Source organism: Mycoplasma phocimorsus (assembly GCF_030077875.1).
Lineage (GTDB): Bacteria > Bacillota_I > Bacilli_A > Mycoplasmatales > Metamycoplasmataceae > Mycoplasma_H > Mycoplasma_H phocimorsus.
In genome coordinates, this window is the sequence record NZ_JASEJT010000010.1 from 1 (window position 1) to 57,671 (window position 57,671).

At 24.4% G+C, this 57,671-nt stretch carries 41 protein-coding genes and 2 tRNA genes (1 of these 43 running past the window's edge); 33 read left to right on the forward strand and 10 right to left on the reverse strand.

The window, feature by feature from the left end; genetic code table 4:
* Positions 1-868, reverse strand: an 868-nt coding sequence (locus QMA87_RS02625) for a hypothetical protein (protein WP_283833806.1), incomplete at its 3' end; no start/stop codon positions are given.
* A 466-nt stretch (positions 869-1,334) separates the two neighbouring features.
* Here QMA87_RS02625 and QMA87_RS02630 point away from each other — a divergent pair.
* Positions 1,335-3,392 (forward strand): hypothetical protein, encoded by a 2,058-nt coding sequence (locus tag QMA87_RS02630; RefSeq protein WP_283833807.1) that lies wholly within the window; start codon positions 1,335-1,337, stop codon positions 3,390-3,392.
* A gap of 102 nt (positions 3,393-3,494) precedes the next feature.
* Positions 3,495-5,498, forward strand: a complete 2,004-nt coding sequence (locus QMA87_RS02635; RefSeq protein ID WP_283833808.1) for a hypothetical protein — start codon at positions 3,495-3,497, stop codon at positions 5,496-5,498.
* A 272-nt stretch (positions 5,499-5,770) separates the two neighbouring features.
* Here QMA87_RS02635 and QMA87_RS02640 read toward each other — a convergent pair whose 3' ends face one another.
* The gene (locus QMA87_RS02640) at positions 5,771-6,619 is read right to left on the reverse strand and encodes a DegV family protein (RefSeq protein WP_283833809.1); all 849 of its coding nucleotides are present in this window, start codon (positions 6,617-6,619) and stop codon (positions 5,771-5,773) included.
* Positions 6,620-6,704: 85 nt separating this feature from the next.
* On the opposite strand from QMA87_RS02640, the gene QMA87_RS02645 reads away from it, so the two are divergent.
* The 23 genes from QMA87_RS02645 to QMA87_RS02755 all read left to right on the forward strand — a co-directional run bounded on the left by QMA87_RS02645 (position 6,705) and on the right by QMA87_RS02755 (position 42,683).
* On the forward strand, positions 6,705-7,952 hold the full coding sequence (locus tag QMA87_RS02645; protein ID WP_283823833.1) for a YitT family protein: 1,248 nt from the start codon (positions 6,705-6,707) through the stop codon (positions 7,950-7,952).
* Positions 7,953-8,170: 218 nt separating this feature from the next.
* Entirely contained in the window at positions 8,171-10,558 is a 2,388-nt protein-coding gene (locus QMA87_RS02650) for a putative immunoglobulin-blocking virulence protein (RefSeq protein WP_283833810.1), read from the forward strand.
* Between the two features lie 17 nt (positions 10,559-10,575).
* Positions 10,576-12,678, forward strand: coding sequence for a putative immunoglobulin-blocking virulence protein (locus tag QMA87_RS02655; RefSeq protein ID WP_283833811.1), 2,103 nt, complete (start codon positions 10,576-10,578; stop codon positions 12,676-12,678).
* 8 nt (positions 12,679-12,686) lie between these two features.
* On the forward strand, positions 12,687-15,497 hold the full coding sequence (gene mip / locus QMA87_RS02660; protein ID WP_283833812.1) for an Ig-specific serine endopeptidase MIP: 2,811 nt from the start codon (positions 12,687-12,689) through the stop codon (positions 15,495-15,497).
* A gap of 211 nt (positions 15,498-15,708) precedes the next feature.
* Positions 15,709-18,132: a putative immunoglobulin-blocking virulence protein gene (locus QMA87_RS02665; protein ID WP_283833813.1), complete on the forward strand. Its 2,424-nt coding sequence runs from the start codon at positions 15,709-15,711 to the stop codon at positions 18,130-18,132.
* Between the two features lie 9 nt (positions 18,133-18,141).
* Entirely contained in the window at positions 18,142-20,589 is a 2,448-nt protein-coding gene (gene mip / locus QMA87_RS02670; RefSeq protein WP_283833814.1) for an Ig-specific serine endopeptidase MIP, read from the forward strand.
* A gap of 161 nt (positions 20,590-20,750) precedes the next feature.
* The gene (locus QMA87_RS02675) at positions 20,751-22,061 is read left to right on the forward strand and encodes a hypothetical protein (protein WP_283833815.1); all 1,311 of its coding nucleotides are present in this window, start codon (positions 20,751-20,753) and stop codon (positions 22,059-22,061) included.
* A gap of 347 nt (positions 22,062-22,408) precedes the next feature.
* Positions 22,409-23,326 carry a hypothetical protein gene (locus QMA87_RS02680; protein WP_283833816.1) on the forward strand — a complete coding sequence of 306 codons (918 nt, stop codon included), beginning with the start codon at positions 22,409-22,411 and terminating at the stop codon, positions 23,324-23,326.
* A gap of 557 nt (positions 23,327-23,883) precedes the next feature.
* The gene (mip, locus tag QMA87_RS02685; protein WP_283833817.1) at positions 23,884-26,619 is read left to right on the forward strand and encodes an Ig-specific serine endopeptidase MIP; all 2,736 of its coding nucleotides are present in this window, start codon (positions 23,884-23,886) and stop codon (positions 26,617-26,619) included.
* Positions 26,597-28,012, forward strand: a complete 1,416-nt coding sequence (locus QMA87_RS02690; RefSeq protein WP_283833818.1) for an MSC_0624 family F1-like ATPase-associated membrane protein — start codon at positions 26,597-26,599, stop codon at positions 28,010-28,012. Before mip (QMA87_RS02685) ends, QMA87_RS02690 begins: the two co-directional genes overlap by 23 nt.
* A complete protein-coding gene (locus QMA87_RS02695; protein ID WP_283823822.1) occupies positions 27,996-28,490 on the forward strand; it encodes an MSC_0623 family F1-like ATPase-associated protein in 495 nt (164 codons plus the stop codon). Before QMA87_RS02690 ends, QMA87_RS02695 begins: the two co-directional genes overlap by 17 nt.
* Positions 28,477-29,340: an MSC_0622 family F1-like ATPase gamma subunit gene (locus tag QMA87_RS02700; RefSeq protein WP_283833819.1), complete on the forward strand. Its 864-nt coding sequence runs from the start codon at positions 28,477-28,479 to the stop codon at positions 29,338-29,340. The genes QMA87_RS02695 and QMA87_RS02700 overlap by 14 nt, the downstream gene beginning before the upstream one ends.
* Entirely contained in the window at positions 29,340-29,768 is a 429-nt protein-coding gene (locus tag QMA87_RS02705; protein WP_283823820.1) for an MSC_0621 family F1-like ATPase epsilon subunit, read from the forward strand. The genes QMA87_RS02700 and QMA87_RS02705 overlap by 1 nt, the downstream gene beginning before the upstream one ends.
* On the forward strand, positions 29,761-31,914 hold the full coding sequence (locus QMA87_RS02710; RefSeq protein ID WP_283827102.1) for a hypothetical protein: 2,154 nt from the start codon (positions 29,761-29,763) through the stop codon (positions 31,912-31,914). The genes QMA87_RS02705 and QMA87_RS02710 overlap by 8 nt, the downstream gene beginning before the upstream one ends.
* A gap of 10 nt (positions 31,915-31,924) precedes the next feature.
* Positions 31,925-33,466, forward strand: a complete 1,542-nt coding sequence (locus QMA87_RS02715) for an MSC_0619 family F1-like ATPase alpha subunit (protein ID WP_283830398.1) — start codon at positions 31,925-31,927, stop codon at positions 33,464-33,466.
* Positions 33,450-34,853 carry an MSC_0618 family F1-like ATPase beta subunit gene (locus tag QMA87_RS02720; protein ID WP_283823817.1) on the forward strand — a complete coding sequence of 468 codons (1,404 nt, stop codon included), beginning with the start codon at positions 33,450-33,452 and terminating at the stop codon, positions 34,851-34,853. Before QMA87_RS02715 ends, QMA87_RS02720 begins: the two co-directional genes overlap by 17 nt.
* Entirely contained in the window at positions 34,840-37,854 is a 3,015-nt protein-coding gene (locus QMA87_RS02725) for a variable surface lipoprotein (RefSeq protein WP_283833820.1), read from the forward strand. Before QMA87_RS02720 ends, QMA87_RS02725 begins: the two co-directional genes overlap by 14 nt.
* Before the next feature lie 130 nt (positions 37,855-37,984).
* Positions 37,985-40,657 (forward strand): isoleucine--tRNA ligase, encoded by a 2,673-nt coding sequence (ileS, locus tag QMA87_RS02730; protein ID WP_283833821.1) that lies wholly within the window; start codon positions 37,985-37,987, stop codon positions 40,655-40,657.
* Positions 40,644-41,525 carry a signal peptidase II gene (locus QMA87_RS02735; RefSeq protein ID WP_283833822.1) on the forward strand — a complete coding sequence of 294 codons (882 nt, stop codon included), beginning with the start codon at positions 40,644-40,646 and terminating at the stop codon, positions 41,523-41,525. Before ileS ends, QMA87_RS02735 begins: the two co-directional genes overlap by 14 nt.
* Positions 41,526-41,531: 6 nt before the next feature.
* Positions 41,532-41,607: transfer RNA gene (locus QMA87_RS02740), tRNA-Thr, on the forward strand.
* Between the two features lie 124 nt (positions 41,608-41,731).
* A complete protein-coding gene (gene rplM, locus QMA87_RS02745; protein WP_283823813.1) occupies positions 41,732-42,166 on the forward strand; it encodes a 50S ribosomal protein L13 in 435 nt (144 codons plus the stop codon).
* A complete protein-coding gene (rpsI, locus tag QMA87_RS02750; RefSeq protein WP_283823812.1) occupies positions 42,166-42,567 on the forward strand; it encodes a 30S ribosomal protein S9 in 402 nt (133 codons plus the stop codon). The genes rplM and rpsI overlap by 1 nt, the downstream gene beginning before the upstream one ends.
* A gap of 39 nt (positions 42,568-42,606) precedes the next feature.
* Positions 42,607-42,683 (forward strand) — tRNA-Ile (locus QMA87_RS02755).
* 118 nt (positions 42,684-42,801) lie between these two features.
* Here QMA87_RS02755 and QMA87_RS02760 read toward each other — a convergent pair.
* The 6 genes from QMA87_RS02760 to QMA87_RS02785 all read right to left on the reverse strand — a co-directional run bounded on the left by QMA87_RS02760 (position 42,802) and on the right by QMA87_RS02785 (position 49,839).
* Positions 42,802-44,172 (reverse strand): hypothetical protein, encoded by a 1,371-nt coding sequence (locus QMA87_RS02760; protein ID WP_283827098.1) that lies wholly within the window; start codon positions 44,170-44,172, stop codon positions 42,802-42,804.
* A gap of 1 nt (position 44,173) precedes the next feature.
* Positions 44,174-46,378, reverse strand: coding sequence for an ATP-dependent helicase (locus tag QMA87_RS02765; RefSeq protein ID WP_283823810.1), 2,205 nt, complete (start codon positions 46,376-46,378; stop codon positions 44,174-44,176).
* Positions 46,379-46,380: 2 nt separating this feature from the next.
* Positions 46,381-46,782, reverse strand: a complete 402-nt coding sequence (locus QMA87_RS03225) for a hypothetical protein (protein WP_347276996.1) — start codon at positions 46,780-46,782, stop codon at positions 46,381-46,383.
* A 217-nt stretch (positions 46,783-46,999) separates the two neighbouring features.
* Entirely contained in the window at positions 47,000-48,010 is a 1,011-nt protein-coding gene (locus QMA87_RS02775; protein ID WP_283833823.1) for a hypothetical protein, read from the reverse strand.
* A gap of 8 nt (positions 48,011-48,018) precedes the next feature.
* The gene (asnS, locus tag QMA87_RS02780) at positions 48,019-49,362 is read right to left on the reverse strand and encodes an asparagine--tRNA ligase (protein ID WP_283823807.1); all 1,344 of its coding nucleotides are present in this window, start codon (positions 49,360-49,362) and stop codon (positions 48,019-48,021) included.
* A gap of 177 nt (positions 49,363-49,539) precedes the next feature.
* On the reverse strand, positions 49,540-49,839 hold the full coding sequence (locus QMA87_RS02785) for a DUF4298 domain-containing protein (RefSeq protein WP_283823806.1): 300 nt from the start codon (positions 49,837-49,839) through the stop codon (positions 49,540-49,542).
* Between the two features lie 58 nt (positions 49,840-49,897).
* Here QMA87_RS02785 and QMA87_RS02790 point away from each other — a divergent pair, with 58 nt between their 5' ends.
* Together QMA87_RS02790 and pyrG are read left to right on the forward strand one after the other, a co-directional pair.
* On the forward strand, positions 49,898-50,353 hold the full coding sequence (locus QMA87_RS02790; protein WP_283823805.1) for a hypothetical protein: 456 nt from the start codon (positions 49,898-49,900) through the stop codon (positions 50,351-50,353).
* Positions 50,354-50,439: 86 nt separating this feature from the next.
* Positions 50,440-52,038, forward strand: coding sequence for a CTP synthase (pyrG, locus tag QMA87_RS02795; protein ID WP_283827095.1), 1,599 nt, complete (start codon positions 50,440-50,442; stop codon positions 52,036-52,038).
* A gap of 70 nt (positions 52,039-52,108) precedes the next feature.
* On the opposite strand, the gene QMA87_RS02800 is transcribed toward pyrG, so the two are convergent.
* Positions 52,109-53,044 carry a type 1 periplasmic-binding domain-containing protein gene (locus QMA87_RS02800; RefSeq protein ID WP_283823803.1) on the reverse strand — a complete coding sequence of 312 codons (936 nt, stop codon included), beginning with the start codon at positions 53,042-53,044 and terminating at the stop codon, positions 52,109-52,111.
* A 76-nt stretch (positions 53,045-53,120) separates the two neighbouring features.
* Positions 53,121-53,795 (reverse strand): recombination protein O N-terminal domain-containing protein, encoded by a 675-nt coding sequence (locus QMA87_RS02805; protein WP_283823802.1) that lies wholly within the window; start codon positions 53,793-53,795, stop codon positions 53,121-53,123.
* Between the two features lie 69 nt (positions 53,796-53,864).
* On the opposite strand from QMA87_RS02805, the gene QMA87_RS02810 reads away from it, so the two are divergent.
* The 6 genes in view from QMA87_RS02810 to QMA87_RS02835 are tightly spaced (at most 10 nt apart) and all read left to right on the forward strand, a layout consistent with a single transcriptional unit that may run on beyond the window.
* A complete protein-coding gene (locus tag QMA87_RS02810; protein ID WP_283823801.1) occupies positions 53,865-54,281 on the forward strand; it encodes a transcription antitermination factor NusB in 417 nt (138 codons plus the stop codon).
* The gene (locus QMA87_RS02815) at positions 54,268-54,999 is read left to right on the forward strand and encodes a TlyA family RNA methyltransferase (RefSeq protein ID WP_283823800.1); all 732 of its coding nucleotides are present in this window, start codon (positions 54,268-54,270) and stop codon (positions 54,997-54,999) included. The genes QMA87_RS02810 and QMA87_RS02815 overlap by 14 nt, the downstream gene beginning before the upstream one ends.
* On the forward strand, positions 54,989-56,140 hold the full coding sequence (locus tag QMA87_RS02820; RefSeq protein ID WP_283823799.1) for a cysteine desulfurase: 1,152 nt from the start codon (positions 54,989-54,991) through the stop codon (positions 56,138-56,140). Before QMA87_RS02815 ends, QMA87_RS02820 begins: the two co-directional genes overlap by 11 nt.
* Before the next feature lie 3 nt (positions 56,141-56,143).
* A complete protein-coding gene (locus tag QMA87_RS02825; protein ID WP_283823798.1) occupies positions 56,144-56,755 on the forward strand; it encodes a thermonuclease family protein in 612 nt (203 codons plus the stop codon).
* Position 56,756: 1 nt separating this feature from the next.
* Positions 56,757-57,323: a ribosome biogenesis GTP-binding protein YihA/YsxC gene (yihA, locus tag QMA87_RS02830; RefSeq protein WP_283833824.1), complete on the forward strand. Its 567-nt coding sequence runs from the start codon at positions 56,757-56,759 to the stop codon at positions 57,321-57,323.
* 10 nt (positions 57,324-57,333) lie between these two features.
* Positions 57,334-57,671, forward strand: partial view of an MAG1430 family protein gene (locus QMA87_RS02835; protein ID WP_283833826.1) — the beginning only. It continues 1,279 nt past the right edge of the window; the window shows 338 of its 1,617 coding nt (coding positions 1-338); the start codon lies at positions 57,334-57,336; its stop codon lies beyond the right edge, outside the window.

Sequence of the window (57,671 nt, forward strand, 5' to 3'; positions counted from 1 at the left end):
ATACTGGAATATCAAAATTAAGTTTGGCATATGATTCAAATACAGGCCAAAGAATTGTATCTTTATCAAATTTTCAACTTATTGCACCATTTAAAAATACATCAGGCATTGTGGCATTTTCTTTAGTACTTCAACCTTTAAATATATGTTTTTCTTTTACAGGTATTAAATCATCTTTCTTTTTAAACTTTTTATCAAGTGATACATCAATAACGTCTTCACTATTAGGAATTTTATAAGTAAGGGTAATCTTATCTTTAATTCTATCTATTAAAATTCCGCCTTTTAATGGAATTTTTGATTGTCTATCATTAACTTCGTTTAAAACTTTAGAACTATCAGTTATTGTTAAAGTATAAGAAAAATCTTCGGCCCTTGGTCCAGCTTCACCTATAGAAGCAATTTTTTCATTACTTACTCTAGCATATTTATTTTTAATGTTAAACTTACCATCACCTAATCATTCAATTTGGGAAATTTTGGCTAGAGAATTAAAAATTCTTGCTCAATCATTATTATCAGGCTCTTTAAATTCATAAAACTTTTTTCTAAAAGTGATACTTTTTCTTTTTTTATCTTTTTTATTTCGATAATAAATTTCTAAATTAACTAACTCATTTTCATAATCAATTCATGAATTTCCTAAAGAAAGACTAATACCGTTTTCTTTAAAATATTTTGAATTATTAATTTTTAAATGATGATCAGAAGCGAGTTCTTCAATGCTATCATAAATTGTAATATCAGAAACATTAAATTCAATATATCTTTTTATAAGAGTTTCACTATCAGAACAAGAAATTACACTAGCAGGCAAAATGCTTGCTGCCACAACAAAAAGATTTGATAGTAAATTTTTCTTATTCATGACTCTCCTTAATTAAATAAAAAATAAATAATAAATATTATAAAAAAACAGGCAAAGAAAAATTATATCCCTTACTATAGTTTTAATAATTTTATTAGCAAAACAACTTATTAATTTATATCAAAATTATATATATATTAACTATAAAAACTTTAATTAAAAGAACAAAACAAATTATTACTATATATTTTTATAAATAAAATAAAAATTTTAATTCATAGCTTCATATTTGCTTTGAGTTTTTTTTATTATATTTTTATTTATAAAATAACTATTTACCTTTATATTGAAGCTAAGTTAAATGTTTAACAATTTTAAAATTTACTTTTTTATTTTATAAATACACTAACATATTAAATTTTCGTTTAAAAAAAGACTTGAAAAGAAAAAAACAATTCAAAAAATATTTTAAAAATAAAAAAAAGATATTATTTATTAATTTAAAATGACTTATCAAAGGAAGTTTATGAATAAAAAAAGGTTGTTTATACTAATGACAATGTCAGTTGCCGTAGTTACAAGCACACTTAGTTGTCATAATACTAGAATGTTTAAGAAAGAGTTAATTTGGCAATTTAAAAAACAAAATTTAACTTCAAATTCTTTTCTTGCTAAAAAAGATTTAAACATTACAACATCATCTGATTTTTTACTTTTTCAAACACCTGAAATTGAAAATAATTTAAATGAAAATATTATTATAGACGAACAAATTGATGAAGAAAATGAAGAAACAACTTCAATTATTGATGAACAAGAAGAAGTTCTTAATCAAGAGCTAGAAATTACTAAACAACAATTATTAGATTTAGAAAAAAGATATAAAAAAGATTTTGCGAAAAATTCACGTCTTAAATCAATTTTAATTGGTGCCAGTATTTCTAGTGCCATTATAACTGGTCTTTCAATTGGTATAGGTTCTTATTTTGGCATTACAAAAAGTGATACTTATGCTCAAAAAAGAAAAAAAGAATTAGAAGACATTTTAAATATTCAAAAATCACTTATAAAGGAAAGCAATCCAGATGATAGCTTACAAAAAATATTTCTTAAATTAATGGATATTGGTTTTGAAAAAGAATTGCCTACTGGAATTTTTGATTTATTTGATGAATTATTATTTAAGAAAGCTTTAAATGGATATATTAATGAAAAAGAAAAAGAAAGATTTAAAAATATATTAAAAACTCAAATTAAAGATAGATCTAAAGAAATTGTCAATGAATTACTAGATTTATTAAAAAGCAGAAATATAGTGGCAGAAACAAGCTCTGACAATGTCATTAATTCAGTTAAAAATATAGTAAGTTTGATTATTAAAAAATATTTACCAGATTTTATTAAAGCAGCAATATTGTTTGTTTCTGAAATTAATAGCAAGATAAATACTGGAAGCACTACTCAACCAGAAACTTCATTATTAGGAAGGGCTATTGAAGCTACATTAAAACTTGCAGGCTATAATTCTGGCGATTCTAAAAATATGTCAAAAATAATTAGTATTTTTTCTAGCGCATTAGCAAATTCAAATAATGATTTAATTAAAATTATTATTACTAAAATGTCAAATGCTATTGACAGCGTAAACTTATCTTTTGATTTTTTTAAAGATTTATTGGAAATTATTAAAAAAACAATTTCTAATATTTTAACTAAACCAAATTCTCAAGAACTTGATATTAATTCAATATTTAATAAACTAATTCCAGCATTTTTAGATGTATTTGAAAATGTGGCTAATAAATCTGAAAATAGTGAAGATTTTATTGTATTTATAAATAACTTATTTTTAGAAGAAAACAATAATAAAGCGCTTTATACAATTTTATTAAAAGATAACGATATAGAAAATGCTGATAGTAAATTTAATTTTAAGACCATAATAAATACTTTTATATCATCAAATGCCCAAAACAAAAATCAAGAAGAATATAATTTTGCAGACTTAATTCCTAATATTGAAGTTTCATTTTTTACGATTGTAAATGGTATATTCAAATTTTCAGATTTTAAAAAATTTATTAATAAATTTTTATTCACTTTTATTAAACCATTAATAAAAATAGCTAAAGAACAAGAAGAAAAGCTTAAAAAAATAAAAGATAAAAATACAAATAATTCTATTAGTTTTAATATAAATGGCATTGATACAAAGTCACCTTATAATGCTATATTTAGAATTTATAGTTTATATTCATATTTATATTATAAGCATGTACCAAAACAAGAAGGAATATTAGGTAATTTAATATCACTAATTAATCCGTTTAAGCCAGAAAAATTTATTCCTAATTTGATCAAAAGTGAATGGCCAAATATTAATGACGAACAACTTAAGAAAATATTTGGAGATAATATTTCAAAAGAACCATGATATAGTTTTAATTCAGATCATTATTCAATATTTCAGAAAATCAAAGAATATGCAAATGGTAACAAGAATGATGAATTTAAAGAGCTTATAAAAAATGCTAGTCCTAATATAACTACTAATAACATTAGTAAAATATTAGTTAAAAAATAATTATAAATAACTTTTTATTTAAAAATGTATTAAACAATAAAGTTAATTTTCATAAATTGCAATCTAATAGTTATGCTAAATTTACAAATTGAAGGGGAAAATATGAATAGTAGGAAAAAGATACTTTCCATTTTGTTAGGATCCATATCACTTATTAGTGCTAGTGCTGCCATTAGTTGTACTAATAAAGTAGACAATTCAAAGCAAATATCTCGCCAGTTTAATAAAAGTAAAGCAAAAAGCCAAGATAGGGAAAATTTATTGTTAAGTATTGAAAAAAATAAGAAATATATTTCTAATAATGAGTTAATTGATGAAGCTATAAGGTTACAGTTAGATAATATAAATAAGAAATATCTAAAAAATTTAAATTTTTTAAATATTCAAGAATTTCAACAAATTGAAAGCATTAATAATATAGTTAAAGAAATAAGTCATAACGAGGAAACTGATAATAAGAATAATTCAAATTTAGACAAACTTAAATTATTAAAGAAAAAGAAAAAAGAACTAGAACAAGCGTGAACCAAACAAAAAGAACTTAAATTAAAACAAAAAAAATTAAAAAATATTATTGTAGGAGTTTCAATTGGTGGTGCTGTTGTAGCAGGACTTTCAGTGGGGCTTGGATCTTATTTTGGTCTTAAAAATATTAATTCAGAAATTAATAAAGAAGTAGAAAAACTTAAAACTAGAATTTTTTTAAATGAAGATATAATTAGACAAATTAAACAGAAAGATTCTTTGTTTGAAGTTTTACAAAAAATATTAAAAGTTGCTTTTGAAAAAGATTTACCAAATGCAATTTTTAATTTAGTTGATAAACTACTATTAAAAACAGTATTAAAGGAATATGTAACAGAAAGTAGTTCTAATCAATTAAATGAAATTTTAAAAAACGAATTTAAAACTAAAACTACAGAAATAGTTAATGAAATACTTGCAGGACTTTCTTCTATAAATTCAAATCATAATATTGATGAGATTATAAAAAAAACTCAAGAAAAAATAAGTCAAGTTGTAACAAAATTTGTTCCAGATTTTGTTAAAGGAACAATAAATTATTTAGCCAAATTAGATGAAACTGCGGGTAGTACACATAAAAAATCAATTTTAGCATTATTGATTAAAAGATTACTTAAAACTTATCATATCATTGTTAGTGATGAATTGAATTTATCTAAATTACTTAATTTTTATTCAATAAAAATAACATCTAATGATAATGAATTGATTAGCTTTGTTATTAAGGAATTTTCAGATGTTATAAAAAATAATAATATTTCATTTAATATCATAAATGACGTATATGAAATTATTAATAAGACACTAGCGAAACTTCTTACAAAAGATAATGAAACTATAGACATTAATCTAATTTTTGAAACACTTGTGCCTAAATTATTAGATATTTTAATTAAAGCAGTTGATACTACAAACCAGAGCGGCTTATTAGAGTTTATTAATAATATATTTGAACAAAAAAATAACCAAATAAAATTTATTTATGATTTTATAGATAGTGAAATAAATATTAATTCACAAACAGTTGATGTTTATTTAAATTCAATAAATTCTATGAAAATAGAAAAAAATAGTAGTATTTTTGATATTAATAGAATTAAAATTCCTAAATTACAATTTAATTTTACAACAATCATTAATTCACTTTTTAAGTTATCTGACATTAAAAACATACTTACAAAATTTTTAGAAGTAATTATAAAACCAATTTCAGCTTTATTAAAAAATGATAAAAATAAAGAAGCTGCTAAGAAAGCATTATTTAGAATAGCTGCAATATATACTTTTTTGTATTATAAATATGTTCCATTTAGTGGAGGGTTTTTAGGTGGAATTATAAATATTTTTAATCCCTTTGAGCCTACCTCATTTTTAAAAATAATATTAGAAAAGGAATTAAAAGATAGTAATGTAAAATTGAAAGAAATTCTAGGCAAAGAAACAACAATATCCGGACTTTTTAGTAGTTCAACAAATTTTGATATATTTATATTAGCAAAAGAATCGGCCAGTGTAATAAAAAATAATAATAAAATAAATGAATTTAAAAAAGCGCTTAAAGAAGGCATGTTAAAAAATTAATAAATATATATTGAATATTTTATTAAAAAATAGCCAAATAGAAGTTTAAGAACAATTTTTATTTTAAATTACAACTTAATCTTTAGTTTTATAAATAAAATCTTAAATATTGTTTTTAAAATATTTAATTTTTTTATTGATTTATGCCCTTTTTTCATTTTATTAATAAACTAATATTAAAAAGTAGTAATTCAAAATAATAACAAATTAAAGTAATTTAAAATAAAAAATGCAATAACAAAAATGTTATGACATAATTTTTTATTAAATTATTATTTTTCTTTTAATGTAGGTCTTAGTGAAATTGCGAAACCTTTAGATCCTATATGCGCCATTATTAAAGCGCTTGCTAAGCATTCTTCTTCAAATTTTATACCCATAGAATTTGCCAATTCTTTTACATCTTTTTCTATTAATTGGTCAATACCATTAACCATTTGAAATACAGGTTCATTAATAGCTTTTGAATTTTCAAGCATTTCTTCAAGAACAGTTTTTATGGCGCCTTTAAATGTTCTTTTTAAAGCGTAAACTTTAACATTAGCTTCATTATCATAAATAATTATTGGCAAAAATTTAAGTGCTTGAAGAAATAATTTCTTAACGCCCTTTAATCTACCCCCGCCAATAAGCCTTTTTAAATTTGGAGGAATAATTAATGTATAAGTTTCTTTAAATGCTTGTTTAATTTCTTCAATTATCAATTCAATATCTTGAGTTTCTTCAAATCTTTTTTGTGCATATTTAGCGAAATAAATATATTGATTACCAACTAAATTATTATCTAATGAATGAAAATTTTTATAGTTTTTACCAATAATATTAACATTATTAAAAGTTGAGCTTAATTTTGAACTGATCCCTAAATATAAAACTTCATCATAATTTTGTGAAAATTCAGCAACAATCTCTTCAATATTTTTAAGTGAAGGTGTTGAAGTTATTACCTTAGAATCATCATTAATTTTTTCTATTAATAATCTATGTGGAAGCGTAATCCCATCTTCATATAAATTTCCGTCAATTTCTATTTTCAATGAAATGAAGCCATATCCATATTCCTTCAATTCTTCCTTACTTTTACAGCTAAAAGAATCTAATATAATTCCTAATTTCTTCATACAAAAAATTATAGTAAATAAATATTTATTATATTTAAAAAATAATTTAATATAAAATTTAAAGATTAATTATAATTATAAAATTATGAATCAATTCAGTAAATCAAACACGAAAAAAAACTCACAAGAATTAAAAATTAATCAAATAAAAAACAAGTTAAAATATGGCAAAAAAATTACTTATTTTGAAAATTATTTACTAAAAAAATATGAATCAACTATTGATATTGATCCTGAAAATTTAAGTAATTATCTTTTATATTTTAATTCAAAAGAAGTAAAAAAACCGTCTTTGATTGAAATTATTAAACATCATAAAATTAATATTTTCATGCAATTTGTTGCTGCTATTCTTCTTGTTTGTTCTACAAATATTTTTCTTAGAAAAGCAGAAACAGTTCCAACAGGCTATATTGGAATTCCCTCACTAATTAATATTGGATTTCAAGGTCGTCTAACACCTTATTTAGGATTATTACTTTTTGCCTTAAATATACCTTTAATTTTAGGATTTATCAAACAAATTAAAAAGTCTTTTTTATTTTTAACTGTAATGTTCATGATTTTTCAAACGGCATTTGGTTTTATATTTTTCAGTCATAAAATTAATGGAAATGAACAAAATCCTATTTTAATTTTTTTAGATAATTATTTAAGTTTTGGTGCCCTTATTAAACATGAGGATTTAGCTAATGGGCTAGTTAAAGGCGCAGTTTCACCAGATAAAGAATGAGCAATTTATTTATATGGATTTATAGGCGCTTTTTTAATGGGATTTAGTATTGCTATTTCCTGAAAATTTGGCGGCTCTACAGGTGGAAGTGATATTATTGCTTATTATTTTTCAACAAGAACAAAAAGAGATGTTAGCAAAGTAATGTTATTAATTAATGCGATAACATTAATAATTTATATTTGAATTTATATAATTTTAAAATTAAAATCACCTTCAATTGATCCACTATTAAGGGCAAGACCTATTGGCGGAATTATGGTATCTTCATTAATAACAACTATTTGTTATTTATTTATTACTTCTGGAACAATTAGATTTTTATATCCTAAATATAAAAAAGTTCTTATTTTAATTAGAGTAACTAATATTGAAAGAATAAAAGCCTATTTCAAACACATTAATTACTGACATCATTATTCTATTATAACTAGAATTAATAATAATGAACAAACCGAATATTGTGTACGTACAGTAGCATTACTTCTTGAAGCAAAATATTTAATTAGAGACATCAGAAAAATTGATAAAACATCTTGAATTTCTATTTCAAAATTAGAAAATACTTATGGAGATTTTGATACTTCAAAAGTTGATTAATAAATAAAAAGTTTTTGTTTTGAAAGCTTTTTTATTTATTAATCATTTTTATTAAATTTCACTATAAAATATTTAATAAATATTTTCAGAAATTTTATTAAGCTTATCTTTAATATATAAACATTTAATTTTATTTGTATTTAAAGTAATAAAAATATTTAATTACTCTTAATGATATTATTTTAAATATTTTATATATACAAAATTAAGGAGTAGATATGAATAGAAAAAAAAGAACAATTTTATTGACTTCAATATTTAGCTCTATTCCATTAATGACAGCTGGTGGCTATTTAGGGCTGAAACATTCTTTAAAAAGTGGCAATTCTAAAATTTATGAAAAAATTGAATTAAATGATAAATTGGTAGCAAATGCTAAAAATCAATTGCAAAGCAGAAATCATATTTCTGATTTTAATTTTGAAAATGAAATACCAAAAATAAAACCTAAAAAAGAGCCTATTCCATTAGAAATTCCAAAAACTAACAAACTTATTAATATTTTAGAAGATAAAGTTAGTCCATTTATTCCAAAAAAAGAAAAAGATAAACCACAAAAAATTATAACTGCACCAATTCTTGATGTAAAGCCATCTAACATTCCAATACCAACCCCCAATCCTAATCCTCAACCGTCAATAAGAAATAATACTCCATCACAAACTTATTACTATTCTAATTCTAATAGCGTTAACAATACTCCTAAAAGAACCTGAAGCCCTAATAGTAATTTTAAAGGCGGCAAACAAGTAGAGATATATGGTTTAAAACTTGATGCTGAATATGATGAAGTTCAAGAAAGAAAAGTAGATGATTATGATAGCGATATTAAAAACTGAAAAGGATATCAAGCTTTATTAGTGCCAGGTAGTGTTAGAGTCAAGGTAACTGATCAGTTGATCAGCAAAACTACAGAAGCAGCTACAAAAGCCATTAAAGGACTTTTTCCTGACAATATTTGAGAGGGATTTAAGAAAGATCCTAAACAGCCTGAAGCCAGAATTTGAACTGTTAGAAATAATTGATCAAATTATTATCAAAACAAATTTGAAAAATATGAAAGACTTTTCATGAGTGACAATGTAAAAGATTTTTTAACAGATGAAGGAATGAAAAAATATAAAGATATCGTTTCAATAAAAGATGCTAAGAAAAACCACGAAAAGAAAATTGAAAGATTTGTGGATCTATTTGTTTATTTTGATTATTCGAAAGTAAAAGGCGTTTCAGATCAAGTTAAGAAATATCTTGAAGAAGGATTTTATATTGAAGAAGATAATAGTAATGTTTATATAAATGAAAATGGAATTCTTGATTCTTACTCTTTTACACCTACTTACAATACAGTTACTTCTAGATTGCTTAAAGATAATGAAGAAAGAAGAGCATTCGGTTTTAAAGAATATTGACCAGTTGCGCCTGGCGCAATTTTAGAAAATAAAATACCAGGTTGAACTAAATCTGGCGATCTTTCAAGTACATACGAATTTAAAGATTTTGGCATTTCTTCAGCTGAAGGTGTAACTATTTATAAACAAACTAAAGACGCCAATAATAAAGCTGATAATAAATCTATTAATGGAGCGAATGAAGGTTTTGTTCTTGATATAAATGCAGCAAACAAAGATGGTTTTTCAAAAACTAAAGAAATTATTGAAAAACTAGATAAAGCAGGTAAGAAAATAACTCAATATAGAATAACTAATGTCGGGTTATTAGATGATGATTCCAATTTTGAAGAGATTTTAAAAGCTCTTCCAAGTAAATTTCCGCAATTAACATTAATTTTGGAAGGGCCTAATACCAAATTTTTGAGACATTTAGAAGAAAAGAAAATTGACCAGCTAGATCTATTTACAACTAAAAATGTTGCTTCAGTTAATGGAAAAACTTGAAGTATTAACCCATGAGCTCTAAAGGGAGTTGCATGAGTTAATACTAATGACTATAATGCTAGTTTTGATTATAATAAATATGCAACAATTGCTTCAAGAATTGTTTTTGATTCACTTTCTTTTGATCAAGAAGATATTACTAAAGAAGGTGGTAATAAGTACGAAAGAATCAATAAAGGTTTAAGAATGGCTTATTATGTAAGAAATAATGAAGGCATCTTCCAAGGTGGATTTGGTAGCGGATTAAATCCGGATCATAATGAAGGAAATAACTCTTATCCTATTGAATTAGATCTTTCAAGAACAAATTTAAAATCATTAAAAGGTTTAATATTTCACGATATTAGAAAACCACAAAACAAACCTAGAAAATTAAGAAAATTAACTTTACAAAGTTCTGGCAATAAATTTGAAATTGATGTAAGCGAATTAAATGATGCTAACTTAGAAGTTTTAGATACAGTTTCACCAGGTCCACCTGCTACGGAAATTCGTTTCAGCGATCCTTCTACAAAACATATCAAAATCAAAGGCGAATCTGGATTAAGTTCTAATGGTTATAAATATTTAAATATGTTTATGAGATATGGACATATTTCTGAAGATAAAAAAATATTTGTTGAAAATTTTTCTTCTCAACTTGCAAATGACTTAAAAGCCCACGGATTTAGTGTTGAACAATCTACTACCAATGAGCCAAAATTAAATTAAAAACAAAAGAGGTAAATATGAATAAAAAGAAAAGAACAATTTTATTAGCTTCCGTTTTTGGATCAATTCCTATACTTGTAGCTGGTAGCTATTTTGTATTTAAATATTCAACAACTAGCAAAAAAATTCGTTTTAAAGAACATGAAATTTTAGAATTCAATCCTGAAAAAGAAATTGAAGAAGAATTGCCTGTTAAGCCAGAAAAACCCGAACCTCCTAAAGAAATAATTCCTCCAGTTAATCCGCCAACAGAAAAATTAAATGAAAAAATTTATGGAATTGATGTTGTAGTTGAAGCTAAAGCAATAGTTCCGCGGAATACCTCTAAAAGTGATAAAGATATTCAAAACAGAAAACCATATACTGCTTTATTAGTACCTAATAAACTTAAACTTAATGTTACAAAAGAATTAATTCAAAAATCAGTTGAAACAGGAGCTGAAGCCCTTAAAAATTCATTTGCTGATTCTGATTATGAAGTATTTTCTTCAAAGCAAGATAAAGGTAAGAGTAGAATTAGACAAATTCAACTTAATTGAGGAAATTATTATGAAAATAAATTTTATAAATATGAACGTCTTTTCATGAATGAAAATGTAGTTAATTTCTTAACAGCTGAAGGAAGAAGAAAATATCCTAATATTCCAACTATTGCCCAAGCAAAAGTAGATAATGATAAAAAAATCGAGAGATTTTTAGAACTATTTTTATATTTTGATTATGGAAAAATTAAAGAAGTATCTGATCAAGTCAAAAAATTTCTTAAAGAAGGATTATATATTGAGAAAAATGAGCGAAATGTTTATATAAATGAACAAGGTCAACTAGATTCACATGCCTTTTCACCAATTTATAATACAGTAACTACAAGATTGAAAAAAGATAATGAAGAGCTTAGAGCGTTCGGGTTTGATACTTATTGACCAATTTCTCCTGGAGCTATTTTAGATAATGAAATTCCTGGTTGAGAAAAAACTGATGATCTTTCTCAAAGTTCTGAATTTAAAAAATATCAAATTAAAACTGATGACGGAATTAAAATTTATAAACAAATTAAAAAGCCGACAAATACAGCTAAAACCAAATTTAATCAAGGCTTAGTTGTTGATATTGATGCTTCAAATACTAATGGTTATAATAAAACTAAAAATTTAATTACACAACTTAAAAAAGATGGGAAAGTAGTAACGCAATATCGTATTAGCAATATTGGTTTATATGATTATGAACAAAATTTTGAAGATATAATGAAGGCATTGCCTGATCAATTGCCACAATTAACATTAATTTTAGAAGGACCTAATACTAAATTCTTAAGACATATCGAGAATAAAAAAATTGATCAATTAGACTTATTTACAACTAGAAATAATTCAAACAATAATAATAAAGCTTGAAGTATTAATCCGCTAGCATTAAGAAATGTGGCTTGAGTAAATACTAATGATTATAATTCGCCTCTTGGCTATAATAAATATGCCAAAATTGCTTCAAGAATTATCTTTAATTCACTTTCTTTTGATGAAGAAGATATCATCAAAAGAAATGGAGCACTTGATTTAAGTAGAATTAATCGTGGCTTAAGAATGGCTTACTATGTAAGAAATAATGAAGGAATTTTCCAAGGTGAGTTTGGTAACGGTTTAGATCCCGATCATAAAGAAGGCGGAAATTCATATCCAACTGAATTAAACCTTTCAACTGCTCCAAGTTTAAGATCTCTTAGAGGATTAGTGTTTAAAGATGAATTAAAACCTTATAATGCACCTAGAAGATTAAAAAACTTAACACTATATAACAATTCACAAATCTTTAATATAGCTTCAACTGAGCTTAATGAAGCACAATTTGAAGTTTTAGATGATTCAGGAAATCAATTCCCGCCAACAAAGATTGAATTTAGTAATTCACTTACAACAAACATTTTAAAAATTTCAGGAGAGAATAATCTTACTTCTGAAGGATATAATAATCTTCGTTTACTAATTAATTATGCCAAAGATAATTTTGGATACAATCCAACCATATATGTTGATAGTGTAAATTCAACATTAGCACAAGGATTGGCAACCCGGGGATATAATGTTAAAAAAGTTGTAGCTCAAAGAGATTACAACTAGGAGAAAATATGAAAAGAAAAATATTAAGCATTTTATTAAGTAGTTTAGTTCCCTTAAGCACTACTTTAGCAATTTCTTGTTCTAATTCAAAAGAAGAAACGCAGCAAGTTGTAGATATATCTTTAAGTAATTTTAAGTTTAAAAATTTAAAAGGTGAATTTGTTGATTCTTCACAAATTGAAATACTTAAAGTTATTAGAGAAAATATTCAATACGATATTAGTGGAGAAGATGTTGAAAACTACAACTTTAAAATTAGTAAATTAAAACCTGATCTAGATTCAAAAACACTTGAAATTGTTTTTGAATTAAGAGATAAAGAAACTAATGCTAAAGTAGGTGAAATAAGCAAAAAGATTATTGGATTTATTGGAACAAAATCAGGTTTAACATTTAAGAATTTTAAATTTAAAAATCAATATGGAGCAGAACAAGAATCTAAAGATATTTATGCTAAGGATGTTAATATTCTTAACATTACTTATGAAGCTGAAGGTAAAAATTTAGATTATTACGATCATAAAATTATTAATGCCCGTGAATTAAATGGCGATTTAGAAGTGTTTATTGATATAACACTTAAAAATAAAGCTGAAGTAATTGAAACTATTAAGCATTTAGTTACAGGTTTTAAAAAAGAAGGTATTTATTCACAAATAAATAGACCTGCTGAAAAATTTGATATTGGCTCTTATTTAGCTCTTTCACAAGAAGAAAGATTTCAACAAGATAATAAAAGTTATGTTGATAGCATATTAAAAGAAGTGATTAAAAAAGATCCAAAATATTATCGTAAACTTTTATCTAGAGATCAAAATAGTATTGAAAGATTTAATCAAAAAGCACAAGAACTAGGAATAGATTCTTTTGAAAACTTATTAGTAAAAAACTTTACACTTCCAAGTAAAGATGAAGGTGGTAAAAAATTAGAGATTTTTGATGATGGTGGTAGAGTTTTAGGACCCTCAAAAACAGATGCTTTTGGTGTTGCAAATTCAAGTTTAATTGCAGGTTTAGCAAGAAAACTTATTAATGATAAATATAGAGATATTGCTCTTCAGACATTTGCTATATCTTTTATTAATAGAGAAGTTAGAAATTTACAAGATAGAGTAAATGATATTGAAGAAGCGTTTAAATTAGCTTCTGAAAAACTGCAAAAAAATGATAATTCTTCATCTGAAAATGATAAAAAAAATGTTATTGTTCATTTAAATAACTTTTATGCTAAAGCTAATATTGCTCGTAAATTGGCCAAAGAACAAGGTAAAAAAGCTAATATTAAACAGCTAGAAGAAATAATCGCTAATTATGAGGCTGAATTTAATAAATTATCTTCATTTAAATTATTTTCAAGAGTTCCTTTTGGTGGTGAAAGTTTAAATAAAAAAGCTGATGAATCTATATTTAAAAAGTATATTTATAAGGATTTTGAAGCTGACAAATATATTTTACGTACTACAAATGGAACAATTTGAATACTTGATGCCGAAATAGTAGACAAAGAACAATACCCTACACGTTTCTTTTTTGGAACTAATGCCCATGTTGCAGATGCGTTTGGGCCAAATACTATTTCAGTTTCTTTAACTCGCGCTAATAAAACAATTGCTACAAAACAAGAGCTTAAACCTAATGAAAATGATCCACATTTCGAAACATTTAATTTTCCAATTCACAAACAAACAAACTTAAAAATTAAAATTGATAATTTGACTGAAGCAAGTGCTGCTAAAGTTATTAAAAATATTTTTATAGCTAAAGATTACTTGAATTCAAAACCTTCAGATTTTCTTATTAAATCACAAGCTATCAAATATGAAAAATATGAAGAATTTGCCGACTTTGCAATAATGGGATTTGATTTTGCTCAAATATCAAACCTTAAAGATATTAGCATCAATACTTATAATGATAATGGTGTTGTTTCACAAATTAGCAAATATAATGATGTTATAAAAAGCGCACAATCATTAGCTAAATATTTAACTAATGATTATGCATCAAAAGAAAACGAAGCAAAACAAATCAAATTATTAAAAGAAAGCTACTTACAAAATTATCAAAAAATTGATTCTCCTTTATCTGGTGATATTCCTAATGATATTGATTCGCTTTATTTATTAGGTTATCCTTCAACACAATTTGATTATTATTTAAGTTTAGGTGATAAACAATATACTTATAAAAAATATCGTGATAATGATAAATTTAAACAATCACTTTGAACAAATGCAAGTTCAAATTTTGATAGCACTGATGAGATTAAACATGAAAGAGGAAATAGACTTTCTTATCAAATTGGCTTAAGAACATTTAAAGAAAAACCAGGAATAGTTGACGCCTTTATTTCAACCCCTAATAATAATGGTCAAGGTTTTTATCAAGCGCCTGATGGTAAACAATTTATTAATATGGGTCTTGAATATACACCAAGATTTTATGCTCCAGGCGGTGGAGCTAGCGGTAGTTCATTGAGAAATCAAAATAATGAAATTATTGGTGCATTTCATTATAAATATGGAACATATGGTGAAATAGGTACCGGATTAGCTATAGCTCTTAGAAGTGAAGGATTTGATTATCAAGGATTATTTGGTGATTATAATTTACCACAATATGATTTAATATACGGTAAAGGTAAAGATCAAAAAAATTCATATAGAGATGAATTAAACAAATTATATCCTGGTATAAAAACTTATCTTTTACCTAATGGTACTAGTCCAGAAGCAATACCTGCTGAATTTAGATTTAAAAAAGAAAAAGAAGAAAATAAAAAAGAAGAAAATAAAAAAGAAGAAACAGAAAAAGCTTAGTAATATGTTTTTTCTTTTATTTAAAAATTTTTATTACTTGTTAAAACTTATTAATGAAATAATATAATTTAATTTATTTAAATATATATTTTATTAAATCATTTGATATTTTTAAGTATTTAATTATTTTATTTTACATAAATAAAGCACATAAATTAGATAATGTTATTATTTATAATAATAAATTATTAAATTATTAAAGTAGGAAATTATGAAAAGAAAAAATAGAACATTGCTTTTATCTAGTATTTTAACTTCAATGCCATTGCTAGCAGCAAGTGGCTATTTTGGTCTTAAATATTCATCAGGTGATGGTAATTTGAATATATTTAAAGAAAACAATGATAAGTTGCAAAGTAATGGTAGAAGTCAAAATAATACAAGAAATTACATTTCAGACTTTAATTTTGAGAATGAAGTTCCTAAAATTGAACCCAAAAAAGATCCCATCCCTCTTGAAATACCTAAAACAGAAAAACCTATTAATATTAATGAAAATAAGCTTTCTCCATTTATTCCTAAAAAGGAGAAAGATAAGCCACAAAAAATTATTAAGGCGCCAAATATTGATGTAAAACCACAAGTAATTCCCAATCTTAAACCAAGCGAAAATATTACTACTCCATCAATTCCTAGTCCAAATCCAGTTCCAAGTCACACTCCAAATACTTCTTCATCTTCTATTTTTGATTCATTTAAAAATTTATTCTCTTCTTCAAATTCTAATTCTTCTTCTAATAGTTATCGTTCTTCAAATGGTACAAAAACACGTGTAGGTAAAACAGTTGAATTGCATGGAGTTAATGTTAATATTGAGGTTGATGAGATTCGCCCTAGAGATACATTTAGCGATGATGATGATATTAAAAACTGAAAAGGTTATATTGCTGAAGTAGTTCCTAGTAGCGTTAGAGTTCAGGTGACTGATGAACTAATTAAAGGAGCTGTTAAAGATGCAACTACTGCTATTAAAAGTAAATTTGCACAGGAAGACGATAATATTTTTAAAGGTGAAGCTGGATATGGAGATATAAATGATAGAGTTAGACAAATTCAACTTAATTGAGCCAATTATTATGAAAATAAATTTGAAAAATATGAAAAACTTTTCATGAGTGAAAATGTTAAGAATTTTTTAACAAAAGATGGCCAAGATAAATATCATACATTTGTTTCTATTTCTGATGCTAAATCAAGCCAAGATAAGAAAATTGAAAGATTTATTCAATTATTTGGTGTATTTGATTATTCAAAATTAAGTGCAGTTTCGCAAAGAGTTAAAGACTTTTTAAAAGAAGGTTTATATATTGAAAAAGCTGAAAGAAATGTATATGTAAATGAAAATGGTGAATTAGATTCATATGCTTTTACACCACTTTATAATTCAGTAACAGGTAGAATGACTAGAGATAATTCTGAAAAAAGACCATTTGCCTTTAATGAAACTTGACCAATTTCGCCAGAAGGAATTTTAAATAATGATACTCCGGGTTGAACTAAGTCAGAGGATTTGACTACTAGTGAATTTAAAGAATTTGGAGTTAGTTCTACTGATGGAATTAAAATTTATAAGAAAACAAAAAATACAGAGAATAAAGCGGGCAAACTATCTGAAGGATATGTAATTGATATTGATGCTTCCAATTCTTCTGGATTAGCTAAAACTGCTAAACTAATTGAAGATTTAAAAGCTAAAAATAAAGTTATTACTCAATATAGAATAAGCAATGTTGGTTTAACGAACAATAATGACGATGCAACATTTAATGCCATCATGCAGGCATTACCTGAGAACTTACCGCAATTAACATTAATTCTTGAAGGTTCTAATACAAAATTCTTAAGACATCTTGAGAATAAAAAAATTGAACAACTTGATCTTTTTACAACTAAAAATAATAGAGTTATTGATGGCAAATCTTGAAGCATTAATCCTTGAGCTTTAAAAGGTGTTGCTTGAGTTAATACTAATGATTATAACAGTGGTATTGGTTATATACCTGGTGTAACAGTAGCTTCTAGAATTGTATTTGATTCACTTTATTTTGATCAAGAAGATGTTAAAGAAAGTAATAATCTAGAAAGAATTAATAAAGGTTTAAGAATGGCTTATTATGTAAGAAATAATGAAGGCATTTTTCAAGGAAGCTTTGGAAATGGTTTAAGACCTGATCATGATGAAGGTAATAACTCATATCCAGTTGAATTAGATCTTTCTAGAACAGATCTTAAAACACTTAAAGGCTTAATTTTCTATGATAAAAATAAACCTAATAATAGACACAGAAAACTTCTTAAATTAACTTTTAAAGGCTCAGGAGATGGTAAATTTGAAGTCCCAGCAGCCGATTTAGATCAAGCACAATATGATGTTCTTGATCTAGTTTCTCCAGGGCCACCAAGAGCTAGAATTGATTTTAGCACTTCAGTAAATAGTATTAAGTTAACTGGAAATGGAACTATAAGCGCTAGTGGATTTAATAATCTTAATATTTTATTAGATCGTGGTTCTGGTTTAAGTAAAAATGTCACTATCTATGTAGATTCTACCAATACACAGCTTCAAAATGACTTAAAATCTCGAGGCTTTAATGTTCAAACTTCTTCTGCAGCTACAGAACAAAAACTTAATTAGAAAGACAATATGAAAAAAATAATATTATCCTATTTTGTTTTTTCTTTATCAACAGCAATTGGTTCAATTGCTGTTTCTTGTAACATTAATAATAAAGAAATAAACTCTAATAAAACAGCAATTCTTACTTCAATTAACAACATTAAATTTAAATTAGATAATAATGAAGTTGTAACTCAAGATCAAATAAAGCTTTCAGAAGTTTTTAAAAACAATATTAAATATGAAATATTCGATTTAGATGCTTTTAAATACGATGTTGAAATTGAAGAACTCAAAAAAGATTTTAAAAATTTAACTTTAAAAATAGTTTTTATTATCAAATCTAAACAAGATAATTCAATTAAAAATCGAAATTCAATCCTTGTTAAAGGCTTTAAACCTGAAGAAAATCAAAAACTTGATGTAGATTTATATTCAAAACTTTCTAATAAAGAAAAATTTGAATATGACAATGCCACATATCGAGATTTAGCTTTAAGTAGAATTAGGGGTGAATTGAAAAATTATCGTACTGATTTACTTAGAGATGAAGAAAGTATTGAAAAATACAATAAAAAAGCAGCACAATTAGGACTTGATAATTTTGAAAATTCACTTATTAAAAATTTTACTTTGCCTTCAAAAGATGGCAAGCTTCAAATGTTTGAAGGACACAGAGCATTAGCTGCTTCAGAATGAGATTCATTTGATGTTTCTAATAAATATCTTATTGGCGGTCTTGCAAGAAAAATTATTAATAATAAATATAAAGATATTGCTTTACAAAGCTATGGAATTAGCTTCGTAAATAGAAATAAAAAAACTTTGCAAGAAAGAGTTAATGATCTGGATATAGCTTTTAAACAAGCTCTTCCAAAGATTGAAAGTTATAAATATGATTTAAAAGATTACGAGAAAAAAGATATTATTATTTGAGTAAATGATGTATATGCTAAAAGCAATATTCTTCTTTCTTTAGCTAAAAAAGAATCAGATGATCTTTTTTTACAAGCTAAAAAGATTACGGAAGACTATATTAGTAAATTAAAAAATGCTAAAAATTATCATTTTTTAGTTAATAAGTCATATTTAGGATTTTCTATAAATGAAAGTAGTAATGAAGAAATTTATAAGAAAGAAGAATATAAAATTTTTGAACCAAATAATTTTAAAATAAATAATTCTTTTGGAACAATGTGAATTTTAGATGCTGAAATCTCTAAAGAAGGCTATCCAACTAAGTTTTTCTTTGGAACGAATGCTCATGTCGCAGATGCTTTAAATAAAAATATTATTGATATTAATATTTCTAGAGCAAATAACTCTATAAACATTAATCAAGAATTAAAACCGAATGAAAATGATAGCTCATTTGATTCATTTTCATTTCATTTACAAGATTATAATAATTTAAGGGATGATAATCTTCAAAAATTAGATGCTTATAATGCTTTTAAAGTAATTTTTAGTGCTAAAGATTATCTTAAAAGCAAGCCATCAGATTTTTTAATTGAAAAACAAGCCAAAAAATATCAGGACGTTGAAGAATTTGCTGATTTTGCAGTTATTGAAATTGATTTTAGTAAAATTAAAGATTTAAATAAAGTTGAAATTAGTAATAATCAAGATTCAGGATTTTCAATACCTTATAGAAATAAAGAAACAATAAATTTTCCTGCTGAGCTTGCAAGATTATTTACAAATAATTACGCCGATTCTTTTAATAAAGAAAAACAGATTAAATTATTGGCTAATAGTTATTTAAAGCAATATGCCAAAATTGACATTCCTTTAAATAAAGAAATTACTAATGATAAAGATTCTTTTTTCATTTTAGGCTATCCTTCTACTCAATTTGATTATTTTTTAAAATTAAATAATAAAGCTAAACAAAATGCTAATTATATTGAAAATAGCGCTTTAAAACAATCGCTTTGAACAAATATTAATAGTGATTATTTTAATAATAATTTTAAAAAAAATGAAAATGGTGAAAGAATTTCACAGCAAATAGGCCTTAGAACATTTATTGAAAAGCCTGGCATAGTAGATTCTTTTCTTTCTGTTCCTAATGAAAATGGTAAAGGTTTTTATATAGCACCCGACGGTAAAGAATATATTAGTATGTCACTTGAATATACTCCAAGATTTTATGCTCCAGGCGGTGGAGCTAGTGGAAGTTCATTGAGAAATCAAAAAAATGAACTTATTGGCGCATTTCATTATAAATATGGAAGATTTGCTGAAATAGGAACAGGATTAGCTGTTGCCCTTAGATGTGAAGGATATGACTATCAAGGATTATTTGGTGATTATAATTTACCACAATATGACCTTGTTTATGGTACTGGAAAAAATCAAAAAAATTCTTATCGTGAAGAGCTAAGAAGAAATTATGACAATATTAAAACATTATTGTTGCCTAATGGTACACATGAAAACAATATTCCTTCAAATTTTAAATTCAAAAATTAACAATTATTATATTTATTAATTAGTAAAATAAACACTAAAAATTGCAAATATTATGTAATTTTTAGTGTTTTTAATTTAATTTTTTAATAATATAATTAATTTAATTTATCTAAAAAAACAAAAAGTAATAAAAATTTTGTTATAAATATCAAGGAAAGAAAATGAAAAAAATAATTAAATTAGCAACCATTTCTTCTTCATTACTTGTTATTAATGCAGTTGCATTAATTAGTTGTTCTAAACAAAAAAATATTAATAATAAATTTTTATCATTAATAGAAAATAAAAATATTAAAAATGATAAAAATATAGAATTAAGTGAAGAAATTAAATTACAAACAGGGCAAAAAACAACAAATAAAAGTATTTTAATGCCAAGCAATTTACAGAGTAATTTTCAAATAAATAATTTTAGAAATGAAGTTGAACTTTCTTCAACTTTATTTTATCCAGCTTTTAATTCAAAATCTTCTAGTAAATCTGTTAATTTTCTTTCTTCGCTTCTTAATTTAGACACAAAATTTATAGCTGGATTAACTACTTTAGGTACTGCATTAGGAGGGGTAATAGTTGGCGGAGGAACTGTACTTTATAATAAAATTTGGTGAGATACAACAGTTAATAATTTTTTAAGAAAATTAAATGAATTAGCAGGAGATAAAGATAAAAAAAGCAAATCAGTAGATGAAGTTTTTAGTAATGATCAAAAAAATGCAACTAGAAAACTTCTTAAAGCAGCTTGAGATTTAAATAATTCAAAATTAAGGGATCTTATTAAAAAATTTCATGATAATAAAGAAAATAACTTGACTAAAGAATTTAAAGATAATAATGCAATTAATAAAGGCAGTGATACACCAAATGTAATGAACAATATATTTACTTGATTTTTATATGGAGATAAGTCAAATATTTCAACTTTTTTTGAAATATTATTTGAAACGCCGAATAAATCACTTTCTATATTGATTTATGATTTTTTTAATTTATTTAATAATGCAAATATTAAAGAACAAATTACTTATAAGTATGAGATAAAAAATAATGAAAATATAGCTATATCTACAAAACTAGAAAAATTATCAGATATATTTATATCATTTTATAAATATTATAATTTTTCTATTGAATTAAGAAAACTGTGAACTTTTTTTATAACTTTAGCACATATTTTTAACAAGCAAAAAATTTGAGAAAAATTAAGAAGTCTTGTTGAAACATTTATTACATCAATTATAAATGTTTTTGTAAAGGCAGATAATGAAAGCTATATATATAATTCGAATTTTGAAGATGAAATAAAATTTGTAAATGAAAATTTATTGAGTAAACATAATTTGAAAGTAGACCAACTTCCACATTTATTTTTAATTGATTTATGAAATGAAAATAGATTTTTATATAATCAATTAGAAAAAATTAGAATTAAAGAAAATATTATTTATTATATAAAAAAAATGTCAACTAAGTAAACGATATTTTTTTAATTTTAATTTAAAAATTAAACATTGAATATGCTTATTAAATGTTAAATATTTAAATAAAATAAGGTATAAAATGAAAAGAAAAGTTTAAAAATAAAATTCAACTTATCATCTATATTAATAAAAATTCATTATAATAAAGTTACTGGTAAATCAAATAGATTTGAAAAATAAATTTATTTTTTATAAAAATATTAAAAATTACAAAAATATAATATTTAGTTCTTCAAATAGGAATTTTTTCCTATATATTAATAATTTTGTTTTTTTCAAAACTTTTTTGAGGTTAATTATTTATTGTATATGCAGGTAGAAATTAACCTAAAAAGGGATATATGTCACAAGAAACAAAATTTACTAAATTAGTTAAAATTTCAGAAAAAGAGCGTAAGGAAATTGCAAAAACTTATATAAAAGGCGACACATATAAAACAAATTTTGATTCACTAGGAAAAGCGGTATGTATCATTTATAATGAGCTTAAAGAAGTTGAGACTAATGGAGATGATATGAATAAAAAAGAGCTAGAACAATTTAAAGCAGAAATTTTAAATGTAGTTTGAAGTAGTCAAGATAGATTTCTTGAAATTATTCAAAAACAGCGTCAAGCCGATAAAGAGGAAATCGAAAGACAGCGCCAAAAAGATAAAGAAGAAGCTGAAAAACAACGACAAAAAGACAAGTTAGAGTTTGAAGCAAGATTAAATTCATTTGAAAATAAAATTCTTGAAATACGCCAAAAAGATAAAGAGGAAATCGAAAGACAGCGCCAAAAAGATAAAGAAGAAGCTGAAAAACAACGACAAAAAGACAAGTTAGAGTTTGAAGCAAGATTAAATTCATTTGAAAATAAAATTCTTGAAATACGTCAAAAAGATAAAGAAGAAGCTGAGAGACAGCGCCAAAAAGATAAAGAAGAAGCTGAAAAACAACGCCAAAAAGATAAGTTAGAGTTTGAAGCAAGATTGAATTCATTTGAAAATAAAATTCTTAAAATGCGTCAAAAAGATAAAGAAGAAGCCGAGAGACAGCGTCAAAAAGATAAGTTGGAGTTTGAAGCAAGAATTAGCAAGCTAGAAGATAAATGAGATAGAAAATTTAATTTATTAGAAAACAAACTTAACTCGCTACTTGTATTGATTAAAACTAATCATAACGAAATTACTAGTAGATTGGATAGACTGGAAAAAGATGTTAAAATGTTAAAATCATTTCACAAAGAAGATATTAAAAATTATAAAGAACAAAAATAAAATAAAAACACCAGTTTAAATTTGTTTTTAAATTTTTAAATTATTATTTAATTTTTAATTAATTAAATAGCAAAATAAGTTTTGCTATTTTTTAATAATATTTATATATGTTTTTTATATTATGACAAATTAAATATTTCAATATTATTTAAAAATCTATTTAATAAAGAGAGAAATATTTTTAAAGCATATAGCATAATGCAATAGTTATTTGAATAAATATATCACTTTCTTAAAAATATGACATAAAAATAGAAATAATTTTATATTTATTATTAATTAATTTAATAAACAGAAAAAATTAAATAATACTAATAAATAATTTAAAAAAATAAAAATAAATAAGTTTTAAATTATTCAAATAATTAGTTTAAGTGATTTAATTATTTTGTATAAATTTATCATATATAAAAATATTTATGTTTTTATTTATATTAAATAGGCATTAATTATAAAAATAAAGTCAAGTAATATATTTATATATTATACTAATATATAAACTTTAATGTGATGAAAGTTACTTCATCATCAATAAAATTAAATTAAAGGAGAATAACATGAGAAAGAAAATTTTATTACCTATTTTAAGTATTTCATTAACAGCAGTTTCAACTATTGCTATTTCTTGCGTAAAACAAGAAGAAAAAAGTTATGATATTAAATTAAGTAATTTTAAATTTAAAACATTAGAAGGCGATATTGTAGATCCTTCAAAAATAGATATTAAAAAAGTTATTAAAGAAAATATAGAATTTGAAAAAAATGGCGAAGATGCAAATAAATTTGAATTTAGCATTACTAAAGTAAAGCCAAATTTTAATAAAAAAGAGTTAGAATTAATTATTGAAGTTAAAGACAAAGAAACAAAAGAAACAATTGGTTTAATTCATAAAAATGTTTTAGGTTTTAAAGGTACAAAAACTAATATTGAATTTGATAATTTTAAATTTAAAAATAAATATGGCATGATGCTAGAAGCTGCCGATGTTTATGCAAAAGATATCAGTGCTCTTGATGTTGTTTATGAGGCTTCAGGTGAAAACTTAAAATATTATAATCATAACGTAAGTAATGTTAAAGTTGAAAATGGTAATTTAAAAATTTATATTGACATTTTTCCCAAAGATTCAAATAATTCTATTGAAACAATTATTAAAACATTGACAGGATTTAAAAAAGATGAATCATCTATTATTGTGCCTGAAGTAAATAATGAAACTAGCGACATTGATACATATTTAAACGCAAGTCAAAGTGAAAGATTTGAAATTGATAATAAAGATTATTATCAACAAATTCTCAAAAGAATTAATTCACAAATTGAATCATATCGCCCTGAAGTGAAACGTAATTCAGAATTAATTGAAAAATTTGATGAACAAGCCAAAAAGCTTGATATTGATTCATATAATCATTTACTTGCCAAAAATTTTACTCTTCCTGTATTAGAAGACGGTGTTAAAAAACTACAAATTTTTGAAGGAGAAAGATTACAAGGGCCATCAAAAACAGACGCTTTTGGAGTACATAATAAATATCTTATTGGCGGTTTAGCTAGAAATCTTATTAATGAAAAATATAAAGATATTGCTCTTCAAACTTTCGCAATTAACTTTACAAATAAAGTTCCAAGAACATTAAATGAAAGAATAATGGATATTGAATACGCTTTTAATGAAACATTTAAAAGAATAAAATACAAAAATGAAGAATCAAATGAATCAGATAAAAAAGATGTTGTTGTTTGAATGAATAATACATTTGCTAGAATGAACATTTTCCTCGATTTAACAAAAAAATATCAACCTTCTCAATTAACAAAAGCTAAAGAAATTGTAAAAGAATATCAAGATAAATTAAAACAATTAGATCAATATAATTTCTTTGCTTCACATACATTTAATGGTGAAAAGTTTGATGAGAATTCAAACTTATCACTTTATAAAAAAGAAGACTATATTTCATATGAGCCTGATAATTATGTATTAAAAAATACAGCAGGAACAATGTGAATTTTAGATGCTAAAGTTGAAGAAAACGGGAAATATCCAACTAAATTCTTTTTTGGAACAAATGTTCATGTTGCAGATGCTTTTGGTGAAAATACTATTTCAATTGCTATTAGCAGACCAAATGAAAGCATTGTTATTAAACAAGAACTTAAACCTAATGAAAATGATCCGCGTTTCGATACCTTTACTTTCCCAATTAGAAAACAAGGAACATTAAAACAAAAAGCTTCAGAAAGTTTATTATCTGCCGGAGAATTGTTTAAAAATATTTTTATGGCTAAAGACTTTTTAAAAGCAAAACCAGCGGATTATTTAGTTAAATCTCAAGCTAAAAAATATCAAGATACTGAAGATTTTGCTGATTTCGCAATTATGGAAATGGACTTTAGCAAAATTAAAGATTTTGAACAAATAGGAATGTATGCAAACAATGATATTGAATCAGTTATATCAATTAAAAATCGCGAAAAATATAATCAAGCTGAATCATTTGCAAAATTATTTACAAATGAATATGCTTCAGAAAAAAATAAAGATAAAAGAATTAAATTATTAAAAGAAAGTTATTTAAAAAACTATGAAAAAATTGATTCGCCTTTAGCCGGCAATATTGCTTCTAATATTGATTCATTATATCTTTTAGGTTATCCTTCAACTCAGTTTGATTATTATTTGAGTATGGGCGATAAAAAATACACTAATTATAAATATATAGCTAATAGTCAATATAAACAATCGCTTTGAATTAATGCTAGTTCAAATTTTGATAATAGTCAAAATATTAACCATGAACGCGGCAATCGTCTTTCATATCAAATAGGACTTAGAAATTTCAAAAGCAAACCTGGTATAGTCGACGCTTTCCTTTCTGTTCCAAATAAAAATGCTGATGCATTTTATCAAGCGCCAGATGGTAAAAAATTTATTAATATGGGACTTGAATATGCACCAAGATTTTATTCTCCAGGTGGCGGAGCTAGTGGTAGTTCAATGAGAAATCAAGATAATGAAATTATTGGAGCATATCATCTTAAATATGGTAATTTCGGCGAAATAGGAACTGGTTTAACAATCGCGCTTAGAAGCGAAGGTTTTAATTATCAAGGCTTATTTGGAGATTATAATTTACCTCAATATGACTTAATATATGGAAAAGGAAAGGAACAAAAAAATTCATATAGAGAACAATTAGGTAAAATATATCCTGATATAAAAACATTCTTATTACCTCACGGAACAAAAGAAGAAGGAATACCAGATGAATTCAAGTTTAAAAATTAATTATAAAAAAAATCAAATTAAAATTGTAACTATCACTTCATTATTATTTCTTTTTATTGGAGTTATAATAACTTTATTCTCAACTCCAATAAGTTTAACATTGAATAAACAACTATTTGATTTATCTAATGATGCAAATATTGAATTTAATATTAGGATTTTATTTAGATTTGTATTAGTTTCATATATTTTTGTTGCATCCATTTATAAAGTAATTTATTCAATAACTGCCGAAAGAGAGTATTCCAAGAAACTGATGCCTATTTATTGGTTATACCTACTTTTAGGTATAATAGCAATATCTTTGTTATTTATTCATCCTCGTTATATTAGTGATATTAATAATATTTATATTTCATTATTATTAGTTCCTTATATGTTATTAAAATCTACCCATATTTTTTTACATTATTTTTTAAGAAGAAATAATAAAGCGGGTAGAATTTCAGCTATTTGATACATTATTAGTATTTTTACAAATATTTCAATTTTATTAGCCTGAATAATACTTTCAATGATATTTGTTCAAGGTATTAAACCGCAACAAAATTGAATCAATAGTGATTATTATACAGAAATTAGAAAGTTTTTTCATCAAAGAGAAAGTGCACAATTAACCGATTCACTTTATAGTTTTATACCAATCTTATTAGTATTTTTATCACTTTCAATTTTGGTAGTTTTTTCAAATATTGTATTTTTAAATGATTATTTTAAAAACATTAAAACGCAGGATAACAAATTAATTATTGCGGGGATATTTTCAATTTTATTTGCTTTAATTGTTTGAGGTATTTATATAACAATTTTAAAAACAATTAATTATCAAATCTTTTTTCAAGATGAAATCAAAGATTTTATTATTTGAATTAGTGTTAATGCAGCTTTAAATTTTATAATTATTACAACATTATTAATTTTAATTCATCATCGTTTTTGATTTAAAATTCAAGCGCTTTTTAAAGAAATTATTCTTTTTACTTTAGCTGTAGTTCAATGATCTTTATTAGTTTTATTTATTTTGCAAAATTCTAATAATACATTGATTAAAATTAACTTTCTTATAACCTTCATTTCAAGCATTGTACTGTTCGCTATTTTACTTAGCAATATGTATCTTGAAAGCCAAAAAAGTGATTTTACTCAACGTTTTGTACTAATTTTATTAGTTATTATGGGATTAGTATTTTGATTGAATTACTTTTTACAATCAAATTCAAATGAAAATTTGAACATTGCATTTTATCCATTTTGAACAAATCAACTAATATTAATAATATTTAGTTTAGTTTGTTTATTATTTTTAATTGTAAAAGTTATATTTACAATTCATTTAGCTTTAACAAGCCGAATTATTAGAAGAAAGGAAATAAAAAATGAAGAAAAAAGATAATGTGCAATATTTTGATTTATTCAAACAATATGATGAATTAAAAACTAGTGATAAATTGATTGATAATAATAAATTAATTAGCACAACACTTCTTAATGCTAATTTAGGTTATCAATCTGAACAATATAAAGAATTTCTTGCTAATTTTGAGTTAGCAAGAAACAATCGTTGATATATCAAATTTGATAAATTTGTTATTGGGTTTGCTCAAAATTTACGTTTTGGTTCATTAGCATTATTACCAGTATTAATTGATCAAGATGATTCTTCAGTTGAAACATTAAACTTATGTTCAAATTTAAATAATCAATTTTTAACTACATTTAATGAAATAATTAATCAATTACTTGAAACAGATGTTGCTGTTGAAGTTGTTGAAGGAATAATTTTATTTAATTCTGAAGTTTCTAATGAAATTAAACTTTTTTTCTCAAAAGAGTGAATTTCATATTTAAGGATTGAAAATGGAACTAGGTAAAATTGAAAAGAAATATAAAAATATTCAGCATATTTCTAAAAAAGTTCAAAATGATAAGAATATTTTAACCATTAGTATTATGAAAAAATCTAACATTATTAATAATAGTGTCGAGTTAGCAAGAAACTCTCAATATATTCTTGAGTTTTTAAAGGAAAAATATAATATTGATGGTTATTTAAAACCACGTAAAATACCTTTTTTTAAAGGTAATAGCAAGGAATTATGAATTTATGTAACTGAAGAAAAAACAAAATTAACTAATCCACATGAAAGATATGAAAAATTAATACTCAAATCTAGAAAGAAAACTCGAGTAGATTTTATTACTGTTGGTGAGGCAGCTTTTAAATTTTGCAAAAAGAATCGGTTTAACATTATTAAAAAGTTTGAAGGTAAAGAAACTGACAAAATTAGAGAAGAAGTAGCTAAATTTATAACTAAAGTTTCAGAAGTAGAAAATTACAAATCAATTAAATTTATTATTAATTCCAATAAAAATCTTCATGGTTACTTTACCTTATTTCCTTTTGAAAATTCTAATATTAATTTGTTATATCGTAATTCAACTAAACAACATTTAGAAAATGATATTAAAAAGTATCAAATCATTCCTGAAGTTAATGTTTTTATTAAATCATTAACAAGAATATATTTGTTTTATTCAATTTGTTCTTTAATGCTTGAATCTAACTTATATAATGCAAAAGTTAGCTTAGTAGCACTAAATAAAACAATTAAAACAATTGATGAAATGATGTTAAAACTTAAAAGAAAAATTTCAAGAGTTAGAAGAGAACTTGAACTTGAAGAATTAATTATGCTTACTAATAAGACACAGGAGGAATAATGGAAATAGCAATTTACTATTCAGATGATGTGAAAAAATTCTATAATTCTACTTTGTCTTATTTTGATAACGATATAGAAAAATGAGTAGAAATTAAAAAGCTTACAATTGGTGGATTTGAAGATATTATTTTTCAAATAAAATCTTCAAATGAAACTTTATATACTTTTCTTTCACAAGCACAACTAATTTGTGAAGAAAAACATTTAACATTAAGAGGAACTTCAAAGATTAATCTTTTTATAAAAGCAGAAACTAAAATTAAACAAAAAGAATCTCATTATATTAAAAGAATTAATCAAATAAATATTCTTAAAAGAGTTGATTTTCGTCTTGAAGATGCAATTGAAGAAGAGGAAATAATTTCTAAAGCTTATCGTCAAGAAATTATTAATAAGTTAAATCTTATTGAGGTGGAATATGAGTAAGATTTGAAAATTATTAATGCCATTAACAATAGCTTGTCTTCCTCTTGCTCTTGTTTCGGCTGAAAACGAACCGAAAAAAGAATTAACTGAAGAAGAGAAAAAGAAATTAGAAGAAGAAAAAGCTGCAGAAGAAAAAAAGAATAATCCTGAAGAATATACAAAACTTTTTAATAGCAAGGGTAAGGACTTTCTTAAATCTATTTTTAATGAATTTGTCAAAAAACTTGATGAAAAGATTATTGATGGCAAGAAAGCATATGACAATGCTGAAAAAGAAAAAGATTTTGAAAAAATTAAGGATGCTGCTTCTGAAATTCTTGTATTTGAAAAATATAAAGAATATTTTACAAAAAAAGATGATGACGAATATGTTTTAAAAGATGAATTTATTAATAATCCTGAGAAGTATGGAATTAGTTTAACTTTTTTAAAAGCAATTACTACTGCCAAAAAGTTAACATCGGCTAAAATTAAATTTGATGGTCGCGATTTTGTTGATATTGTTACTTCACAAGATAATAACTATGACAAAATCTTAAATATAGGTGGAAAAATTGATGATGAAAAAGAAATTGTTAATCCACTAACATATAAAAAAGTTGATGAAAAAATTGCAAAATATTTTTCTGCTTTAAAATCAAAGTTTGAAAAAATTTTTTTACCTGATGAAATACCAAAAGTTAAATTAAGATTGGAAATTAAACATGAAAAAGTTGAATTTGTTCCAATTATTGATGAAAAATTTGATGGCGATTGAGATAAATTTCTTAAGAAAATTTTCCAAAATGAATTTATTAAATTTGATTTAGAAAATAATAAAGTTAAAGACGAAGAAAAAGAGAAAGAAAAAGAAAAGCCTCAGCCGCAACCAAAACCGCAACCAAAACCAAAACCAGCACCACCAGATCAACCTAAACCTGCACCACCAGCAAAACCTAAACCTAGTGATCAAGAACGTGATTTTCCAAAAGAAAGCAGTCCGCAAGTACCGCATGATCCTCAAGCAGAAATTCTTAAAATTCCTGATTTAATTCCTTATTTTGAAAATATAGATTCAAGAAACTTTCTTGATGCTAATCACTTTTTACAATTAATAGATCCTAAAAAACCAATATTTTTTAATCCTGTTAATACACGATATTCATATAGTTTAAATTCAATTACTGGTAGTGGCAATAAAATTAGTGTTGAAGGCACAATTACCGATTTACTTGAAGCAGATCGAGGAAAAAAAATTTCAAGAACTTTTAAAACAAATGTTTCATTAGATGAGTATCGTTATAAACAAATTGATTTGGCAATTGAAAAGAATAAATATTTTCAAGAAAAAATGAAAGAGTTTTATGATGCTCTTAAAGTTGGGGAACATCTTGATTATGAAAAGTTGACTTTACCAGAACAAAAAAGCACACTAAGAAAAATAATTGAAAGAGGAGTTTTATTTCTTCTTAATGAAAATGAAAGCAAAATGCAATTCTTTTTAAAAGAAGATTATTCTGTCAAGCAAGCTTTTGATCATTTTATTAAATATTTAGTAAGCTTAAAAATTGAAGGAGATGAGCTTGAGGCTAATCTTAATTTACTTCAAGCTCTAGCTGCCCAAAATGATCGTATGTTTAAATTAACGATTTTTGAAAATATTTATAAAAATGAAGATGCTGTTATTAAAATTAATCGTATTTATGATAAGTTAAATCTAGAAAAAGAACAAGTTAATGAGTTTAATCGTAATACATTTTTAAGTTTTAAACAATTAAACAGAATAATGAAATCTGATATTGTTGATTACACATCTTGATACGATAAATATGTTAGAGCAACAGCAATTGCGCTGAACAATGCTTCAAAATTATGGCAATTAGGTAAAAATTTTGCTAAAACTGATTTAGAAAAAGATGGCGATATTTTTAGAAATATTCAAAAAGAAATTAAAGATATTAATAAGGCAATAAAAAGAGAACAAGATACATCATTAATCATTATTTTTAGTGTTTTCATATTCTTAAGCTTAATTATGATGTTATTAGGATTTATCATGATAAGCAAAAACAACAAAACAAGAAATAAATTAATTATTATCTTATTAACATTAGGTAGCTTCATATTAGCAGCTGGCATTGTTGGATTATTATTAATTTTAATATAAAGGAGAAAAGATGAAACAACCTATTATTAAAACAATTCATGATTATATTGTTTCCGTTGAAGGTAAATTTGATTATAAACAAAATCAAATTTTTACAACAAAAGATCAAAATGTCAGAATGTTTGTTTTATCAGCAAGTAAAGACCAAGCTAATTTAATAATTAGTGATAAAAATTATCCATTAGTTTTAGGTGATGAAATTTATGAAACTAAAGATTCTCTTGAAGTAGAAACCTCAAGAAGCATGTTTGGAAAAATTGTTGATATTTATGGAAAAACAATTTTTCCAGTTGACCAAAATCAAGAAGAAAGTGATATTTTTCCACATAAACATAATGCTTTTGGTGTAGCTCACCAATTGCTTAGTGTTCAGGAATTAGATCAACAATTATTTACTGGAATTAATATTATCGATTTAATGATTCCGATTGGTAAGGGTCAACGTGAACTTATTATTGGTGATCGTAAAACTGGTAAAACACATATTGCTTTAAATGCCGTTATTAATCAAGCTAAACTAAATACAAAATGTATTTATGTGGCAATAGGGCTTAAAAAAGAAGATTTAATGAATATTTACAATCGCCTTAAAGAACATGATGTTCTTGATAATGTTATTATTTTATTTGCTGATTCTTCAAATGCATATGAACAATATCTATCTCCTTATATCGGAATGGCTCATGCTGAAAACATTTCATATGAAGATGATGTTTTAATCATTTTTGATGATTTAACTAAACACGCTAATATTGTAAGAGAAATGTCACTGCTTTTAGATAAACCTGTAGGAAGAGAAGCAATGCCTTCAGAATTATTTTTCTTACATTCTTCTTTACTTGAACGTTCTGGTAATTTTGTTAATCGAAAAACAATTTCGGCTTTACCAATTATTTCAATTGTTGATAATGATTTAACAAGTTTAATAGCTTCAAATGTTATTTCTATTACTGATGGTCAAATTGTAACTTCTTCAGATTTATTCTTAAAAAATAAGTTGCCAGCTATTGATATTAATCTTTCAGTTTCAAGAACAGGTTCTTCAGTTCAAAATTCAATTGTAAGAAAAATAGCAAAAGATATTGTTAAGTGATTTTATGCCTATAAAAATCAACTTAAATTAGCATCAATGGATTATGAACTAAATAAAGAAGCCGCTCGAAAGATAGGGCGTGGTAAACAGATTGACAAGTTATTAGAACAAAGAGGAATTAGCATTTACTCTCAAAATCAACTTATTCTTGGTTCACAAATTATTATTTGAGACTTACTTCTTGAAATCGACGATAAAAGAAAAGCTTTTGAATTTATTCAAGAATTCATTACTAAAGATCAAAAAGCAGCCTCAATATTCCAAAATATCATTAATAATATTGAATTTGATCGTCAAATAGCCAAAAACTATTTTAAATATGCTATTTATAAATTTTCTTCTACTTATAATCTTAATTGAAATATTGAAGTAGAAAATTCATATATCATTAATAATGAAAAAGAATTATTTAATGAAATTAAAAACAATATAGGAGTTGATAATGGCGAAAATAACTAAACTATGAACAGATACTGTTCAAGTAGAATTTGCTAAAGGTTCTACTCCTAAACTTAATAGTATTTTAACTCTTCATAATGGTAAAACATATCTTTTGACTAAAAGAATTATTGATGATGAGAATGCTAAGGCTGTTATTATTTATAAAGATGCTAATATCGCTATTGGCGATGAAGTAGTTGACACTAAAAGCTCATTTCAAGTACCAGTAGGTCAAAATATTAAAGGTAATATTTTTTCATTTGATGGTAAACCAATGATTAAAACAAGTAAAAAAATTCAATATATTGAAATGAATTCAAATACTGATAATAATAAATTAGATATTTCTTCACCGATTATTCTCGAAACAGGAATTAAGGTTATTGATTTCTTTTCACCAATTGTTAAAGGAAATAAGCTTGGAATTTTTGGTGGAGCTGGTGTTGGAAAAACAGTTTTAATGAAAGAAATTATTTTTAATGTTAATAGAAATAATAAAAATACTGGGAATATTTTTATCGGTTCTGGAGAAAGAAGTAGAGAAGGAGTTGAGTTATACAATGAATTAGTTAAATCTAATTTAATGAACAACTCAACACTATTTATTTCGAAAATGAATGAATCACCTGGTGCTAGGATGTCAATTGTACCTATTGGTGTAACAGCAGCTGAATATGCACGTGACGTTAATAAAGAAGATGTTCTTTTATTTGTGGATAATATGTATAGATTTATTCAGGCTGAAAATGAAGTAAGTGCTTCTTTAGGTAAAAAACCTTCTATTGGGGGATATCAAGCAACACTTGATACTGATATTGCAAATATTGAAGAGCGTTTATATAGAAATAATAATGGCTCAATTACTTCGTTTCAGACAATGTTTCTACCTATGGATGATTTAAGTGATCCGAGTGCTGTTTCAATTTTTAATCACTTAGATGGAAATATCGTACTTTCAAGAGCAATAGCTGCTAAAAATATTTTTCCAGCTATTGATCCAATGGAATCAAATACTAACTCGTTAAAAGTAGATTTAGTTGGACAAAAACATTTTGACGCTGTTGCTAAAGCAAAAGCCATTATAAATAAATATCGTGATTTAGAAGATGTTATTATGATTTTAGGATTTGCTGAACTTGATGATGATAATAAAAGAATTGTTAAAATTGCTTTACAACTTGAAAACTTTTTTACCCAAAATTTCTTTACAACAGAACATTTTACAAATAGTCCTGGTGTATATGTAAAAATGGAAGATACAGTTAATTCTGTCATTAAAATTTTAAATGGTGAATATATAGAACAAACTCCCGATATTTTTAGTTATATAGCTGATGTTTCATCCTTAAAAACTGATGCTGAATTAAAAGAAGAAGAAAAGGAAGTTGAAGATGAAAAAAAATAAGATGATATTATCAATACTTGCACTAAGCACACTTATTTCTACACCTTTAATTTCACTTAGCTGTATAAAAACTCAAACTAAAGATGAATTTAGGGCACAAGTTGAAGATAGTTTAGAATTTAATAATGAAGAAATTAATATTCATCAACTTGATAAGCTAAATGTTTCAAGTGATGCAATATGATTTAATAATCAAGAAGTAGTTTACAGTATTAGAAATCCAAAAATTGTTACTTCAAGCGTAACAGGTAAACAACATGTTGAGTTGACTATTGCTGTTAAAGATAAACAAACTTCTAATGTTATTTTTACAATTAAACGTCAACTTTCAAGTTTTAAAGAAATTAGCGAAAACGATTGAGAAGAAATTATTAAAAATTACAATAAACAAACTAAGTTTGAATGAAATACTCCTGAAGAAGTTAATTATAATCTTAATATAACTCATAAAGATGTAAAGATTATTAATGATAATGCTAAAAGAGTTGAAGTTGTAAGTGTTTCTTCAACATATGATGAAATAGTTTTTGGTTACAAATTACACTTTGCTACTCCTGATGCTAAAGAGCGTGAATCTGAATTATTCATTTCTAGAGTTAAAAAAGATCAGCTAGGTAGACCTGTTGTAACTTTTAGTTATAACAATAATGAAACAACGCAAAACATTGTTACAAATATTCACAATCAAATTGATGAGCCTGTTGGTATTAAAGAGGATCAAAAAATTTTAAAAGCATTATATTTAGATGAAGAACAAAATGTTGAAGTTAAATTTGTAAATGGCAAAAGTGATTATAAGTTTACAAAAAATACAACACTTTATCCTAAATTTGTCGAACCTACAATTATTTATGTTCTAAATCAAAATAAAACTCAAGATTCTAATCGAACAATTACTCTTGGTGCTAATGGTAAAGTAAATAAAAAACAATTAAGTTTAAAAGAATGAGGTGGGCCTGCTATTAGTGCTAAGAAAAAAGTTGGAAAATGATTAGTTTTAGAAAATGGCAAAGAAAATGAAGAACTTGATTTTGATGAAGAAGGTAATTCAACAAAAGTTTTTGAAGATGGAGAAACTTATAAGATTTTTCCTAAGTACATAGATGCTGAAGCAGCTAAATTTAATTTACTTACCCAAAAAGGTAAATCATTAGGGCAAGTAGATGCTACTTCTGATGGAAAATTACCTAGCTCTTCGCTTGCTTTTCATGATTTTGGTAAAGAAAATCCTGAACTAGATGGTAAAGAACCTGAATCTTTTTATTTAGATAAAGAATTTAAAAGACCTATTTCAAGAGCATTATCATTTAAAAATGATACTGTTAATGACGTTTATGTAAAATTTAAAAATATGGTTAAGGTAGAGCTTTACCCTATTAATGCGCCAAGCGATATGAATAGTACGCCTTATTATTTTTATATTAATAGTAAATATAAAGCAGTTGAATCTTCATTAGCTGAGAAATTTGATCCTGAAAGTTTATTATCTGAAAATGAAAAATCAGGCAATAAATTTTATTCATATGATTATTTAGTTAATAATTTAAATATTAAAGATGAAAATCCTGAAGAATCAGAATCATATGCTCTAGTTTTAAGAAATGATCCTGAATTAGAGCCTGTTGATATTAATGAATTTTCAACATTATATAATTGATACAGAAATAAAGATACTGTTCAGTTAATAGCAATTGCTCAAGAACCTTACGAAAAAAAAGTTAAAAAAGCAAGAGGGGTATTTCTTTCAATTTTAGATTCTTTTAAAAAAGTCAATCATGCTATATTAAATAATAAGTATGGCGTATTAAAAGAAATACCAGAAAAAGAAATTAAAGATTATTGGAAAATTTCAACGACTAAAAAATTAGAAGAAGAACAAAAAGATTATTCTTATATTGATAATTATATAAAGGTGAACGGCAATAATGGCGGCGGCAATGATGCTTCTATTAATTGAGAGTTACAAGTAAATGCGGCTATTGAAATTATGGAATTAGCAACTAATTTATTATTAGGTGGCGCTTATACTTATAAACAACTTGAAAATTTTATTAATAACTTAACAACAAGACTTGAATTATTATTGTTAAAAATAATTAATAATAAGGATCAGATTATGTTATTTATGCAAAATCTTAGATTTGCGGTTATTAAAATTGTTAAAAAGAATCGAAAATATTTAGATTCTACTGGTCAATTCTTTGTTAATAATAATGGTTTGGCTGAAAAACCCGATATTGATACCAATGAAAAAAAAGTTGTTGAATTAGATATTAATAAAACTTATGATGAATTAGAATATGATGGAGCTAGATTATATTCTATTGAATTTCCTAAAAATAATGGAAAAGAAAATGAAGCTAAACAAGCTTCTACTAGCAAAAAAAGAGTAGTAAAAATAGAATTAGGTAATGGTCCGAAATATATTATTTATTCTATTTTTGATCATATAATGGCGCAAGTGACTAGATGAGTAGAGTTATTAGGCTACAATAATAATAATAATGCAACAAAAATTCGAGATGTTTTTGAATTATTTATAGGTAGATTTACTTCAGTAGGTAAAGAAAATGATATGGAAAACAAAAAAGTAAATACAAGTATTGATAATTATTATTTTAGAGAAGCTAATTCATTTGATAATAAAAATATTGAATCAACAGATTACAGATGAAGATTAGATAATTATGCACAAAACAATGGATTATACTTAAAATATCAGTCCATCGTTAGAGGAATGTGAGAGCTTATTGATAAGTATAATAATGATAATAATATTAATGAATTAATTGATGGAATTCAAGATTTAATTCCTAAATTAATTAGAGCTATTAATATTATTGGTAGTATATGAGGTAATGGCAAAGATAAAGAAAAAAATGGCGAATTTCAAGACGGAATAACTATTAGCCCTGCAAATAGATATGCTATCGAAAATATTGTTGAACAATTAATTGGAAGAAAAAGTATTTATAGACAATTAATTATTAAAGATAAATAAGAAATACAGTTTATTATTAAACATCCAGAGGATGTTTTTATTTATTTTTAAACTTATAATAATTAGTTTTTATACCTTTAAAAAGCATTATTTTATATAATAAATAAGAATTAATAGAAAGTAGATAAAAATGGATTATAAAAAAACACTTAATATGCCTTTTACTAAGTTTGATATGAGAGGAAATTTAACTATTAAAGAGCCTTTATTTAGAAAAAAATGAGAAGAAATGAATCTTTATCAGTTGATTTTAAATTCAAACGATAAAGATAAACAATTTATTCTTCATGATGGGCCGCCTTACGCTAATGGTGATATTCACGTTGGTCACGCTCTTAATAAAATACTTAAAGATATAGTAGTAAGATATAAAACTATGTCAGGTTTTTATTCTCCATTTGTAGCTGGTTGAGATACTCACGGACTACCTATTGAACATAAAATGTTAAGTGAAACTAAAATTAATAAAGAAGAAATTTCAAAAGTAATTTTAAGAAAAAAAGCTGCTAAATATGCTTTAAAGCAAGTTGAAAGACAAAAAAAACAATTTGATTTATTACAACTTCAATCTTCTTTAAATGATAAATATTTAACATTAAATCCATTATTCGAAGCAAAGCAGTTAAGATTATTTCAAAAAATGTGAAATGACGGTTTGATTTATAAAGGGTTGAAACCAGTTTACTGATCGCCAACAAGTCAATCAGCATTGGCAGAAGCTGAAGTAGAATATAAAAATCATATTTCGCCTTCAATATTTGTGGCTTTTGAAATATCAAAAGGTAATAATATTGTAAAAAAAGGTGATAAATTAATTATTTGAACAACAACTCCTTGAACTTTGTTTGCAAATGCTGGAATTGCCCTTGGCGAAAAGTTTGAATATTCATTAGTTAAATATGAAGGAACTAATTATATACTAGCTAGCAAATTAGCATCTGATTTAATTGAACAATTTAATTGAAAAGGCGCAAAAATTGTTGCTAATTTTAAGGCTAGTGAATTATTAAATGTTGAATATATTTCAATTTTTAATTTAAATCCATCACCTGTAATAATTGGGCATCATGTAACACTTGAAAGTGGTACAGGACTTGTTCATATAGCCCCTTTATTTGGTGAAGATGACTTTTTAATTGGTAAAAAACAAAATTTAAATATGATTATGCATATTTTAGATAATGGTAATATTTCTTCAACATGAAGTAAATATGAAAACATTTTCTATTTAGAAGCTGATAAATTAATTATTGATGAGTTAAAATCATTAAATGCTTTAATTCAATATAAAGAGCTTGAACACTCATATCCACACGATTGAAGAACTCATAAACCTGTGATGTATCGCGGAACACCTCAATGATTTGTATCTATTGATAAAATTAAAGATAATATTATCAATGCATTAGAAGATGTTAAATTTTATACTCCATGAGCAAAAAAACGTCTTTCAAAAATGATTGAAAATCGTAATGATTGAACTATTTCAAGGCAAAGAGCTTGAGGTGTACCTATAATCTGTTTTTATGACGAAAACAATGAAATAGTTCTTAATGATGAAATATTTGATCATGTAATTAATATCATTGAACAAAAAGGCACTGATGCTTGATATGAAATGAGTAATGATGAATTGTTACCAGTAGCATATCGTAATTTAAATCTTAAAAAAGAAGAAGATATTATGGATGTTTGATTTGATTCAGGTAGTTCATTTTTAGGAGTGAATATTCTAAACTCAAAATTACCATTCGACCTTTATTTAGAAGGAAGTGATCAATTTAGAGGATGATTTAATTCTTCATTAATTAACAGTGTTGCTTATAGCAATAAAGCGCCATATAAAAACTTAGTTTCTCATGGGTTTGTGCTTGATGCTAAAAATCAAAAGATGTCAAAATCTTTAGGCAATACTGTTGATCCTCTTGAAGTTGTGAAAAAATATGGTGCAGACATTTTAAGATTATGAGTAGCTAATAGTGAATATACTAACGATATTAATATTTCTGATGACATTTTAAAACAAAATGGAGAAGTTTATAAAAGCATTAGAAATAAAATTAAGTTTATGTTAAGTAATCTTAATAATTTTGAATTTAATGAAAATCAACAATTAAGCGGAATTCATAAATATATTAATAATGAACTTTCTAAATTACAACAAAATATTTTTACTGCTTATGATAATTTCCAATTTTTAATAGTTATTAAAGAAATTAATAATTACTTAACTAATCTTTCAAGTTTTTATCTTTCAATAGCTAAAGACATTCTTTATGTTTTAGATGAGAACGATGAACAAGTAAAAATGACTAAACATAATTTATTTTTAATTTCAAGATTTATTATTAAAGCATTAGCGCCAATTCTGCCAACTACTGCCGAAGATGCTTATGAACATTTTAATTCTAAAAATAAGAAACTTTCAGTTCATTTAGAAAAATTTGATGCTTACGTTAAATTTGATGCTGAAATTGAAAAAAATTGAAAAGAGTTTTTTAACTTAAGAGAACAAGTTAATTTTATGTTAGAAGAAGCTATTAAAAATAAACAAATTAATAGAAGTGCTGAAGCAATTGTTACAATTAAAAGTAATCCAGTAAATGAAATATGTTTAAAACAGCTAGCAAAATTATTACTTGTTGCTAAAGTAGAAATAGCAGATAAAATGAGTATTAAAAATGCTTATTACTTTAAATGCGAAAGATGTTGAAATTTCTTTGAAGAAATTTACATTAAAAATGAAGTATGTGAGAGTTGTTTTTCAATATTAGAAAGTAAGGACTTTTATGGCTCAAACTAATTTTTTAGATCTAAAAATCAAAAGAATACTTAATAAATTTGTTAATTATTTAAAAAATAATAAAAGAAGAATAATAATTAATATAATTATTTTCTTTTCTCTCTCCCTAGTTTTATTACTTTTTGATCAATTAACAAAGTATTTTATTTTTGATCCTAAAAATCTTTATACAGGCGGCTTAATAGTTTTTCAACCTCATAGTTTAATTGCTTTTCGTTCAGTATTGCATCATGGCGTAACAATAAGATCTAGTTTAGGCATTAATATTAGCTTTGGAGCTATTCATACCATAACAATTGGAATAATAATTTTTACTTTAATTGGTTCGATATTTAGTACAAATTATTTTATCTTGATAATATTCGCTTTTATGTTTAATGGAGCGCTTGGAAATGGTATTGATCGTTTAATTATTTGAAATATTCCTGAATCACAAATAATTAATCAAACTAATTCGGTTAGAGATATTATTTATTTTCCCTTCTTTCATCATTTGCTTAAACGAGATTTAGGAACACTTAATATTGCTGATATGTATATAGTTTTATCAATGTGTTTATTTATTATTTATTTTTTAATTTCACTTGTATTAAATTATTGGAATTCAAAATTCGATTTAAAAACTTTAAAAGAAAAAAGAGATAAACTTCAGGCAAAAATTGCTAAAATAGAAATGGATAATCCTTCTTCTCCTTTAAGAATTCAACTAACTAAAGAGTATGAGGAAAATGATAAACAAATTAACAAAATTCAAGAACGTGAAAATAACTTTATTGAAAAAGTTCAAGAATTAAAACAAAAAAAAGAAAAGCTTACATTTAGAGAAAAATTTATACTTTGAAAATATAATAAAAAATTTAAAAAATAGATTTTAGCTGTCTTAGCTCAGATGGCAGAGCAATTCACTCGTAATGAATAGGTCGCAGGTTCGAGTCCTGTAGACAGCACCAAATGAGTCTCGCCCAAAATTTTTAAAAAAATATTTAAAATTTAAAATTTTATTATATAATTTAAATCACTATAAGAATAGACATTTAAAACGTAAGTTAAAATAAATTAAAATGAAAGGAAATTATGCGTCAAACTACAAATGTTAAACATTTAGAAACTGATAAAAAATGATTATTAATAGATGCTAAGGATTTGGTTTTAGGTCGTACAGCAGCTAGAATAGCTACTATATTAATGGGTAAACATAAACCTTCATATACAAAAAACGTAGACATGGGCGATAATATAGTTGTTATTAATGCCGGTCAAATTAAATTAACAGCAAATAAAGAATTAGATAAAAAATACTATCATCATTCAGGATATCCAGGTGGATTAAAAGTTACAAACGCTCATGATTTAAGAGCAAAAAAACCAATTGCTCTACTAGAAAAAGCTGTTAAAGGTATGCTACCACACACTAAATTAGGTAGAAAACAATTCAGAAATTTATATGTATATGCAGGAAGTGAACATTCACAACAAGCACAACAACCTGTTAAGATAGAGGTATTATAATGGTTAATTCACAAGAAATTTTTTATAGAGGTCTAGGAAGAAGAAAAAGTTCTTCAGCACGTGTAATTTTAAGACCTGGTACAGGAAAATTTATTATTAACAAACGTGATGCTAAAGCTTATTTAAATTCAGATATCTTTATTAAAGATGCTTTACAACCTATTGTATTAACTGAAACTGTAGGTAAATATGATATTAATGTTAATGTTTCAGGTGGCGGATTAAACGGACAAGCTGGTGCCATTCGTTTAGGTATTGCTAGAGCTTTATTAGAAATAAGTGAAGATTTTAGAAAAATCTTAAAACCTGAAAAAATGTTAACAAGAGATGCTAGAGTTAAAGAACGTAAAAAACCAGGGCTTAGAAAAGCTCGTCGTTCAAGACAATTCTCTAAACGTTAATATTTAAATTATTATTAAAACCAATTTTGGTTTTATTATGCGAGCGTAGCTCAGACGGTTAGAGCACACGACTGATAATCGTGAGGTCGATGGTTCGATTCCATTCGTTCGCACCATATCATTAATTTGATCAAATAACCATTAAGGTTATTTTTTTATATTTTTAAAATAATTAAAAATTATAAATAAAAAAGCATTTACTTTAAAAATTAGTAAACACTAAATTAATAAATGTTAATTTATATAGTATTTAATAGCATACTCACTATAATATAAAGGATCATTTGTATTATTAACATATGAAACTATTTTAAAGTTTTTTATTTTTGAAATAATCATTAAATTATATAAAAATCATTTTTTAAAATAAGAATTATCTATATTAATTTTGTGATCAATAAATACATATTTAATATGATTTTTTCTTGATATATTATCTAAAATAGATTCAGAAATATCTTTTATATATATTGAAATAGGAAGATTTTTAGATTTTAAAAATTTATAATTATCTTCAAAATAAGAATCATTTGCAATTATTATAAATACATGTTTATTATGATTTAAAATATTCTTGCTTATAGCAATTGATTCTAGTAATAGAAAATTATCAATTTTATTATTATTTTGAATTATTTTTAAATGATTAACTGCTCGATCATATATTTTCTTTCTTAGCATATTATATTTAAATTCATCATTTGTATCATCATTTAATTTTACTCTTCATATTCTTGCAAATGGTTTTTTCGTTTTATATTTATATATAATATCATCTAAAATTTTAACTTCTCGAGTATTTAATTTCTTATTTATAGTTGATTTACTTATTTTTCTGTCTTTAGAAAAATAAGAATCTAGCTCTTTATCTTTTTGGATTTTTTCAATTGAAAAATATTTAAACTTATCATCAGCACATAAATAAGTGAATAATGAATTATTATTAAATATAAATTTTTTCATTTTTCGCTTAAGTACGTGCTTATTTTTATTGAAAATAATAAGATTTACAAATCTTTTTCTTGTGTAGGTATATACATCACAAGTATTTAAATGATTAGAAAGCAAATGAAAAATATTATCTAAATTTTGAAATTTTTGAATATTAACATTAAGAGAAACAATTGCTATGTAATTATTATTTTTAAATTGTTGTTGTGAAATTTGAATTATTTCATGTTGCTCTTTATTGTTTGAGTATCTAATATTAATTTGAAAAATATTATCTTGAATTTTATAAAAAGATAATTCATATTTTCCTTGCAATTGCCTTAATAGACAACTATTTTTTTCAATAGAAAAATCATCAATAATTCTTTGAATCTTAAATCTATTAGTAACATTTAATTCTTGAATAAAGCTATCAAAACTATGTCATTCAAAATCTAAAAATGGTTTGAAAACAAACTTATTTATAACAGATTTCGCTTTAATACCCTTGTCAATTCTTCTTATTCTATTTTCATCAACTTTATAAATAAATTGAAATATTTCGAATTCATATTTAAATTTTAATCAATATAAAACTAAAGGAATTATTAAAATGATTAAAATGTTAGAAAAAAATAGAACAAACATTATAATGGCATAATTATAACTTGTCATTTTAAATTTCTTCTCTTCTTCTTAATAATTTAAAAGAACTATGATTTTTAAGAATTTGCTTTTCTCCTTCTTCAAACCCAAAATCAATTATTACTGTATCACCAACTACTTCTTTAATAATACCTTCGCCATATTTTGAATGTGAAACAATATCGCCTTCATATAAATCGCGCTCATCATCTAATGATAGTTCTTCTTCAACAGGTTCTAATTCATCACTTAGTGTTTTGGGAATTGAGCTGTGAATATTAACTCCCATTTCTTTTAAAAAATATGAAGGCGTTTTTGATGTTTCTGATTGATAATTATAGCCGCGACAATCTGAAAGAAAAAGACGTTTCTTCGCTCTAGTAATTGCTACATAAGCAAGTCTTCTTTCTTCTTCCATTTTTTGTGCTTCATCAGAAAAATAATCCTTACTTCTTGCTTTAGCAGCTGGGAAAACATCATTTGTCATACCAACTATAAAAACATTATCAAATTGTAACCCTTTAGCTGAATGAATAGTCATAAGCGAAATATAATTTTTTGTAGTTTCTTCATCAGTTGTAGATGTCATAAGAGCAACATGTTCTAAATATTCTCTTACGCTTTTGTCTTTATTTTCGTTTTCTCATGCTTTTATTGAAGATATTAACTCATTAACATTGTTAATTGGCGCCCCCCTTAAACTTGATTGATCTTCAATATATTTATAATAATTAATTTGTTCAAGAAATTCATCAAGAGTTTTACAAATTTTGCCCTCTTTTAAAAGTTTGCTATATTTTAAAATGTTTTTAACAAACTTAAATAATTGTTTACGTTTATCGCCCTTGATAGGAAAATCAATATGATTAATGCGCTCTTTTATTACATCAATAACTTTAACTTCCTCATTATTAGATTTTTTAAACTTCTCAGCATATTCAAATAATTTTGCTTTACTTACACTACCAATTCCTCTTGTAGGAATATTAATAACTCTATCTAATGATAAAAAGTTTTTATCATATAAAACTCTTAAAAACGCTAAAACATCTTTAACTTCTTTACGTTCAAAAAATCTTTCACCACCATAAATTTTATGATTTATATTAGCACGTACAAGTTCTTCCTCAAATGTTCTTGAATAATAGTTTGATCGATAAAAAATAGCAATAGATTTAAGTTGATTTTTTTTCTTTTTAAGTTCATTTATTTTATTAACAACTCATTTTGCTTCAGCTTCAGTATCATAGGCTCTAAAGTATTCAATATCTTCACCCTCAACATTTTCTGTATACAATTTTTTATCTAATCTATTTTTATTATAACTAATTAAATTATTTGCGGCCTCAACTATTTTTTTAGTTGAACGATAATTTTGCGAAAGTTTGATTGTTTTACAATTTGTAAAATCTTGATCAAAATTAATCATTAAATCTACAGAAGCACCTCTTCAAGAATAAATAGTCTGATCAGGATCACCAACAATAGTAATATGGGCATTTTGTGATAATACTTTTACTATGTAATATTGAACATCATTTGTATCTTGGAATTCATCAACTAATAAATATTTATATTTTTTAGATCATTTTTCTCTAATTTGATCATTTTCTTGAAATAGCTTTTTAGTAAAAAGTAATAAATCATGAAAGTCTAAACTATTTGCTTTTACTAATTCTTCTTTATAAAGTTTCAAAATTTTTACTTTAAGCTTAGCATCAGGATTATTATTTTTATCTTTAATATATTCAGCAAGATCAAGTTCCTTAATTTTTGCAATATGAATAAATTCTATTACATCTTTATAATTTAAATCATCATTATTTATTCCTAATTTTTGCTGAATATTATTAATAATTGCTTTAACATCTTTTTTATCAACAATATGAAAATCTCTTTTTCTACCAATTTTATCTATATCTTGCCTTAATATCATGGCACAAAGCGAATGAAAAGTAGATGTTATTAAACCATTTGAATTTGAATATGATTTTGATTTAATTCTTTGCGCCATTTCATTTGCTGCTCTATTTGTAAATGTAATAGCTAATATTGAAGAAGGATCAACATTTTCAATATTTATTAAATAAAGAATTTTTCTTGTAATAACTTTAGTTTTTCCCGATCCAGCACTAGCAATAATTCTTAAAGGAGAGTCAAAATGCAAGACTGCAAACTTTTGTTCATCATTAAGTCCTGATATTATTTTTTCTGCCATCTGTTTATTTTGATTCATGTTTACTCCTTGAAAGTTCATATAACTTGTTTATGTTTTGTTTTAAATGGATATAGAATTATTTGATTTTCATCAATTTGATATTTTTTATCTTCTACATAACGAGAAGATGACAAAATATCAATAAAGCTTAATCTATTTTTTTTGAATAAAATAAATAAAGCATCAACTAAATAAATAAGAGCAATCATCCCGGTAAGAGATGAAAAAAGAAGAATAATATAGCTTTGAATGCGATTAATATTTTGTTTTAGCATTTCAAAAGTATGAAGATTATTAATATCTTTAATTGAGTTGTAAATAAAAAATAAACTAAATATCGTAAAGATTCAATAAAAAGAAGAAAGTAAATTGCGTTTTAATACACTATTATTAAAATTTTGTGAAATATATTTCACTTTCAAAAATAACATTCCTAAATTGCCTTTTTTACTAATTAAAGGCAATAAAAAATAATTAGAGAATATTATTAAACTAAAAACAGTTAATTGAATTAATAAATGAAAATTATTTTTTGTTTTGTCAAAAAAAATAAAAAGAAAAATAATTGTAAAAACTATTGATAAATTAATGGTATTAACAAAAAACCGCTTTCAAAACCCGGCATTTTTATATCCGTAATTACTCTTCAAAATTACTTAATATTTTATTTCAACTTGATAATTCGATAGGTTTTAATAGCGTTTGTGCTTCAAGATTATTTTGATTTATATATTTATTAGCACTAACTGGATCTTTTTTAGATTCATAAATTTTGTTAATTTTATCTGAAATAGCTTTTATATTTAATTCAGATGGTTTATTTGAATGTAAAGACAATTTTTTATATATTTTAGAAAATCAATGTGAATTACCAAATAAAAGACCAGGTAATAACAATGCTTCAAAATAAATTCTTGCATAAAATAATTCTTCTTTAGCATTAATATTATTTTCATGAATATATTTGCATAAATTTATTCAACTTTTATTATATGTTTTTGAAAAAGCACTAAATTTTTTAGCAATATATTCTCTAGTAATTCTTTGATCTATATATTTATAAGTATTAGTATTTAAAAGTAAGTAATAAAGAATATTAATTGAAAGTTTAGAATTAACTCTTAACTCTAAGTTTTTTATTTTAAGAACTTTTTCAACTAAATCTTTTTTGAAAATTTTATTAAATAAAAAGGGGAAAGATTTAGCAATAAATTCAATATTACTTTGATCATAAATTTTATTTTCTTCAAGACGTTTAATGGGTTTTCATTTAACATTGCCTACCAAACGAGGTTTATATTCAACTATTTGTACATCTTCTTGATTAATTTCATTTAATCTTTTAACTAAATAGTCTTTAATTTTATTGTCAGTATTAATAATACTAATGTATCTGCCCATTGCTTTTTCCATGCCTTGAAATATACATTGTTCATAACTTATACTTTTATAATTAAAAATAAATTTAATTTTATCTTTAAGTTTATTGGGAACTTTTTTAAGTTTATTCATAAGTTTCTTTGTTACTTTTTGAAATACTAATATTAATTCAAAATCTTGGTCTTCTTGTACAGAAAATCCATCAATAAATTTATTAACGTTAATATTTTTATCATTATTAAAAATGATACTTATTATTGATAGTTTCATTTTTCACCTTACATTCTTAAGTTATTTACAGTACGAGGATATGGAATTGTATCTCTAATGTTTTCGGCACCAGTTACATACATAACAAGACGTTCAAATCCTAGACCAAATCCTGAAGATTGAACATCTCCTCATCTTCTTAAGTTTAAGTATCAATCTAAATCCTCTTTATCAATACCTAACTGTGTAACTCTGTTTAATAATTTGTCATAGTCACATTCTCTTTGACTACCACCTATCATTTCACCAATGCCCGGAACAAGTAAATCAAAAGCAGCTACAGTTTTTCCATCTTCATTTTGATGCATATAAAATGCCTTAATATCTTTTGGATAATTAATAATAGCGACTGGCCCCTTAATTACTTCTTCACAAATAAATCTTTCATGTTCAGTAGCTAAATCTACACCAAAATGTAAATCATTATTGATAAATTTGTCGCTATATTTTTTTAATATTTCAATAGCTTTTGAGTAATCTAATTTAACTAATTCATTATTTAGGTAAGTGTTAATTTTTTCTAATAATTGGCCTTCAGATTTTTCATTTAAGTATTCAAATTCAAATTTACGATCTTCAAGCGTTTCTTTAATAACTGTTTTAAGCATATCATCTGCAAGTTGAATTGTTTCATGAAGATCATAAAAAGCCATTTCAGGCTCCATCATTCAAAACTCGGCTAAATGTTTTTTAGTATTTGAGTTTTCAGCCCTAAATGTTGGAGCAAATGTATAAACTTTACCAAATCCTAAAGCATATGATTCAGCATGTAATTGTCCAGTAACTCCAAGTGTAGCCTTTTTATTTCCGAAAAAATTCTCTATAGCTTCAGATGAAACTTTAAATGTTTCTCCTGCTCCTTCACCATCATTTGAAGTAATAATAGGTGAATGAACATTAAGAAAACTTTTTAAAGTAAAGTATTTATGAATATTTTGAGATAATGAAGATCTTATTAACATTACACTTCTTAAATATTTTGTGCGATGTCTTACATGCGGAATTTCTCTTAGTGTTTCTAAGTTCATTAATTGTTTTTGAATTGGATAATCTTTATGTGCAAGTTTAAGAATTTTTAATTCATCTACAACTAATTCAACTTCCTGTTTTGAGTTTGGAGTATGTTTAATTACTCCAGTAACTTTTATTGAACTTCCAATACTTAACTCATCTAAAATTGCAAAATCTTTATTATCTGATTTAATTACAAGTTGAATATTTTTAACACTACTTCCATCATTTAATTCGATAAAACCAATTTTTTTATTACTCCTAAAAGTTTCAACTCATCCCTTTAAAGTTATTTGTTTTTTATTATATTTTTCAGGGTTCCTAAAAATTTCAATTACCATATTTTTCTCCTAAATTTATTTAATTAATTATATCAATTTATTAAAAAATTCAATATATAAACATAGAAGATAATTATTATTAATATTTCAATTTTTACAGTTAAAAGTTCACAAAAATATAAAAATTTAACACATAATTTGTGCTAAATAATTTTAATTAATTATTTATTATTAATATTACTCATTTTTTAAAATTTTTTGGGCTATTTCTAGCATTAGAAAAGCCAATTCTGTTCTTTGTGTAATAACATTTCAAATTCCATCTTCAGAAAGAATGCCGCGCCTAATATGATCTAGTTGGTGAGTTTTATCAATTTCCAAATGTTGTTTTCTTTCATTTGAATAATAATATTCAAGTAAAGTTTTAAAATCTTTATCATTTTTGATTTCTAATAATAATTCTTCTAATTGCTCATTTACTTTAATATTTCTTTCTAAAATATCTTCCATATCTTGAATTTTTTGCTCTACTTCCATTTTTTTCTCCAATAATTTAGTTAATTTATTATATTATTATTTTAATATAATAATTAATATGAAACAAAACATACCTTTAAACTACAAAGAAAAATTAAAAAAAAGTTTAAATAAATCTAATATTATTTTAATTTGCGTTTTACAAATTATTTTTATATTAAGTTTTATTGCAGTTTGATTTATTCAAAAAAATCGTGAAGAATTATTAATAAGAAAATTTGAAAATATGTTTTCAATAATTGCAATTCTTTCTTTATGTTTTTTATTTTTAATTACTATTTTAAAAGTTGGATTTATGCCTTCCATTATTAATAAAATTAAAAAAAATAAAGCAGAAAAATATATTAAAACAATCAAAGAATCTTCATTAAGTGAAAGCAAAAGAGAAATGCTTTTAAAACAACATCAAGTTAAACAAAGCCAAGAAAAATATTGAGTATTATCATTTTGATTTATTTTTGGTGAATCTTTTATTTTTCTTTTAATAGCAATAATTTTAAGAATTGTAGGATAAAAGTAACTATTTTACTATTTTTTATTAATTATTAAAAATTATTAATTTGTTATAATAAAAAATAATCATATAAATTTAGGAGAATAATGAAAACAAAATATTTATTTATTACTGGCGGTGTTATTTCAGGGCTTGGAAAAGGAATAGCAGCAGCAAGTATTGGAAGGTTGCTTAAAGCACGGGGTTTTAAAACCTTTGTATTAAAAATGGACCCATATTTAAATGTTGATCCAGGAGTGCTTTCGCCATATGAACATGGTGAAGTTTATGTTACAAATGATGGCGGAGAAACAGATTTAGATCTTGGACACTATGAAAGATTTTTAGGAATTACTCTTTCTAAAGATTCTTCAATTTCATCTGGAAAATTATTAACAAGATTAATAAATAATGAGAGAAATGGAAAATATAATGGTAAAACAGTTCAAATTGTTCCACATTTTACTGATGAAATAAAAAAAGCCATCTTAAGCATTGGTGAAAAATATAATCCTGATTTTGCTATTGTGGAGATTGGTGGAACTGTTGGTGATATTGAATCTAATGCATTTTTTCATACTATTGCCCAGCTTAAGTATGAAATGCCAGATTTAGTTTATTTAATTCATAATTCATTTGTTCCATTTTTAAATTCTAGTGGTGATTTTAAATCAAAACCTACTCAACAATCAATCGCTTTATTAAGACAACTTGGAATTAGCCCTAACATGGTAGTTCTTCGTAGCCACAAACCAGTAACTAGTGATGCAATTGAAAAAATTGCTAAATATACATTCTTACCTAAATCTAGTGTAATCTCAATTCCTGATTTTAAACAAGTTTATGAAATTCCTTTATATTTAGAGGAAAAAGGGATTTGTGAAGTCATTTTAAATAATTTTAATATTGAAAATAAAAAAGCCTATTTAGATGATTGGAAAAATTTTGTTTCTTTACTCAAAAATAAAGATAATCAAAAAATTACTATCGCAATGGTAGGTAAATATACTACTTTCGAAGATGCATATAAGTCAATTATTGAAGCGCTAAAAATAGCAGCCGCTTATGAAAAAATTAACTTAAAACTTAAGTGAGTTGAATCAGAAAACATTAAAAATAATGAAGACGTTAAATTAGTTTTAGAAGAAACTGATGGTATTTTGATTCTTCCCGGTTTTGGTCATCGTGGTATTGATGGAAAAATTATCATTTCTGAATATTCTAGAGAAAATAATATTCCTACTTTAGGTATTTGTTTGGGTATGCAAGTTATGAGCATTAATCAAGCTAGAAGAAAAGGAATTAAAAAAGCCACAAGTTATGAATTTAAAACTGACGATAAAGAAGAAGTATATGTTCTTGATTACATTAGAGGTAAAGATGAAAGCCAATCTATAGGTGGAAGCTTGAGACTTGGTGCTAGTGATACAGAAATTAAAGAAGGAACTAAAGCATTTGATATTTACAAAAAAACTTTAATTAGCGAAAGACACAGACATAGATTTGAAATTAATCCAATGTATCGCGACCAAATTGAAGATGATGAATTTATTTTTAGCGGTCAAGAACCTAAAACTAAGTTAGCAGAAATTTGTGAATTAAAATCACATAAATTTTATGTAGGTGTTCAATATCATCCTGAATTTAATTCTCAGCCACTTGATCCTCATCCATTATTTTTATCATTTATAAAAGCAATGAAATAATTAGCATCGATTTTTATCGATGTTTTTTATTTAAAATAAAAAAAACATCAAGATAAACTTAATGCTAATTTTATTTATAAACAACATGAGTTTGAATAATGCTTGTTTCTTTATTGCTTGCATTTGTCTGAGATAATTTATAAAGTTTAACACCAATCAATTGATAATCAATAAAGATTTTAGCTTTATATTTTTTATTGTAATCATACTTTGAAAAATAACCAATATCTGTTAAATTAAAGTTAATTTTATTTTTTTGTATTGCCAAAATACTTGTAAAAATGTCATGAGAAGAAACAATTACATCATATACATTTTCATCTTCAAGAAATGTTAGCATGCTATTAATTTGTTCAATATTTTCTCTATCAATAGTTACGATATAAGGAATAATTTCAAGCTCTTGAGTAGCCTTTCTAAAAGAATTTACTCAAATATTTTTAATATCAGCAGAAACTTTTGAATCTATAAGAAACATCATTTTTTTACATGGTGTTTTTTTGTAATATTCCTTAACTAATTTATAAAACATTTCTTCATAATTGTATAAAACATTCTTAGAATAATTGTAATCATAACCATAAACACAAATATTTAAGCTTGAATTTTGTTTTAAAAAATCTTTCATACGTTTATCATGAACAGGCGGAAAAAGAATTAATGATTTTGGTTTTAAATTAATTAAATATTCAATTTCAGCGATATATTTATCCATTTCATTAGAAGTGCGCAAAATGAAAATTTTTTCACCATCAATACTTGCTGCATTTTCAATACCTTTTACAATTTCGTTTGTTGTATATTTATCTTTAAAAGGCAATAAAACTATATTTGAAAATAACGAGTCTACTCGAGAACTTCCTTGATTTTTATAATATTCACTAATTACAAATTCAATTTTTTTTCTAGCGGATTCTGATATATATCCATTATTGTAGTATCTAGAAATACTACTAATTGAAATTCCTGAACGATCAGCAATTTTCTTATACGTAAGTTTATTCATATATATAAATATATAGTATAAATAAATTTTTATCAATTTTTTCTTATCCTTTTATTAGCAAAAAAATAACTTAATGTTAAAAATAACCATTTTCTGTGAAAAAATTAAGTAATTCTTTTTGAATAAGTTCATTTTGATAAATATTTGCATTCTTTACATATTTCTCAAAGTTGTTAAATAAAAAATAATAATTTAATAACATGTTATACGGGGTGATACTATTTGAATGAAATTTACATTTCATCCCCCCTAAATGTCAACTAAATTGAACCAATTTATTTACGCTTCCACATTCAGAGCACTTTATTGATGAAGGTCTTATTGGCAATATTAATGGCGAATTAGCTAAAAGTATGCTCATTCATCAATTACATTCTTCGGTTTTAAATTTATCTAAAACATGAAAATATAGCTTTAAAAAACTATTATTAATTCTTTCAGTATTAGAAAAAATAAATTTAACTTTATCGAGTGTAATTTGAACAAAAGCATTACTAAAATCATATTCTTTAAGCAAATATGCTTTTTTAAGTTTCGATATTTTAGAAAAATTTCTACTTAAAAATACTTCAGCTTCAATAATTGAAAACATTTGTAAATTTACTGCGTTTTTTGAATTTATTTTTCTTACTCCCTGTGCTAAAAAAGTAATTTTTTTATTAAAAATTGGACATAAAAAAGTAACTAATTGATCATAGTCATTAAAGTCTTTTTTCTCTACTACTATTCCAATTAATTTTTCTGCAGCCATATTAATATTTTATATTAATAGGTTATTTTATATTAATTTTATTGTCTTATATTGTTATAATTATAAATTATGAAAAAAAGCGCAAGAGAATATCGTTATGACTTAATTACTATTATTTATAAACATCAATTATTAGAAGATGAAATTAATATTCCATTACTTGTAAAGGAATATGAATTAACACCTTTACAAGCAAAACAATTAGAAATATATAATGAAAAATATGCTTTTTTAGAAGGAATAATTTCTAAAAATTTATCTAAAAATTGAACATTTATTAGAATAAATTTTTTACTAAGAGCAATTTTATTATTAGGAACAATTGAATTAATTTATAGTAATCCAAAAATTATTATTAATGAAATGATTGAAATAGCTCGTGATTATTCATTTAGCGAAAGAGAAGTTAAGTTTGTCAATGGTATCTTGGATTCAATTAGAAGAGAAATTAGTGATATCAAAAAGAGAACAAATGCGGAAAGTTAAATTAATTGATTTAGTTAATAAAAAAATTAATAATTATGAACTTTGTCAAAAATTAATTAGATCAGGCAAAGTTTTTGTTAATTATGAAGCAATATTACTACCAAATATTTTAGTAGAACAAGAAGCGAATATTCAGATAAATTATGAAGAAGAATATGTTTCAAGAGGAGCTTATAAACTTAAACATGCAATTGAATATTGAAAATTAGATTTTAAAGATAAAAATATTGTGGATATAGGAAGCTCTACTGGCGGCTTTACTCAAATATCTTTACTTAATGATGCTAAATTAGTTTATTGTATTGATTCAGGCACAAATCAACTTGATTTTTCTTTAAGAAGAGATGAGAGAACAATTGTTTATGAAAAAACTAATTTAAAATTAATTAATAAAGAAATGATTTCCGAAGATATAGACTTTGTTGTTTGTGATGTTTCTTTTATTTCTCTTAAGGAAGTTTTTAAAGCAGTTTTAAGATTGAAAGGTAATATTAAATTAATTCTTCTTATTAAGCCACAATTTGAAGCTCCAAGAATTTATGTTCAAGAAAAAGGAATAGTAGAAGAGCACCACCATGAAGAAATTATTCAAATGGTTAAGAATTATGATCCTATAAATTATAAATTTATAGATTTAGTAAAAAGCCCAATAACAGGTAAAAAATCGAATAATATTGAATATTTAGCTTATTTTGAAAGGAATAATTATGAATATTAAAAAATATTTTCCTTCGGCAAATAAGTATGTTTATTTTGATTCAGCAGCAATGGGTCTTAAGCCTAAAATGGCTATTAAAGCTAATAATTATTTTTATAATAATATTAGCGTAAGTACAAGAAGCAGTGATACTAAACTTGGTAATTTAGTTAATAATACTATTTTTGAAACTAAGAAAAAAATTATGAACTTAGTGGATGCTAGCATACCACAAGAAATAATTTTTACCTCAGGTACTACAGAATCAATTAATATGTTTGCCAATATGTTCAAAGAATTATTGAAAGAAGATGATGAAATAATTATTGATGAGTTGAATCATTCTTCAAATATGTTTCCTTGAATATCAATTGCTAAGCAAGTTAAGGCAAAAATTATTATTAGTTCTAATGTAATAGAAAATATTACAAATAAAACCAAGTTAATTTCAATAGCACAAGAAACAAATTCATTTAATAAAGTATACGATATAGATCTTCTTTCTTCAATTTGTAAACAGAAAAAAATTATTCTTTTTAACGATGCTGCACAATCAGTTTTACATTATAAAGCTTCTTTAAATTTATTTGATGCTATAGCATTTTCAACTAATAAATTTTATGGACCTACAGGGCTTGGCATATTGGCTGTAAATAAAGAATTATTAGCAAAATTTAAACCTTTTAAATTAGGTGGGGGAGTAATAAAAAGTGTAGAAAATGATGCTAAAAGTTTTTCAGTTAATGATGGTTTAGATGTTTTTGAAGCTGGCACGCCTAATATAGCGGGCATATTTATGTTTAATAAATCTTTAGATTTTTTTAATCTTATTGGTTATGAAAAATCTAATAATATTATTAAAGAACTTTCAATTTATTTACATAAAAAATTACAAGAAGTAAAAAATATTAAAATAAGTTCTAAGCCTGGAGATATCATTGCACTTTTTAATATTGATAATGTTTTTTGTCAAGATGTTTCTAGTTATTTAGCAAAACATAATATTTACACAAGAGCGGGAAGTTTTTGTGTAAAAATGCTGGATAATATTTATGATAATCAAGGTTTTGTAAGAATATCACTAGGTATTTATAATACAAAAAAAGATATTGATAAATTAGTAAATACATTGAAGAAAGCGAAAACTTTTATAGTCATTTAAATTATGAAATTAAGAAAAATATTACAAATTACATCATTATTTTTTATTCCTTTAATAGTGATTTCTTGTTCACAGAAAGAACAAATAAAAGAAAATGTTAATCAAATAAAACCTAATATTGATATTAAAATTCCAAAAAAGTATGATCAAACAATTAAAGTTTTAAAAGTTGTTGATGGCGATACTTTTTATGATTCGCAAGGAAATAAATATCGTATGTTAGGTATTGATACACCCGAAAAAACTAAACAAACTGATAATGGTAAAGAATCAACTTTAGGTTTACAACATCATTACGCTCTTAAAGCTCAGGAGTTTTTAAGTAATAAAATTCTTAATAAAGATGTACAAATTATTAATATTACTTTAGATCACTATGGAAGAAAAGTAGTGCAAGTATTTATTAATGATGAAGATTTGTCAATTTTATTAGTGAAAAATGGTTTAGCTAAAGTGGCTTATATCAGTAAAGATAAAAAAAGTAGATATTACTTTAAAGATACTTCTTATGTTGATGTTCTTTCAAAAGCTCAGCAAGAAGCAATGATTATGCGATTAAATATTTGATCAGATCTCAAAAAAATATCACAAATTTACCCAAGAAAAGGACATTAATATGTACAAATTTGAAAAATCAGCATCATCTATTAATTCATTTATAAAACATGAAGGTTCAGAAGTAGTTTTTTGAGGAAGATCAAATGTTGGTAAATCTTCATTAATAAATGCAATTGCTGGGAGTAAGATATCTAAAACTTCTTCCACTCCTGGTAGAACGCTTCTTGTTAATTATTTTGCTAATAAGCAAAAAAACTTTTTAGTTGATTTGCCAGGTTATGGTTATGCCAAAGTTAATAAGCAAACTCAAGAAAATATTACTCAAATGATTGATGCATATTTTCAGAATGCTACAAATATTAAATGTGTATTTCTTTTAATAGATTCAAGAATTGGCTTTTTAAATAGTGATGTTGAGGTTATTAATTATCTTAATAAGCTTCAATTACCAATATTCATTGTTTTTACTAAAGTTGATAAATTAAAACAATCGCAAAAAGCAATGTTAAAAAAGTGAATCGAAAAATATAGCTTATCATTAAGTATTAATGTTTCTAGTGTAACCAAATTAAATATTAAAACACTAATTAATATAGTCAATAACTATTTATATATAATTGATTAAAGGAGAAAATATGGATAAATCAAGTAATTTTATAAATGTAAAAACTAAGAAAGGGAAGTGAGCTTTATTTGGAGCTATAAGTACACTTGGAGCAACAACAGCAATTATTACAAGCTATTACGTTTTAAAAAAGGAAGTTACTTTTTGAGATCAGGTTGATAGCATGAATTTTATTTTAGGTGATGAGCCGGGAGTTGAATTTAAAGATAAAAAAAATCTTCCTATGCCAGACATTAAGGCACAATCAGATTTTCTTTCTTCACATTTCGCTTCTGATTTTGAAAAAGGTAATGAATATTGACAAAATGTTTTAATGTTAAGAAATTTATTTAATAAATCACCATTAGA